We start from the raw sequence: 57,334 nt of genomic DNA, 5'->3' as shown, positions 1-57,334 counted from the left end.
GATTCCGCGATCTGGAGGCGCTGCGCGAGCTCGCCGAGCAACTGGCCGAGCGCGAGCAACTGGCCTCGGTCACGGTGCTGGACGCGCGCGGGCAGCGCCTGTTGCAGGTGGAGCGCCCGGGCCAAGGCGCCTTCGACCGTCTGGCGCGGCGCGTGGCCGAGCTGTTCATGCCACAGCCGGTGAGGGCGCCAGTCTTGGGCGGTGGGCTTGGAGCGGGTGACTTGGGCGAGGTGCAACTGCGCTCGGATGGCCGCGTCCTGCTCGGCGACCTGGGCCTGCTGCTGCTGGCCTTGCTGGGCTGTGTGGCGGTGACGGCGCTGGTGGTGCTGGCGGTGTCGCGCCGCCTCACGGAACTGATCGTTCAGCCCCTGGGCGCCATGCTGGAGCTGACCCGCGCCGTGCGCACCAGCCGGTCCTTCGATCGCCGCGCGCAGGCCACCCCGGTGCAAGAGCTCAATGCCCTGGCTGACGACTTCAATGCCCTGCTGGTCGAGCTGCAGCGGCAGCAGCGTCGCGTGGCCGCGCGCCACAACGACCTGCGCCGCAGCAACGAGTCGCTGCGCCACGCCAGCCTGCACGATGCGCTCACCGGGCTGCCCAACCGCAGCCACCTGTTCGAGCACCTGGCTTCCGTGTTCGAGCGGTGCCAGCGCCAGGGCGGGCAGGCGGCGGTGCTGTTCATCGATGTGGACCGCTTCAAGCAGGTCAACGACACCCTGGGCCATGCGGTGGGCGACGCGCTGCTGATCGAGCTGGCGCAGCGCCTGCAGTCGGCCCTGCGCGAGTCCGACTTCGTGGCCCGCCATGGCGGCGACGAGTTCCTGGCGGTGCTGTTCCCGGTGGGCGACGAGACGGAGGTGCGCCTTTGCGTGGACCGCCTGCGCGCCGCGCTGGCCCAGCCGCTGCGGCTGGACAGTGGCCAGACCCTGCCTTTGAGCGTGAGCATCGGCACCGCCTTGTTCCCGGCCCAGGGCACCAGCGTGGACGAACTGGTGCGCGCCGCCGATGCCGCGATGTACCGCGACAAGGTTCGTTCCCATGGACTGCAGCCCCTGACGACACTTCAATCTGAGCCCGCGTCACCGTGAGGCCGATGCCCCCTGCCTGATCTGCCCGGAGACATCCATGACCTCTGATAACCGAATCCACCGTCAAGCCAGACCCCTTGGTTGCCTGCCGCAGGTCATCACTTTGTTGAGCCTGTCGAGCCTGCTGGGCGGCTGCGCCAGCCCGCCGCAAGCGCCATCCCCACCCCAGGCCGTTGTTGCGCCCGATGCCCGCGAGGCGGCCCTGCGTGGGCTGGGCTTCCGGCCCACCGAGCAGGGTTGGGAGCTGGACCTGGCCGGCCGGGTGGTGTTCCCGGTGGACGATGCCTCCTTGTCGGCCGAGGCCCAGGCCGCGATCGAGCGCCTGGCCCGCACGTTGCGCGGCCTGGGCATCACCGGGCTGGCCATCGAGGGGCACACCGACAACCAGGGCTCGGCCACCTACAACCAGCGCCTGTCCGAGCGGCGTGCCCAGGTGGTGGCCCAGGCGTTTGTCGAGCGCGGCTTCGAGCCGGCCCAGGTGCGGCACCAGGGCTTCGGCTTCAGCCGCCCGATCGAGGACAACCGCAGCGAGGCCGGGCGCCAGCAGAACCGCCGCGTCACCATCATCGTGAGCTCTCTCTGACATGGATCAGCCGAAGAAGCGAGAGTCGCGTCGCGTCGGTGCCAAGCCAGAGGGGCTCGACCTTGTTCAGGGTGGACAATCGCTTGGCGCCAGGCAGGAGGCCCTGGCCTTTCAAGGAGACTCTGCATGAGCGAATCTGCGCCCGCACCGACCACGCCCACGGCAACGACCGCAGGTCCCGCCGGGCCCAGCCTGAAGCTGCGGCGCCTGGCCATCGACACCTACCGCGAAAACGTCGCCTACCTGAACCGCGACTGCGATGTCTACCGCGCCGAAGGCTTCCAGGCCCTGTCCAAGGTCGAGGTGCGCACCAACGGGCGGCGCATCCTGGCCACCCTCAATGTGGTCGACGACCCCGGCCTGGTGGGCTGCGGCGAGGTGGGCCTGTCGCAGGATGCCTTTGCCCAGTTGGGCGTGGAAGACGGTCACCCCGCCTATGTGTCGCAGGCCGAGCCGCCCGAGTCGATCCCGGCGCTGTTCCGCAAGCTCGATGGCGAGCGCCTGGGGCAGGCCGACTTCGACGCCATCATCCGCGACATCGCCCAGCACCGGTATTCCAAGATCGAGCTGACCGCCTTTGTGGTGGCCAGCAACCGCAGCGAGCTGGACCGCGAAGAGGTCTACTTTCTCACCGAGGCCATGGTCAAGACCGGGCGCCGCCTGGACTGGCGCCAGCCCGTGGTGGTGGACAAGCACTGCATCGGCGGCATCCCGGGCAACCGCACCTCGATGCTGGTGGTGCCCATCGTGGCGGCCTATGGGCTGGTGTTTCCCAAGACCTCGTCGCGCGCCATCACCTCGCCTGCGGGCACGGCAGACACCATGGAGGTGCTGGCCCGCGTCGAGCTGCCCTTTGACCGCCTGACCGACATCGTGCGCCAGCACCACGGCTGCCTGGCTTGGGGCGGCACGGCCGACCTGTCGCCGGCCGACGATGTGCTGATCTCGGTCGAACGCCCGCTGTCCATCGATTCGCCGGGGCAGATGGTGGCCTCCATCCTGTCCAAGAAGATCGCGGCTGGCGCCACCCACCTGGTGCTGGACATCCCCATCGGCCCCACCGCCAAGGTGCGCTCCATGCCCGAGGCGCAGCGCCTGCGCCGCCTGTTCGAGTACGTGGCCAGCCGCATGCGCCTGTCGCTGGACGTGGTCATCACCGACGGGCGCCAGCCCATCGGCCGCGGCATCGGCCCGGTGCTGGAGGCGCGTGATGTGATGCAGGTGCTGCAGAACGACCCCGAGGCCCCGCAGGACCTGCGCCAGAAGTCGCTGCGCCTGGCCGGCCGGCTGATCGAATGCCACCCCGATGTGCGCGGCGGCGAGGGCTACGCGATCGCGCGTGACATCCTCGAGTCCGGCCGAGCCCTGACCCAGATGAACGCCATCATCGAGGCCCAGGGCGCCTGCGGCTTCGACTACCAGAACCCGCCGCTGGGCGCGCTGAGCTTCGAGGCCCGGGCCACCGAGGCCGGCGTGGTCACCAGCATCGACAACCTGCAGATTGCCCGCATCGCCCGCCTGGCCGGCGCCCCCCATGTGCAGGGCGCCGGGGTGGATCTGCTGCGCAAGCTGGGCGAGCCCGTGGCCCCGGGCGATGTGCTGTACCGCGTGCACGCGGGCTTTGGCGCCGACCTCGAGTTTGCCCGCCAGGCCTGCCAACGCAGTCAGGGCGTGCAGATCGGCGCGGTGGGGGCGGTGCCCCATGTGTTTGTCGAATCCTGATGACGATGAAGTTTTGGAAGGATGGCCCATGACCCCTGCTCAAGAACCCGGTGCGCTGCTGTGCTTTGACGACGAGCTGGCCGTGGCCCGCCGTGCCGCCGAGGCCACCGGCCTGCGCCTGGCGGTGGTGGAGCGCCACCGTTTTCCCGATGGCGAGTGGCGCCTGCGTCTGCCGCCCGCCCTGCCGCCGCGGGTGGTGGTGTGGCGTTCGCTGCACCAGCCCAACGAAAAACTGGTTGAGTTGCTGCTGCTGGCCGAGACCGCGCGCCAGCTCGGAGCCCGGCACCTCAGCCTGGTGGCGCCTTACCTGGCCTACATGCGCCAGGACATCGCCTTTCACCCGGGCGAGGCCGTCAGCCAGCGCATCGTAGGCCGCTTTCTGGCCGGTCTGTTCGATGCCCTGATCACGGTCGACCCGCACCTGCACCGGGTGGCCACCCTGCACGAGGCCGTGCCCCTGGCCGACGCCATCGTGCTCAGTGGTGCGCCCCTGCTGGGCGCCTGGGTGGCCTCGCAGCGCCAGGATGTGCTGCTGCTGGGGCCCGATGAAGAGTCGCTGCAATGGGTGAGCAGCGCGGCCCAGGCCCATGGCTGGCCGCATGCGGTGTGCCGCAAGCTGCGCCATGGCGACCGCCATGTCGAGATTGCGCTGCCCGAGTTGTCCGTGGCCGGGCGCGCCGTGGTGCTGATGGACGATGTGGCCAGCTCAGGGCAGACCTTGATCGAGGCCACCCGTTTGCTGCTGGCGGCCGGCGCCCGTTCGGTGGATGTGGCCGTCACCCACGCGCTGTTCGCCGGCGACGCGCTGCAGCGCCTGCAGGCGGCCGGCGTGGGCCAGGTCTGGAGCACCGATTGCATCGCCCACCCCAGCAACGCGGTGTCGGTGGTCGGGGCCGTGGCCGAGGCCCTGGCGGCCCTTTACCAACGCCTGGACCTCGTGCCCGGCGATGGCGGACAGAGGGTCACTTCGGAGGCTTGAGCGTAGGCCTGGCGCTTATCATGTTTCCACATCCCAGGCGGACTGGCCTGGGGCCCTTCGGCCCGGGAGCCCGATGCTGCAGCAACTCAAAACCTTTGGCGAAATTCTCGATGGTCTGGAGATCGCCATGTGCGTCTTCGACGACCAGGACCGGGCGCTGGCCTGGAACCGCTGCTTCTTCCGATTCTTTCCGGAGCACGAGGGGCAGTTGCACGAGGGCGAGCACTACAGCGTCAACCTGCGGCGCTTCTACAGCGGGCGCCTGAGCCCGCAGGAGCTCAGCGGCATCGACCGCTACATCGAGGCCGGCATTGCGCGCCACCAGCACCAAAGCCAGCCTTACGAGTTCGAGCATCTGGGGCGGCGACTGCGGGTGTCTTCGCTGCCGGTGCCCGGGGTGGGTCGCATGCGCCTGTGGCGCAGCGAATCGTCTCTGGCCCCCCAGGCCACCTTGCCGAGTGGATCGCCCGCTGCCTTGCCTGTGGGCGGCGGTGTGCTGCTGGACAAGGTGCCTGACGCCTTGATGGTGTGTGGCCTGGATGGTGGCCGCATCGAGTGGGTCAATGAATCCTTTGTCCTGATGTACGGCTTGCGTGATCGGCAGTCGGCTGTGGGCAGCGGCTTCGAGCAGGTGTTCGAGGCGGCCTGGCAGCAGGAGTTGGCGGCCGGCACGGCCGATCACGAACTGTATGCCGCAGGCTTGCAGGTGCTGAAGGACCATCTGCGGTTTTCCGGGGCACCGTTTGAGCTGCCGTTGCCAGGCAACCGCTTTTGCCGCGTGATTGCCCGGCCTACCGGCGGCGGCGAGGCTTTCTACGCCCACGTCGATATCTCCGAAATCAAACGTCAACAACAGCGGCTGGAAGCGGCTGAACGCCTGGCGCGTGAACGCGAACAGCAGTTGCGCCACAAATCTGTGCTGCTGGAGGCCACGGTCGAGAACCTGGATCAGGGCATTGCCCTGATCGGTGCCGATGGCACGCTCGAGCTGAGCAACCTGAATTTCCTGGATCTGCTCGATCTGCCCAGGCAATGGCTGGGGCAGCGCCTCAACCTGTCCGATGTGCTGGATTACCAGCGTGCCCATCATGAGTTTGAGGGGGCCCCGGATGTGGTGCAGCAGTATGTGCATGCGGGGGGGCGTTCGCCTCATTTGCCGCGCTACGAGCGCCGGCGCGGCAACGGCCGGATGATCGAGGTGCGCAACATCCCGATTGAAGACGGTGGCTTGCTGCGCACTGTCACCGACATCACCCAGCGCAAGCTGGACGAGGAGCGCATCCGCTTTGCGGCGCACCATGATGCGCTCACCGGCCTCATCAATCGCGCCATGTTCATGGAGTGCCTGGAGGCCGAAGTCTCGCTGGCCCGGCGCACCGGCAACGGCTGTGCGGTTCTTTACCTGGATCTTGACGGGTTCAAGCCCATCAACGACCAGTATGGTCACGCCGTGGGTGACTTGGTGCTGGTGGGTGTTGCACGCGCCTTGAGCTCGATTGCCCGCGAGGCCGACTTCGTGGCCCGCCTGGGGGGCGATGAATTTGCCGTGCTGCAACGCGGTGTGCAAAGCCGCGAGCAGGCGCGCCAATTGGTTCAGCGCGTGCACCAGGCGCTGAGCCAGCCGATCACGGTGGAGTCCCTGCGCTTGCACGTGGGGGCCTCGATCGGCGTGGCGCTGTGCCCGGACGACGGTGATCAGGCCGAAGCCCTGTTGCGCCAGGCCGATCTGGCGATGTACGCCCGTAAGAAACAGCGGGCCCGGCCAACCGGCTGAAGGGCCGGCAGGTCGGGGGGCGTGCTCAACCCTGCTTGAAAGGCAGCTCGCGCACGGGCTTGCCGCTGAGGCGGGCCACCGCGTTGGCAAAGGCCGGGGCCAGCGGGGGCAGGCCCGGTTCGCCCATGCCGGTCGGTGCATCGTCGCTGAGCACGGTGTGCACGGCGATCTGCGGCATGGCCGTGATGCGCGGCACGGCGTAGTCGCCGAAGTTGCTCTGCTCAACCTGGCCGTCCTTCAAGGTGATGGCGGCGCCGGGCAGGCACATCGACAGGCCCATCAGCGCGCCGCCCTGCACCTGGGCTTCCAGGCTGCGCGGGTTGATCACCCGGTTGCAGTGCACGCCGGCCGTCACCTTGTGCAGCGTGGGCACGCCCTTCTTCAGCGAGGCCTCGACCACATAGGCCACCACCGAGTTGAACGACTCGTGCACCGCCACGCCCCAGGCGCGGCCGGGGGCCAGCTTCTTCTTGCCGTAGCCGGATTGGTCGACCGCCAGCTGCAGCGCCGCCTTGTGGCGCGGGTGCTGCTCGCCGATCAGCTTCATGCGGTAGGCCACCGGGTCTTGCCGGGTGGTGCGGGCGATCTCGTCGATCAGCGTCTCCATCACGAAGGCGGTGTGGGTCGAGCCCACGCTGCGCCACCACAGCACCGGCACATTCACCTTGGGGTGTTGCACGGTCAGGCGCATCGGGATCTCGTAGGGCTCTTTCATGCCTTCCACCGCGGTGCCGTCGATGCCGTTCTTGACCATCATGGGCTCGAAGGGCGAACCAGCCAGGATCGACTGGCCCACGATCACGTGGTCCCAGGCCTGGATGCGGCCCTGGCCGTCAAAGCCGATGCGGGCCGTGTGCAGGTGCATGGGGCGGTAGTAGCCGCCCTTGATGTCGTCCTCGCGGCTCCACAGCAGGCGCACCGGGGCGCTGATGCCCGCGGCCAGGGCGGCCTTGGCCACCTGGGCGGCCTCCACCACATAGTCGCTGCTGGGGATGGCGCGGCGGCCGAAGCCGCCCCCCGCCATCTGCACGTGCACCTGCACGTTCTGCGGCGGCAGGCCCAGCACGGTGGCGGCGGCCAGGCCGTCCAGGCCCGGCATCTGCGTGCCCACCCACAGCTCGGCCTTGCCCGCCTCGACGCGCACGGTGCAGTTCAGCGGCTCCATGGGCGCGTGGGCCAGGTAGGGGAAGACGTACTCGGCGCTGATCTGGTGCGGGGCCTTGTCCAGGCCCGACACATCGGCGTCGAAGCGGCGCGGGCCGGGCTGCGTGGCCAGGGCGCGGTACTGCGCCAGCTGGCGCGCGCTGTCCACCTTCTCGACCGCGCTGCTGTCCCAAGCCAGCTTGAGGGCGTCGCGGCCCTGCTTGGCGGCCCAGTAGCCGTCGGCCAGCACGGCCACGGCTTCGCCGCCCCGATCGGCCGGGATGCGCAGCACGGCCTTCACGCCCTTGATGGCGCGCGCGGCGCCGTCGTCCACCGACTGCAGCCTGGCGCCGAACACGGGCGGGTGGGCCACCACGGCGGTCAGCAGGCCGGGCAGGCGCACGTCGATGCCGTAGTCCTGGTGGCCGCTTGATTTGGCGGCCGCATCCAGGCGGCCCGTGGGCTGGCCGATCAGCTGGAAGTCTTTCGGGTCTTTCAGCGTCACGCTGGCGGGCACCGGCAGGGCCATGGCGGCCTCGGCCAGTTCGCCGTAGCCCAGTTGCTGGCCAGCCGGCCCGATCACCTGGCCCTTGTGGGTGCGCAGGCTGGCCGGGTCAAGCTTCCAGCGGGCCGCGGCGGCCTGGACCAGCATGGCACGGGCGCGGGCGCCCAGCTCGCGGTACTGGGTGTAGGAGTGCGCGATCGAGCCCGAGCCGCCCGTGATGTGCATGCCGAACAGCGGGTCGACATAGGCCGGGTCGTTGCTGCCATGCACGCTGTTCACCCGGGACCAGTCGGCGTCCAGCTCTTCGGCCAGGATCATGGGCAGCGAGGTCTGAACACCCTGGCCGAAGTCCAGGCGGTTGATGGTGATGGTGGTGCTGCCGTCGGCCGCGATGTGCAGGAAGGCCGAGGGCTGCTGCGTGGGCTTCAGGCCGGCGGGCTTGGCCGCGTCCTGGGCCAGCGTCCCCAGCGGGAAGGCGCCCAGCGCAAAGCCGCTCAGGGCGCCGAGTTTCAGAAAGCTGCGCCGGGGCAGGCCCGTGGTGGCCGGGGTGCTGCCGGCCTGTTCGCGTTGCATCAGGGCCTGCAGGTGGCGCGGCAGTTCGAAGGTGGCTTGATCGAAATTCATGGGGTGCTCCTTCTGGGGGTCAGGCCAGGGCCTTGGCGGCGTCGGTGATGGCGGCGCGGATGCGCGCATAGGTGCCGCAGCGGCAGATGTTGCCCGCCATGGCCGAGTCGATCTCGGCCTCGCTGGGCAGCTTGCCGCGGGGCAGGGTCTTGAGGAAGGCGGTGGCCGACATGATCTGGCCGCTCTGGCAGTAGCCGCACTGGGCCACGTCGTGCTTCACCCAGGCCTGGTGCACGGCCTGGCCCACCTTGTCGCTGCCGCCGGTGACGGCCTCGATGGTGGTGATCTTCTGCCCGCTGGCGGCCGACACCGGCGTCACGCAGGATCGGATCGCCTGGCCGTTCAGGTGCACGGTGCAGGCGCCGCACAGGGCCGCGCCACAGCCGAACTTGGTGCCGGTCATGCCCAGGGTGTCGCGCAAGGTCCAGAGAATGGGCGTGGACGGGTCGACATCGACCTCGTGGTTCTGTCCGTTGATGTTCAGGGTGCTCATGGGGTGGGTCCTCTTTGGGTGAATATATATTCGGTTAAAAGGCGGATGCGGGCGCTGTGTTGGTGCTGTCAGGTCAGGCCTTGATGCCGTCCCAGCACAGCCCGAAGGCCATGTTGAGCTGTTCGGGGGTGTGGCTCAAGGTGCCGCTGCGCAGCAACTGGGCGGTTTCGCGCACCGAGCCGGCAAAGCTGCTGATCAGCAGCGGCGTGGGCACGTCTTTGAGGATCTGCTGGGCCTTGGCGTTGTCGATCAGCTCGACCCAGCCCTTGATCAACTGGGCCGACAGCTGCCGGCTGGCCTCGCTGAACCAGGGCGAGTTGTAGTACTGCTCCAGAAACACCACCTGGGCCGAATGGGCCAGCCGGTGTTCCAGCCAGTTGTCCCACATGTGGCGAAAGCGCTGGCGGAAGGGGGCGGCCGGGTCATCGCCCTGCATCAGGCTGGCCGCCGTCTGGCGTTTGGCCTGCTCGTACAGGCCCACCATCAACTCTTCCTTGGATTTGAAGTAGACGTAGAGCGTGCCCGTGGCCAGGCCGGCCTCACGGGCGATGGCGGCCATGGTCAAGCCGCTCAGCCCGGTCTGCTCGACCAGGGTGAAGGTGGCCTCGGCGATGGCGCGCAGCTTTTCTTCGTCCTTGGGTTTCATGTCGGCGCATCATAGACGAATATAAATTCATCTTTCAAGGCCGGGGATATTCAAGCGGAATCCATGCGGGGCTGGATGGTTGATAAGTTTTTTGAATGTGTCAATTTCACCAGATTATCAAAACTCTTTCGAGAGATAACGGGTAAATAACCGCCGCAAATTGCTTGATATGCGTGAAATACCCATGGAAATCTCTCGCGTTTCGCGTTAATTTGCAACTGTGGGTCGCGGCTTCAACCTAGAATTTCGGCCTGCTCCAAACAAGAAGGTACCCCCATGGTGCAACTCTCCAGACGCCAGTTCATGAAAGTGACTGGTTCGACTCTGGCGGGCTCCAGCCTGGCCCTGATGGGTTTCTCACCCAGCACAGCCTTGGCGGAAGTCCGTCAATACAAATTGGCGGCCACCACCGTCACCCGTCAAACCTGCACCTACTGCTCGGTGGGTTGCGGCATCCTCATGCATTCGCTGGGCGATGGCGCCAAGAACGCCAAGCTGTCGGTGATCCACGTCGAAGGCGATCCGGACCACCCGGTGAACCGCGGCACGCTGTGCCCCAAGGGCGCCAGCCTGCTCGATTTCGTGCACAGCCCGAACCGCCTCAAGTACCCCGAGTACCGGGCCCCGGGCTCCAACGAGTGGAAGCGTCTGTCCTGGGACGACGCGCTGACCCGCATCGCCAAGCGGCTCAAGGAAGACCGTGACGCCAACTTCGTCGAGAAGACCGACGACGGGCTGACGGTGAACCGCTGGCTCACCACCGGCATGCTGGCCGCCTCGGCCGCCAGCAACGAAGCCGGTTACATCACGCACAAAGTGGCCCGCAGTTGGGGCCTTCTTGCACTCGACAACCAAGCACGTGTCTGACACGGCCCGACGGTGGCAGGTCTTGCCCCGACGTTTGGCCGTGGAGCGATGACGAACCATTGGGTCGACATCAAGAACGCGGACGTTATTTTGATCATGGGCGGCAATGCCGCTGAAGCCCACCCCTGCGGCTTCAAATGGGTGACCGAGGCCAAGGCGCACAACAAGGCGCACTTGATGGTGGTCGACCCGCGCTTCAATCGCTCGGCATCGATTGCCGACTTCTATGCCCCGATCCGTTCGGGCAGCGACCTGGTGTTCCTGGGCGCGGTGATCAACTACCTGCTCACCAACGACAAGATCCACCACGAGTACGTCAAGAACTACACCGACTTCAGCTTTGTCGTGCGCGAAGACTTCGCCTTCGACGACGGCATCTTCTCGGGCTACAACCCCGAAAAGCGCACGTACGACAAGGCCAGCTGGGACTACGAAATCGGCCACGACGGCTATGTGGTGACCGACCCGACGCTGCAGCACCCGCGCTGCGTGTACCAGTGGCTGAAGAAGCATTACGCCGAGTACACCCCCGAGAAGGTGGAGAGCATCTGCGGCACGCCCAAGGCCAAGTTCCTGCACGTGTGCGAGAAGCTGGCCTCGACGGCGCAGGCCGGCCGTGCGGCCACCATCCTGTACGCCCTGGGCTGGACCCAGCACTCCACCGGCGCGCAGATCCTGCGCACCGGCGCCATGGTGCAGCTGCTGTTGGGCAACATCGGCATTGCCGGTGGCGGCATGAACGCTTTGCGCGGTCACTCCAACATCCAGGGCCTGACCGACCTGGGCATCCTGTCGGCCAGCCTTTCTGGTTACCTGACCATGCCCGGCCAGGCCGAGCAGGACTACGGCAAGTACATCGCGGCCCGCACCCAGATGCCGCTGCGCCCCGGGCAGATGAGCTACTGGCAGAACTACCCCAAGTTCCACGTCAGCCTCATGAAGTCCTGGTGGGGGCCGGCCGCCACGGCCGAGAACAACTGGGCCTACGACTACCTGCCCAAGCTCGACAAGCAGTACGACATGCTGCAGATCTTCGAGCTGATGAACCAGGGCAAGGTCAACGGCTACATCGCCCAGGGCTTCAACCCGCTGGCGGCGCTGTCCAACAAGGACCGCGTTCGCAACGGCCTGTCCAAGCTGAAGTTCCTGGTGGTGATGGACCCGCTGGCCACCGAGACCGCCGATTTCTGGAAGAACCACGGCGAGTACAACGATGTGGACACGGCCTCGATCCAGACCGAGGTGTTCCGCCTGCCCACCACCTGCTTTGCCGAAGAAGAGGGCTCGGTGGTCAGCTCGTCGCGCGTGCTGCAATGGCACTGGAAGGCGGCCGAGCCGCCGGGCGAGGCCAAGACCGACATCTACATCATGTCGCAGCTGCACCTGCGCCTGAAGGCCTTGTACAAGGCCGAGGGCGGCAAGTTCCCCGACCCCATTGCCAACCTGTGGTGGCCCTATGCCGACCCCGAGGAGCCGCGGCCTGAAGAGGTGGCCAAGGAGTTCAACGGCCGGGCCCTGGTCCAGCTGAACGACCCCAAGGACCCGACCAAGGTGCTCCGCAAGGCCGGCGAGCAGCTCAGCGGCTTTGGTGAACTGCGCGACGACGGCAGCACGCAAAGCGGTTGCTGGATCTGGACCGGCTGCTGGACCAGCGCCGGCAACCAGATGGCGCGGCGCGACAACTCCGACCCGACCGGCATCGGCAACACGCTGAACTGGGCCTGGGCCTGGCCGGCCAACCGCCGGGTGCTGTACAACCGCGCCTCCTGCGATGTGGCGGGCAAGCCCTTCAACCCGCACCGCAAGCTGATCGGCTGGAACGGCAGTGCCTGGACGGGGGCCGACGTGCCCGACATCGGCGCCACGCTGGGCCCGGACACCGGTACCGGTCCCTTCATCATGAACCCCGAAGGCGTGGCGCGCTTCTTTGCACGCAAGGGCATGAACGAAGGGCCTTTCCCGACCCATTACGAACCCTTCGACACGCCGCTGGGCTACAACCCCATGCACCCGAAGAACCCCAAGGCCACCAGCAGCCCCGCCGCGCGCGTGTTGCCCGGCATCTGGGACACCTTCGGCAAGGCCTCAGAGTTCCCGCACGTGGGCACCACCTACCGCCTCACCGAGCACTTCCACTACTGGACCAAGCACTCGCTGCTCAACGCGATCACGCAACCCGAGCAGTTCGTCGAGATCAGCGAAAGCCTGGCCGAGTCGGTGGGGGTGAAGACTGGCGAGATGGTCAAGGTCAGCTCCAAGCGCGGCTACATCAAGGCCGTGGCCCTGGTGACCAAGCGCATCAAGCCGATGCAGATCGAGGGCAAGACCGTGCAGCACGTGGGCATCCCCATCCACTGGGGCTTCAAGGGTGTGACCAAGCCGGGCTTCCTGGCCAACACGCTGACGCCTTTCGTGGGCGACGGCAACAGCAACACGCCTGAGTTCAAGACCTTCCTGGTCAAGGTCGAGAAGGTTTGAGGAGCCCCTGATGTCATCTCTGCAATCTCTCGATATCAAGCGCCGCTCCGCCACCACCACGCCCTCGCCCAGTGCGCGCTCTGCGCATGCGGGCGAGGTGGCCAAGCTGATCGATGTCTCCAAGTGCATCGGCTGCAAGGCCTGCCAGACGGCCTGCATGGAGTGGAACGACCTGCGCGACGAAGTGGGCACGGCGGCGGCCGGGGTGTATGACAACCCGACCGACCTGAGCGCCCAGTCCTGGACCGTGATGCGTTTCTCCGAGTACGAGAACGAGGCCAGCGGCAACCTGGAGTGGCTGATCCGCAAGGACGGCTGCATGCACTGCGAAGACCCAGGCTGCCTCAAGGCCTGCCCCTCGCCCGGTGCCATCGTCCAGTACGCCAACGGCATCGTCGACTTCCAGGAGGAAAACTGCATCGGCTGCGGCTACTGCGTGACGGGCTGCCCGTTCGACGTGCCGCGCATCTCCAAGAAGGACAACAAGGCCTACAAGTGCACCCTGTGCTCGGACCGCGTGGCGGTGGGCATGGAGCCGGCCTGCGTCAAGACCTGCCCCACCGGCGCCATCATGTTCGGCACCAAAGAGGCCATGAAAGACCAGGCCGAGGAGCGCATTCTTGACCTCAAGGAGCGTGGCTTCGACCAGGCCGGCCTGTACGACCCGGCCGGGGTGGGTGGCACCCACGTGATGTACGTGCTGCACCACGCCGACAAGCCTTCGCTGTACCACGGCCTGCCCGATTCGCCCAAGATCAGCCCCTTCGTGGGCCTGTGGAAGGGCGTGGCCAAGCCGCTGGCCATGGCCGCCCTGGGCGCCGCCGCGGTGGGCAGCCTGTTTCACTACATCACCAAGGGCCCGAACGACGTGTCCAAGGAGCTGGAAGATGAAATGGAAGCCAAGGACCGCGAGGCCCAGGCTCAAGCCAACCAGGAGACCGCACCATGAGACGCAACCCTCGTGACCTGCAGCGCTACAACGCCTCTGAGCGTGCCAACCACTGGGTGGTGGGCATCTGCTTCATCCTGCTGGCCCTGTCGGGCCTGGCCTTCTTCCACCCGGCCTTCTTCCCGCTGACCCAGCTGTTCGGCGGTGGGCCCTGGACCCGCATCCTCCACCCCTACATCGGGGTGGTGATGATGGCCTTCTTCGTGATCATGGGCCTGCGCTTCTGGCGCCTGAACGTGGTCGAGCCGCGCGATGTCGAGTGGCTGAAGAACGTCCGCAAGATGGTGGACGGCAACGACCACGACATGCCCGAGCAAGGCAAGTACAACGGCGGCCAGAAGCTGCTGTTCTGGGGCCTGGTCGGGGGCATGGTGGTGTTGTTCCTGTCGGGCCTGCCCATGTGGCGTGCCTGGTGGAAGCTGCCCGCCGACGTGGTGCGCATCAGCTCGCTTCTGCACGCCGCCGCCGGTGTGTGGATGATCGGGCTGATCCTGATGCACATCTACGCCGCCATCTGGACCCGCGGTACCATCCGGGCCATGCTCTACGGCACCGTGACCCGGGCCTGGGCCAAGCAGCACCACCGCGGCTGGTACCGCAAGATGACGGGCGACAACAGCTGATCTTCCTGCCTGTTCAACGCCCCTGATCGGGCTCACTGCCGCCGGGCGCCTGCTGTTGGCGCGCCGGCGGCTGCTTTTTTGGGACACTTCTCCATGCAACGCATTCTTCAACCCGGTGACATCGAAGCCCTGGACCACACCCGCTTCCCCCGGGTGCTGCCGCCTGCCGCCAGCTCGCTGTTTGCCGAGCGCGCCGCCCGCCTGCGCCAACTGGCCGAGGGCAACCCGATTGCCGACTACCTGCTGTTCGTGGCCAAGATCATGGACGCCCAGCACCAGGCCGTGGCCAGCGTGCCGGTGCCCACCCTGGCCGACGAGGTCAAGGCCCGCGCCCAGCAGCACGGCATGCCCCTGATGCCCGCGCAGGACCACCTCGACCCGGCCTGGCACGACGTGCTCGACAGCCTGATCGCCACCCTGGCCCGTGAAGACGGCCTGCCCGAAGCCCTGCAACCGCTGCTGGGCGCCCTGCGCGAGCTGAGCCACGCCGAGCGCGACGACATCGCTCGCAAGCTGCTGCAAGGCGAGGGCTCGGCCCGTGATGTGGGCATCTCGCCCTTCATCATGGCGGCCCTGCAGGTCAGCTTCACCCGTCTCGCCAGCCAGCTCACCGAGGCCGATGTGCCCTACACCGACACCGCCAGCGTCTGCCCCGTGTGCGCCAGCGCGCCGGTGGCCAGCGTGCTGCGCATCGGGGGCCAGGCGGCCGGCCACCGCTACCTGCACTGCGGCACCTGCGCCACCGAATGGCACATGGTGCGCGTGAAGTGCTCGCATTGCGAATCCACCAAGGGCGTGGCCTACCAGGGCATCGAAAACGACAAGGGCGTGGTCACGGCCGAAACCTGCAGCGAATGCGGCACCTACCGCAAGCTGGTCAACCAGGAGAAAGACCCCCAGGCCGAACCCCTGGCCGACGACCTGGCCAGCCTGACCCTGGACCTGCTGATGGGCGAGACCCGCTTCCAGCGCGCCAGCCCCAACCCCCTGTTGTTCGTGGCCGTGGCCGAGCCGCAAGAGGGCGACGACGCCGCCCTGCCGCCCGACCTGTCCTGAGTTTTCTCACCTTCCACTTCATGACCCAGCCCGAGGCCTCCCGTTCCCTGTCCGCCCCCACCCTGGCCAGCCTGCCCTCGGTGGACCGGCTGCTGCAGCACCCCGAGCTGCAACCGCTGCTGAGCCCTTACGGCAAGGAGGCCCTCACCGAGGCCATCCGCCAGGTGCTGGCCCGGGCGCGCCAGGCCTGGCGCGAGCAGGCGGGTGATGCGGCCTTGCCCGACGAGGCGGCCCTGGTGCAGGGCGTGCAAAAGCACCTGGCCCGGCGCTTTGCGCCGCGCCTGAGATCGGTGTTCAACCTCACCGGCACCGTGCTGCACACCAACCTGGGCCGGGCCCTGCTGCCGCAAGAGGCCGTGGAGGCGGTGGTGCAGGCCCTGACCACCCCGGCCAACCTCGAATACGACCTGGCCACCGGGGGCCGCGGTGACCGCGACGACCTGGTCGAAGACCTGCTGTGCGAGCTGACCGGCGCCGAGGCCGCCACCGTGGTCAACAACAACGCCGCCGCCGTGCTGCTCACGCTGAGCGCGCTGGCCGCCGGCCGCGAGGTGATCGTCTCGCGCGGCGAGCTGGTCGAGATCGGCGGTGCCTTCCGCATCCCTGACATCATGGCCCGCGCCGGGGCCCGCCTGGTCGAGGTGGGCACCACCAACCGCACCCACGCGCGCGACTACGAGAACGCCGTGGGCGAGCAGACCGCGTTGCTGATGAAGGTGCATTGCAGCAACTACGAGGTGACCGGCTTCACCAAGAGCGTGCCCGAGGCCGAGGTGGCCGCCATTGCCCACGCCCGCCAGCGCCCCCTGGTGGTGGACCTGGGCAGCGGCACCCTGGTCGACCTGCGACCCTGGGGCCTGCCCCATGAGGTGACGGTGCGCGAAACCATTGCGGCCGGGGCTGACCTGGTCACCTTCAGCGGTGACAAGCTGCTGGGTGGCCCGCAGGCCGGGCTGATCGTGGGCCGCAAGGACCTGATCGCCCAGATCAAGAAAAGCCCGCTCAAGCGCGCCCTGCGCGTGGGCAAGCTCACCCTGGCCGCACTGGAGCCAGTGCTGCGCCTGTACCTGTCGCCCGACCTGCTGGCCCAGCGCCTGACCACGCTGCGCCTGTTCACCCGCCCGGTGGCCGACATGCAGGCCCAGGCCCTGGCGCTGCAGCCTCTGGTGCAGGCCGCCGTGGGCCCACGTTGGAGCGTGGAGGTGGCCGCCATGAGCAGCCAGATCGGCAGCGGCGCCTTGCCGGTGGACCTGCTGCCCAGCCAGGGCCTGCGCCTGGCCCCGGTGCAGGCGCGCCAGGCCGGCCGCCAGCTGCAGCAGCTGGAAGCCGCGCTGCGCCAGCTGCCGCGGCCCGTGATCGGCCGCACCCAGGACGACGCCCTGTGGCTGGACCTGCGCTGCCTGGAGGCGGCCGACCAGGCCATCTTCGAAGCCCAACTGCCCCAGCTCGCGGCCGCCCTGGCCCAGCCCTGATCGCCAGAGCCGCCCATGATCATCGGTACCGCAGGCCACATCGACCACGGCAAAACCACCCTGGTGCGCGCCCTCACCGGCGTGGACACCGACCGCCTCAAGGAAGAAAAACAGCGCGGCATCTCGATCGAACTCGGTTATGCCTACACCCCGTTGCCCAATGGGGAGGTGCTGGGCCTCATCGACGTGCCCGGCCACGAGCGTTTTGTGCACACCATGGCCGCCGGCGCGGTGGGCATCGACCATGCCCTGCTGGTGGTGGCGGCCGACGACGGCCTCATGCCGCAGACCCGTGAGCACCTCGACATCGTGCTGCTGCTGGGCGTGCGCCAGGCCACCGTGGCCCTGAGCAAGGCCGACCGCGCCAGCCCCGAACGCCGCGCCCAGGTGCGCTCCGACATCGCCGCGCTGCTGGCGCCCACCCCGCTGGCCGGGGCCCCGGTGTTTGAAACCGCGGCCCAGCAGCCTGACGACCCGGGCGTGGCCGCCTTGCGCCAGCACCTGCACACGCTGGCCCAGGCAGCGCCGGCCCGGCCGCGGCATGGCCTGTTCCGGCTGGCGGTGGACCGCGTCTTCACCCTGGCCGGCCAGGGCACCGTGGTCACCGGCACCGTGTTCGGCGGCCAGGTGCAGGTGGGCGACACCCTGCAGCACTCGGCCAGCGGCCAGAGTGTGCGCCTGCGCAGCCTGCACGCCCAGAACCAGAACCGGCCCGAAGGCCATGCGGGCCAGCGCTGCGCCCTCAACCTGGTGGGCATAGCCAAAGACGACATCCACCGCGGCGACTGGATCGCCGACGCACGCGCGCTGCAGGCCAGCCGGCGCATCGACGTGCGCCTGCGCCTGTTGCCCGACGCCCCGGCCCTGGCCCAATGGGCCCCCGTGCACCTGCACCTGGGCACCGCCCACCTCACGGCCCATGTGGCTTTGCTGCAGGGCGAGCGCATCGAGCCCGGCACCGAGGTGCGCGCCCAGCTGGTGCTCGATGCGCCCGTGTTTGCGCTGCCCGGCGACCGCCTGATCTTGCGCAATGCCCAGGCCAGCCGCACCATTGCCGGCGGCTGGGTGCTCGACCCCGAGGCCCCCGAGCGCAAACGCCGCAGTCCCGAGCGCACGGCCACGCTGGACGCACTCGAAGCCCTGGTCAGCACAGACGATGCGCGCCCCCTGATCGCCAGCGCCGCGCTGGGCCTGCCGCGTTCGCAGCTGCAGCGCCTGCTGGGCCGGGCGCTGGCGCCCACCGAACTGCAGGACCTGGCCATCGCCATCCCCCTGGGGGCGGACGACGCCTTGCTGATCGACCCCGTGCGCTGGCAGCCCCTGCGCGAACAGGTGCTGGCCCGCGTTGCCTTGTTTCACGACAAGAACCCCGACGAGCCGGGGCTCAACGCCGCGCGCCTGCGCCGCATGGCCCTGCCGGGCCTGGCGCAGCCCCAGCACGAGGCCTTGTGGCGCGGCCTCATCGACACCTTGCTGGGCGAGCAGCAGATCGCCCAGACGGGGGCCTGGCTGCACCTGCCCGGCCACCGCGTGCAACTGAGTGCCGCCGAGCAGACCTTGTGGCAACAAGTGCAGGGCAGCCTGCAGGTCGGCCGCTACGACCCGCCCTGGGTGCGCGACCTGGCCCGTGACCACCACGGCACCGAGGACGGGGTGCGCCAGCTGCTGCGCAAACAGGCCCGCCAGGGGCTGGTGTTCCAGGTGGTGAAAGACCTGTTCTACGCCGCCAGCGCCATGGACGAGCTGGCCGCCCTGGTGGCGCGCCTGGCCGCCGAACAGCCCCAGGGCCTGGTCGAGGCCGCCACCTTTCGCGACGCCACCGGCCTGGGCCGCAAGCGCGCCATCCAGATCCTGGAGTTCTTCGACCGCGTGGGCTACACCCGCCGCGTGCGCGACGCCCACCTGCTGCGGCCTGATGCGCACTGGCAGGGCCGCCTTGAAGCCTGAAAACAGGGCAGGGCGCCGGTAGAATCCAGCCACCCTGCACCGGCCCGCGCCGCGGCAGGGCCACTATTTCTCACCCAGGCCGGCCACCCGCCAGCCTGCGGCACTGGAAGGCATACACACCCGGTGGTGTGCCCGGGCTTCAAACCCGGTCAGGGGCGTCAGCCGCTCCTGGGTAGGTTCGACTCCTGCTGCTTTCCGCCCCATCCCATCCCAGGCGGTTTCACCGATCGGTCGGCTTTGGCTGTGAACCAGAGTGGCCTGCAGGGGGAATCCCCTCTCGCCCTGATCCGCAAATCATGGCCTGATCACAATGCAGGGCGCCGGCCTGCCAGGCGGCTTCCTGGCCCGGTCTGCCAAGCCCCCACACCCCCACAGAAAGGCTTTCCATGCAGCTCACCTTGAATGGCAAAACCGTGTCTCTCGACATCGAAACCGACATGCCCTTGTTATGGGCCATCCGGGACGAGGCTGGCCTGACCGGCACCAAGTTCGGCTGTGGCGTGGCCATGTGCGGGGCCTGCACCGTGCTGCTCGATGGCGAGCCTGTGCGCTCTTGCAGCCTGCCGGCCAGCGCCGCCGTGGGCCGCAAGATCACCACCATCGAGGGCTTGCGCGGCACCTCGGCCCTGCAAAAGGCCTGGATCGCCAAGCAGGTGCCGCAGTGCGGCTACTGCCAGTCGGGCATGCTGATGGCCGCCACGGCCTTGCTGGCGCGCAAGCCGCGCCCCACCGATGCCGACATCGACGCCGCCATCACCAACCTGTGCCGCTGCGGCACCTACCCCCGCATCAAGGCGGCCATCCACGAGGCCGCCCAACTGGGCAAGGCCCGCGCTTGAGGAGGCCCGCATGAACACCCCCATCCTCCCCCCCATCCCTTCTGACGTGCTGCCCGCTTCGCGCCGCAGCTTTCTCAAGGCCGGTGCGGCAGCCGCCACGGGCTTCGCCCTGGGCTTTCACCTGCCCGCGATGGCACAAAAGGCCGGCCCGGCCCCCTCGGACGCCGTCGACATCAACGCCTGGATCCGCATCACACCCGACAACCAGGTGGTCTGCGAGGTGGCCCGCGCCGAAATGGGCCAGGGCACCAGCACCAGCCTGCCGATGATGCTGGCCGAAGAGCTTGAGTGCCAATGGGCCGATGTGCGAATGGAGTTCGCCTCGGTCAGCGAACACATCGCACGCAACAAGGTGTACGTGACCTTTGCCACCGGTGGCAGCCGTGGCACTCGCGATTCGCAGGCCGTGATGCGCAAGGCCGGCGCCGTGGCCCGTGAGATGCTCAAGGCGGCCGCTGCCCAGCAGTGGGGCGTACCGATCACCGAGGTGGTGGCCAAGGCCGGCCGCGTGAGCCACCCGGCCAGCCAGCGCAGCCTGAGCTACGGCGCCTTGGCCACCCAGGCGGCCCGGCAGCCGGTGCCCGAGTCGGTCAAGCTCAAGGCGCCCTCGGAATGGGGCCTGATCGGCAAGCCCATCCCGCGCCTGGACATCCCCGCCAAGGTCAACGGCAGCGCGGTGTTCGGCATCGATGTGCGCCTGCCCGGCATGCTGTACGCCGCCATCGTGCAATGCCCGGTGTTCGGCGGCGCACCCGCCAGCGTGGACGACGGCGCCGTCAAGAACCGCCGCGGCGTGAAGAAGGTGGTCACGGGCCCCGACTTCGTGGCCGTCGTGGCCGACAACTGGTGGCGCGCCCAGCAGGCCGCCAAGGCCCTCAAGATCGCCTGGGACTACAAGGGCCAGGACAAACTCGATGACGCCGCCGTGCGCAAGCTGCTGGAGGCCGGCACCCAGGCCGCGCGGCCCCTGCGGCAAGTGGGCGACTTTGCCAAGGCCCAGACCGAGGCGGGGGCCGGCAAGGTGGTCGAGGCCGAGTACTTTGTGCCCTACCTGAGCCACTTCACCCTCGAACCGCAGAACTGCACCAGCCTGCTGCAGGGCGACACGCTGGAGGTCTGGGCCCCCACGCAGAACGCCGAGGCCACGCTGGCGGTGGCGGCCAAGACCGCCGGCCTGCCGGTGCAGCAGGTGAAGGTGCATCGCCCCTACCTGGGTGGCGGCTTCGGTCGGCGCGGGGGCTTTCAAGACTTTGTGCGCCAATCGGTGCAGATCGCCCAGGCCCTGCCCGGTGTGCCGGTCAAGTTGCTCTGGAGCCGTGAGGAAGACATGCAGCACGACTTCTACCGCCCGGCCGCCCTGTACCGCCAGCGCGCGGTGCTCGATGCGGGCGGCCAACTGGTGGCCTGGCAGGCACTGCTGGCCTCGCAATCCATCGTCGCGGCCATCCGCCCCGAGGCCCTGAAGAACGGGCAGGACTTCCAGGCCGGCGAATCCTTTCACGACATGCCCTACCAGGTGCCGGCCCTGGACGTGCGCCACGGCCTGTGCGACATCAACGTGCCGGTGGGCTTCTGGCGCTCGGTCTTCCATTCGCAGAACCCGTTTGCCCGCGAATGCTTTTTGGACGAGGTGCTGGCCGCCGCCGGCAAAGACCCTCTGCAGGGCCGGCTTGATCTGCTGCCCCCCGACAGCCGCGATCGCAAGGTGCTGCAAGCCGTGGCCAGTGCTGCCCATTGGGGCCAACCCCTGGCCAAGGGCCGGGCGCAGGGCCTGGCCGTGCAGGACGCCTACGGCAGCTACGCCGCAGCGGTGGTCGAGCTGTCGGTGTCGGCACAGAAGGTGGTCACCGTGCACAAGGTGTGGGTGGCGGTCGACCCCGGCCATGTCGCCAACATCGACTCGGCCCGGGCCCAGATCGAAGGCAATGTGATCTACGCGCTGACCACCCTGTTCATGAGCGAGATCAACCTGCGCGACGGCCGCGTGCAACAGGCCAACCTGGCCGACTACCCGCTGCTGCAACTGCGCCAGACGCCGCAGATCACGTCCGTGCTGGTGCCTACCGGCGGCGAGGTCTGGGGCGGCATGGGCGAGCCCCCTTACGCCCCCATGAGCGCGGCCGTGGCCAACGCCATTGCCAAGGCCACGGGCGAGCGCCTGCGCCAGACGCCGTTCTCGCATGCGGGGTATGGATTGGCCTGAGGGGTGGTACGCGGGGGGGGCTCCAGCCGGCCTTTGCCTGCCGAAGCCCATTTCCGGGACCCCAAAAGAAAACGCCCAAGTTGCCGAAACAACTTGGGCGGGTAACTGGCGGAAGCGGTGAGATTCGAACTCACGGACCCTTTCGGGCCGCCGGTTTTCAAGACCGGTGCAATCGACCACTCTGCCACACTTCCTTCGCCGCGCATTGTAGCCGGCCTTGGGGCTCGATTTGGGCTGAGGCGGGGTCAAGCCGGGCATCGAAGCGGGGCTGTGGATCGGCCAGACACAGGTCTTTCAACTGTCTGCGCCTGCGGTACGCGGGGTATGTCAGGACTGTAAGCAGATGCTTACAAACCACGTTTCTAAGGCTGGAACAGCGGGGTATTCAGGGTCTATTTGAGTGGCTTTGAGGGGGGTGGCGGTGCGTAGACTTCGGCGTCTTTCGCTCTCGATTGCCCATGCAACACATCCTCGTGGTGGACGATGATGCAGACATCACCCAACTGCTGGCCCAATACCTGTCGCGCTTCGGTTTCACGGCCCACACGGCGCGCGATGCCGACTCCATGCGCATGGTCTTGGCGGCGCAGCCTGTCGATCTGGTGGTGCTGGACGTGATGCTGCCCGGCACCGATGGCCTGGCCCTCGCGCGCGAGTTGCGCTCGCGCTCGCGCATCCCGATCATCATGCTCACCGCCCGGGGCGACCCTTACGACCGCGTGATCGGGCTCGAGATGGGGGCCGACGATTACATGAGCAAGCCCTTCGAGCCGCGTGAGCTGGTGGCCCGCATCCAGACCGTGTTGCGCCGCATCACCAGCGGCCAGGCGCCACCGCCCGAGGAGTCCGAGGTGGTGCACTTTGACGGCTGGCAGCTGCACCGCATGGCGCGCCACCTGATCACGCCCGAGGGGGTGGTCACCCCCTTGTCGAATGCCGAATTCAGGCTGCTGTGCACCTTTTTGTCGATGCCGCGGCGCATCTGCAGCCGTGACCAGTTGATGGAGGATGCGCGTGGCCGCTCGATGGAGGTGTTCGAGCGCAGCATCGACCTGCTGGTGTCGCGCCTGCGCCAGAAGCTGGGGGACGACCCGCGCGAGCCGCGTTTCATCAAGACCGTGCGCGGGGCCGGCTACCTGTTCAATGTGCGCAACGTGCAGGGCCGCATGGGCTGGCAGCCCTGAACCCACCCGTTGTACAGGCGCGCCATGTTCACCCTCGTGTTCCAGCCCTTTTTACAGCCGTCGCGCTGGCGCGCCCGCCTCAGGCGCTGCCTGCCGGCCTCGCTGTTCGGCCGCCTGGCCTGGGTGATGGTGGGCATGGCGGTGGTGGGGCAGTTGCTGCTGGGGCCCTTGCTGCTGGCTTTGCACGCCTGGGTGTTCGATCTGGAGGGGCCCAGTGCGTGGGTGGCGCCGCCGCTGTCCTGGCAGGGGGCGCTGGAGTGGGCGCTGGGGCTGCTGGCCGCCGTGTTGGCCGCCTGGGTGGGGGCGCGCTGCTGTGCCGCCCCGATCGAGCGCCTGGTGCTGGCCGCCCGGGCCATGGGCCAGGGGCTGGAACGCCCCCCCTTGCCGGAGGACGGCAGCACCGAGTTCCGGGAGGCCAGCCGGGTCTTCAATCAGTTGCAGACCACCTTGCAGCAGCGCCTGCAGGAGCGCGACCGGGTGGTGGCCTCGGTGTCGCACGATCTGCGCACCCCGCTCACCCGGCTGCGCCTGCGCGCCGAGCGCCTGCACGATGCCGCCGACCGCAGCCTGTTCCGGCGCGACATTGCCGAGATGGACGCCTTGATCACCACCACGCTGGACCACCTGCGCGGCGTGGCTGCGCCCGAGCCGCCGGTGTGGCTGGACATCAAGGCGCTGGTGGACAGCCTGGCCGACGACCAGCAGGCCTGCGGGCACTGGGTGCCGGTGCATGGGCGCGCCGGGGCCTTGCTGGTGCAACCGCTGGCCTTGCGGCGTTGCCTGGGCAACTTGCTGGGCAATGCGATCCGCTACGGCGTGCAGGCCGAGATCTTCCTCTGGGACGATGGCCGTGAGGTCGGCATCGAGGTGCGCGACCATGGCCCGGGCCTGCCCGAGGCCGAACTGGAGCGCGTGCTGCAGCCCTTTGTGCGTCTGGAGGGGGCTGCCCAGCGGCACCGGGGGGGGATGGGTTTGGGGCTGTCGATTGCGCGGGACATCGCGCTGCGCCACCAGGGGCAGTTGCAGTTGCGCAACCGGCCTGATGGCGGCGGCTTGCTGGCCGTGGTGCGGCTGCCGCGGCGTGGGGAGCCGCCGGTCCGTGGGGCCTGAGCTCAGACGGCTGGTGTGAGGCTGGCGCCGCAGTGCTTGCACTTGACGGCGTCTTCTTTCACCTTTTCGCCGCAGGCGGGGCAATTGGCCAGGGAGAAGCCGCGCACCAGCAATTCACTGTCGAAGTACCCGCTTTCCTCACCATCAGGCAAGGCCACCTCGGGTTTCTTGACGGCCATCACCAGGGCTGCCACCCAGACCAGCACGGTCCAGCCCAGAAAAATGTTCAGCAGGGCGATCTTCAGGCGCTTGGGTTGCCGTCTTCTGAAGGCCTCGTAACTGGGCAGCAGGTAGAGCAGAGGGCCAAACACCAGCAGCGAATAAGCCACCACGGTGTTGAACCCGTGGTTGCGGGTGTTGGGCGATACGCCAGCGTAATAGCTGAACGCCACCAAAATCATCAGCACAAACAGTCGGATGTACATAGCCCCTCTCGTCGCATCGGGTAATTTACGAATTGTTACGAACCTATCAGGAGAGGCGTTGAAAAACAAGCACTCAGACCCAGGGCCTGGATTCCGAGACCGCATTTTCGGGCACTATGGCACGGTCTGGGCACTCGGTCTGGTCTGAGCCAGGGGGGGGCCGCTTTCCGCCCGCTCGGCTGTCAGGGGCGAGTCGGGCAGGTTCAGAGGGGCTCAGGCCTTGAGCATGCCCTTGGTCTCGATGAACTCCACCACCTGGGTCAGGCCGCTGAGGGTCTTCAGGTTGGTCATCACATAGGGCTTCTTGCCGCGCATGCGCTGGGTGTCGGCTTCCATCACCGCCAGATCGGCGCCCACATGGGGGGCCAGGTCGGTCTTGTTGATCACGAACAGGTCGCTCTTGGTGATGCCGGGGCCCCCCTTGCGCGGGATCTTCTCGCCCGCGGCCACGTCGATCACGTAGATCGTCAGGTCGCTGAGTTCGGGGCTGAAGGTGGCGGCCAGGTTGTCGCCGCCCGACTCGACAAACACCACGTCGGCGTCGGGGAACTGCGCCAGCATGCGGTCGATGGCTTCGAGGTTGATCGAGGCGTCTTCACGGATGGCGGTGTGCGGGCAGCCGCCGGTTTCCACGCCCAGGATGCGTTCGGCCGGCAGCGCGCCGCTGACGGTCAGCAGGCGCTGGTCTTCCTTGGTGTAGATGTCGTTGGTGATGGCGATCAGGTCGTACTGCGGGCTCATGGCCTTGCACAGCATCTCGAGCAAGGTGGTCTTGCCCGAGCCGACGGGCCCGCCGATGCCCACGCGCAGGGGCGGAAGTTTCTTGGTGCGGCCGGGGATGTGGTGCAGGGCGGTGCTCATGAGGGCTCTCGGTTGGGGTTCAGCTTCTGAAAAGCCGGGAATACTGGGTTTCGTGGCGGGCCGACAGCACGGCCAGCCTGGGTGTGAAGGCCTGGCGGCCCGCATCGTCCAGGGCCATGGCCCCGGCCACCGCGGCCGGGATCTCGGCCGCCAGCCGGGCCAGGATGCGCTGGCCCGCGCTCTGGCCCAGGGGCACGGCCTTGATGGCGGTCTGGCTCATGTTCTCGCACCAGCCAAAGGCATAGGCGGCGCAGATGTCGGCGGCGCTGGCGGGGCTGCCGGCGGCGGCCGCGGCAAAGGCCACCGGGTAGCTCAGGCCCAGGCCTTGCACGCGTTCGGCTTGGGCGGGCTGCAGGTTGCGCAGCCAGTCGATCAGCGAGCGGCCCATCTGCACGCTTTGCAGGCGCAGCTCGCTGGTCTCGCGGGTGTGCAGCACCCATTGGTTGAGTTCGGCCAGCCGGTCCAGGCGGTCGGCGCGCAGCGCCTGCACGCTGGCCGCCAGCACGGCCAGATCGCCGCGGGCCAGGCCCAGGTGCAACTGGTCCAGCAGCCAGTCGGCGGCCGTGGCTTCGTTGCTGACCCCGGCCCATTCGACCGCGGCCTCCAGCCCCTCGGAGTAAGAAAAGCCGCCCACCGGCAGGGCTGGCGAGGCCAGCCAGATCAGCGACAGCAGGCCGGCCGTGCCGGGGCTGAGCAGGGCCGGGCCAGGGGCTTCAGTGCCGGTGCCCATGGTCGTGGTCGTGGTCGTGGTCGCAGCCCGGGCCGTGTTCATGGCCGTGGTCGTGCGGGTGATCGTGGTTGTGATCGTGCGTGTGGGTGTGCTGATGCCCGTGCTGGTGTTCGTGCCCATGGTCGTGTGCATGGTCATGTGCATGGTCGTGGCCGCAGTCCTGCGTGTGCTCGTGCGGGGCGCCGGGGCCGGGTTCGTGGGCCGCGTGCTTGTGACCGTGGTCGTGGTGCTCATGATCGTGGTGCTCATGATCGTGGTGCTCATGGCCGTGCTCGTGTCCATGCCCGTGGTGGTGCCCGCCGTGGTCGCCGTAGGCGCCCGATTCGGGCTCGAACGATTCGTCCACCGCGTTCACGATCAGGTGCATGCTGCGCAGCATGTCGGCCAGCACGTGGTCGGGCTCGATCTTCAGATGATCGGGCTTGAGCTCGATCGGCACGTGGCGGTTGCCCAGGTGGTAGGCGGCCCGCACCAGGTCGAAGGGGCTGCCGTGGCTGCTGCAGGGGGTGATGCGCAGCACGGGCTGAGGGGCCGCGATCACGCGCACCAGCGAGCCGTCTTCGGCCACCAGCACGTCGCCACCGCGCACCGTGGTGCCGCGCGGCAGGAACACGCCCAGGTGGCGCCCGCCCGAGTCGGTGGCGTCGAAGCGGCTTTTCTGGCGCACGTCCCAGTCCAGTTCGAGGCTGTGGGCGCGCTTGAGCAGCACGGGGGCCAGGCCCTGGCCACCGGGGATGATTTTGGAGATCTGCAGCATGGTCGGCAATCCAGACGGGAAAGTGAGAACGGGGGCCGAAACTTTAACGCCTCGGCCCCGGCCCTGGGGGCAGCCGGGTCTCAGAAGATCGGCACGCGCTCAGAACAGGAAGTAGCGCTGCGCCATCGGCAGGCTGGTGGCGGGCTCGCAGGTCAGCAACTGGCCGTCGGCGCGCACCTCGTAGGTCTGGGCGTCCACTTCCATGCGCGGGGCATAGTCGTTGAGCAGCATGTCCTTCTTGCCCACGTTGCGGATGTTCTTCACCTCGGCCAGGGTCTTGTGCAGGCCGTAGCGCTGGTCGATGCCCGCCGCCATGCCGGCCTGCGACACAAAGGTGAGCGAGCCCTTGGCGATGGCCCCGCCGAAGGCGCCGAACATGGGCCGGTAATGCACCGGTTGGGGCGTGGGGATGCTGGCGTTGGGGTCGCCCATGGCGGCCATGGCGATGAAGCCGCCCTTGAGGATCAGCGAGGGCTTCACGCCGAAGAAGGCCGGGTTCCAGATCACCAGGTCGGCCCATTTGCCTTCCTCGATGCTGCCCACGATGTGGCCGATGCCGTGCGCAATCGCCGGGTTGATGGTGTATTTGGCGATGTAGCGCCGGGCCCGGTAGTTGTCATTGCGCGCCGTGTCGGCGGGCAGCTTGCCGCGCTGCTGCTTCATCTTGTGCGCGGTCTGCCAGCAGCGCAGGATCACCTCGCCCACCCGGCCCATGGCCTGGCTGTCCGAGCTGAACATGCTGATGGCCCCCAGGTCGTGCAGGATGTCCTCGGCGGCGATGGTCTCCTTGCGGATGCGGCTTTCCGCAAAGGCCAGGTCTTCGGCGATGTTGGCGTGCAGGTGGTGGCACACCATCAGCATGTCCACGTGCTCGTCCAGCGTGTTGATGGTGTAGGGCCGCGTCGGGTTGGTCGACGAGGGCAACACATTGGCCTCGCCCACCACGCGCAGGATGTCGGGGGCGTGGCCGCCGCCCGCGCCTTCGGTGTGGAAGGTGTGGATGGTGCGGCCCTTGAAGGCGGCCACCGTGTCCTCGACAAAGCCCGATTCATTGAGCGTGTCGGTGTGGATGGCCACCTGGGTGTCGGTCAGCTCGGCCACGTTCAGGCAGTTGTCGATGGCCGCGGGCGTGGTGCCCCAGTCTTCGTGCAGCTTCAGGCCGATGGCGCCGGCATCGATCTGCTCGTGCAGCGCGGTGGGCAGGCTGGCATTGCCCTTGCCCAGAAAACCCAGGTTCATCGGAAAGGCGTCGGCCGCCTGCATCATGCGTTCGATGTTCCAGGGGCCGGGCGTGCAGGTGGTGGCAAAGGTGCCCGTGGCCGGGCCGGTGCCGCCCCCGATCATGGTGGTGATGCCGCTGCAGAGGGCTTCTTCGATCTGCTGCGGCGCGATGAAGTGGATGTGGGTGTCGATGCCGCCGGCGGTGACGATCTTGCCTTCGCAGCTGATCACTTCGGTGCCCGGGCCGATGATGATGTCCACCCCGGGCTGGGTGTCGGGGTTGCCGGCCTTGCCGATCTTCACGATGCGGCCGTTCTTCAGACCGATGTCGGCCTTCACCACGCCCCAGTGGTCCAGGATCACGGCATTGGTCAGCACGGTGTCGACGGCGCCTTCGGCGCGGGCGCGCTGGCTTTGCGCCATGCCGTCGCGGATGGTCTTGCCACCGCCGAACTTCACCTCTTCGCCATAGCTGCCAGCGGCCAGGGTGTGGTCGTGTTCGATCTCGATGATCAGGTCGGTGTCGGCCAGTCGGATGCGGTCACCCGTGGTGGGGCCGAACATTTCCGCGTAGGCGCGGCGTGAAATGGAACTCATGGTGTGTCCTTTGCCTGCGGGGTTCAGAGGGCGCCCTGCACCAGGCCGCGAAAACCGTAGATGTGGCGGCTGCCCGACACCGCGACCAGCTCGACGGTGCGCTCCTGCCCCGGCTCGAAGCGCACGGCCGTGCCCGAGGCGATGTTCAGCCGCATGCCGCGCGCGGCCGCGCGGTCAAAGCCGAGCGCCGCATTGGTTTCGGCAAAGTGGTAGTGCGAGCCCACCTGGATCGGCCGGTCGCCGGTGTTGCGCACCAGCAGGGTCACGGTGGGGCGGTCGGTGTTCAGGGCGTGCTCGCCCTCGTCGATGATCAGTTCGCCGGGAATCATGGGGTGGTTCTCCTGTCGCTGTTTTTGAAGTCAGCCGCAGTGCTGCGGAAGGCCTGATGTCCTGAGCCACTGGCGCGCCCACAACAGTCCGGTGGCTGCGGAGCAAGCCATGCCAGCAGACGCCGCGGTGCTGGCTTTGCCAGGCCGCTGGTGTCGTCCCCCTCGGGGGGAAGGCGCCGCAGGCGACTCAGGGGGGGTCATGGAATCGGCTGGTGGACGGTGACGAGCTTGGTGCCGTCAGGGAAGGTGGCCTCGACCTGGATGTCCGGGATCATCTCGGGGATGCCCTCCATCACCTCGTCGCGGCTGAGCAGGGTGCGACCCTCGCTCATCAGCTGGGCCACGGTCTTGCCGTCGCGTGCGCCCTCCATCACGGCGGCGCTGATGTAGGCCACCGCCTCGGGGTAGTTCAGCTTCAGGCCCCGTGCCTTGCGGCGCTCGGCCAGCAGGGCGGCGGTGAAGATGAGCAGCTTGTCTTTTTCCCGGGGGGTCAATTCCATGGGGATGCCTCGATATCGGTCAGTCTGGATGTCTCCAAATGTTAAAGCAGGAATCTTGCCCGGTGGTGCACCAGGCTGGTGCCCGAGCCCTGTGCCGCTGGCGCGAAGGCTCCGGTAAAGCCTGGGTTTCGGCCTTGTCACGACCTTGAAACAGCACCCCCGTACGGTGCTGGGTTTACCGAGGACGGAGAACCCACCATGAAACAACTGAAACAGCACCCCCTGGTCTGGCTGGCCGGCCTGTCCACCCTGGGCGCGGCCCTGGTGCTGCCCGGCTGCACGGGCGACAGCTCACCCGACGCCGCCAGCGGCGACGCCAACATCCAGGCCGCCTGGGTGGAGATGGGCGACAGCAACCAGGCCATCGCCCGCGTGGTCACCAGCTACACCCCGCCGACCAGCACCACCGGAGCCACCAGCGCCAACGCTGCCTGCCCGCTGCTGGTGGTGGACGGCAATGCCACCCGCATGAACCTGCGCGTGGGCCCCGGCACCGCTGCACAGCGCACCACCGCCAGCGACCCGGTGGACTCCAAGCCCTCGGCCTTCCCGGTCTCGGTGTGCGAAGCCAACTTGCCCAGCGGGGCGCAGAAGGTGGCCGTGGCCAACCGCGCGCTGCCCGTGCCCAAGGCCAATCCCCAGCGTGTGCTGGTGCTGGCCGACACCGGCTGCCGCATGAAGAAGGCCGGCGCCGCCTGGCAGGCCTGCAGCGACCCGGTGGCCTGGCCGTTTGCCAGCCTGTCCAAGGTGGCCGCCTCGATGACCCCCGACCTGGTGCTGCACATCGGCGACTACCACTACCGTGAGAACGCCTGCCCCAGCGACGTGGCCGGCTGCCAGGGCAGCCCCTGGGGCTACGGTTGGGACACCTGGCTGGCCGACCTGTTCCAGCCCGCCGCCCCGCTGCTGTCTGCCGCCCCCTGGGTGGTGGTGCGCGGCAACCACGAGGAGTGCGCGCGCGCCGGCCAGGGCTGGTACCGCTTCATGGACGTGCGCAGCTACTCGGCTGCCCGCAGTTGCGATGACCCGGTCAACGACGGCACGGCCAACTACAGCGACCCCTACGCCGTCGCCCTGGGCAGTGATTCGCAAATTGTGGTGTTCGACTCGGCCAAGACCGGCTCGGCCGCGCTCAAGCCCACCGATGCCCAGTTCGCCATCTACCAGAAGCAGTTCCAGACCGTGGGCAGCCTGGCCGCCAAAACCGGCATGGTCAACACGATCTTCACCAACCACCACCCCATCCTGGCCTTTGCCCCGGTGGCCGGCAGCACCCCGGCACCGGGCAACCTGGCCCTGCAGTCGGCCATGAGCAGCCTGAACGCCCAGGCCTATTACCCGCCGGGCGTCAACGTGGCCCTGCACGGCCACGTGCATGACTTCCAGGCCATCAACTTCGCCTCGGGCCACCCGGCCACGCTGGTCACGGGCAATGGCGGCGACTCGCTGGACGTGGCCCTGCCCGACCCGCTGCCCGCCGGGCTGACGCCCGCCGTGGGCGCCACCATCGACCGCATCACGCACAGCGCCAGCTTCGGCTTCATGGTGATGGACCGCAACGCGGCCCCCGCCACGGGCTGGACCTTCAAGGCCTACAGCGCCGCCGGCAAGCTGATGGCCACCTGCGTGCAGTCGGGCAAGGCACTGAGCTGCGACAAGACCGGCTTCCTGACGCCGTGAGGTCGCTGCTCACTGGGCTGCTGGCACTGAGCGTGTCGCTCGGGGCGCTGGCCGCCCCCGACAGCGTGGTGCTGGTCTCGGGCGGTGGCGCGCAGAAGGTGCTGGCCGCGATCGGCCGCAGCCCGCTGGTGGCCGCCAAGTACGACGCCACCAGCGCCCGCTTCGCGCCCGACCCGGCCCTGGTGGCCCTGGGCCGGCGCCTGTTTGTCGAGCCGCGCCTGTCCGAGCCGGCCGGCGCCTCGTGCGCCAGTTGCCACGACCCGGCCCGCGCCTTCATGCCCGGGCCGCAGGCCCTGGCCGGTGGGCCGGGCACGCCGCGTGGCAGCCGCGCCGGCCAGTTCAGCCTGCGCAACGCACCCTCGCTGCTGTATGTGCGCTATGTGCCGCGCCGCCACTTCTACCAGGACGACGATGCCCCGTATCCCTCGCCCTTCGGCGGTTTGATGGCCGATGGCCGCGCCGACACCCTGGCCGAGCAGGCGCGTGGGCCCCTGTTCGACCCGCATGAGATGAACAACGGCAGCCCGCGTCAGTTGCTGCAGCGCCTGCGCCGCAACGGCCTGGCCCAATCGCTGGCCGACAGCGGCGTGGCGCCCTTCGGCCCCGCCGTGCTGCGCGATCCCGAGGCCCTGGTGCAGGCCCTGGGCGCTGCCTTCGAGGCCTACCTGCAAAGCGACGAGATGGCACCCTTCAGCTCGCGCTTCGATGCCTACCTGCGGGATCGCAAGCCGCTGAGCCCGCCCGAGATGCGCGGCCTGGCGCTGTTCAAGAACCCCGACAAGGGCAACTGCGCCTCGTGCCACGCTTTGTCGGACACGGCTTCACGGCCCGAGCGCTCGTTGTTCACCGATTTCGGCTACGACGCCATTGCCGTGCCGCGCAACCGGGCCCTGGCGCCCAACCGCCAGCCGGGCCACTTCGATGAGGGCCTGTGCGCCACGGCCCGGGCCCAGCATTGGCCCGAGCCGCAGCAATGGTGCGCCTACCTGCGCACGCCCGGCCTGCGCAACGTGGCGCTGCGCCAGAGCTTCATGCACAACGGCGTGCTGCACTCGCTGCGCGACGCGGTGGCCTTCTACAACACGCGTTCGATCAAACCCGGCGAGTGGTACGCCTCGGGCAGCGTGTTCGAGGACGTGGCCCGGGCCCACCGCGGCAATGTGAACGTCAACTCGCCGCCGCTGAACCGCCGCCCCGACCAGCCGCCCGCGCTCAGCGAGCAGGACATCGATGATCTGGTGGCCTTCTTGCGCACCCTGACCGATGCGCCCTACGTGGCGGTGATGCCGCCACCCTGAACCAGTCTGGCGGCGATGCCGCCCCCCCTGAGAACCCTCACAGGTTCACAGGGGGGCAGAGGCTCACACCGCGCTGCCGTCGCGGATGCGGTGGGTCTCGTCGATGTCCACCACCCAGACCAGGCCGTCCCCGATCTGCCCGGTCTGGCAGGCCTGGGTGATGGCCTGGCGGATGGTCTCCACCATCTCGGCTTGGGCCAGCACCGACACCATCAGCTTGGGGCTGAAGTCGGTCAGCTCTTCGCGCACGCTGCGCTTGTCCACCGCCGCCGGGGCGGTGAAGCCCTCGGCCCGGAAGATGGTCACCCCCGGAAAGTTGGGGATGGCGCGCAGCGCGTCGCGCAGGCGGTTCAGGCGGCTGGGCCGCACGATGGCACGGATTTCCTTCATGGCGGTCTCCTTCAGGCTTCGGTGGGTTTTTCGTCGAACCAGCGGTACAGCGTGGGCAGCACCACCAGGGTCAGCAGGGTGGAGGAGATCAGGCCCCCGATCACCACGATGGCCAGCGGGCGCTGCACCTCCGAGCCCGGGCCGGTGGCAAACAGAAACGGCACCAGCCCCAGCAGGGCCACGGTGGCCGTCATCATCACGGGGCGGAAGCGCTGCACGCAGCCTTCACGCACCGCAGCGGCCACCTCCAGGCCGTCCTCGCGCAGGCGCCGGATGCAGGTCACCAGCACCACGCCATTGAGCACCGCAATGCCCCACAGCGCGATGAAGCCCACCGAGGCCGGCACGCTCAGGTACTCGCCGGTCACGAACAGGCCCACCAGGCCGCCGATCGAGGCAAAGGGCAGCACCAGGATGATCAGGCTGGCCAGGCGCACCGAGTTGAACAGCAGGAACAGCAGGAAGAAGATGGCCACAATGGTCAACGGCACGATCACCGCCAGCGTGCCCATGGCGCGCTCCATGTTCTCGAACTGCCCGCCAAAGCGGAACTCGTAGCCCTCGGGCAGGCGCACCTCCTGGGCCAGGCGCTGCTGCACCTCGGCCACGTAGCCGGCCAGGTCGCGGCCTTCCACGTTGGCCCCCACCACCACGCGGCGCTTGCCGCTTTCACGGCTGATCTGTGCCGGGCCGTCCACCAGCTCGATGCGTGCCACCGAGTACAGCGGCACCTGGGCGCCGTCGGGCGTGGTCAGCAAGGTGTTGCCGATGGCCTCGGCGCTCTGCCGCGCCGCCGCCGGGAAGCGCACCACCACGTTGTAGCGGCGCTCGCCCTCGTACAGGGTGGTCACTTCCTTGCCGCCGATGGCGGTCTCGATCAGGCTGTGCACGTCGGCCACGTTGATGCCATGGCGGGCGATGGCCTTGCGGTCGATGTCCACCGTCAGCGCCTGCTGGCCCGACAGGCGCTCGATGCGGATGTCGCGGCTGCCGTCCACGCTTTTCAGCACCCGCGCCACCTGCTCGGACAGGCGCTTGAGCTCACCCAGTTCGTCGCCGAACACCTTGATGGCCAGCTGCGAGCGCACCCCGGTCACCATCTCGTCCACCCGCTCGGAGATCGGCTGCGACAGCACGATCTGCACGCCCGGGATGCTGGACAGGCGCTGGCGGATGTCCTCGTCGATCTCGTCCTGGGTGCGGCCCGACTTCGGGTCCAGCAGCACGATGGGGTCGGACTCGTTGGGCCCGGCCGGGTCGGCGGGCGACTCGCCCCGACCCAGCTTGGACACCACCATGCGCACGCCCGGCACCTCGGCCACGGTCTTCATGGCGCTCATTTCCATGCGGATGGATTCGTCCAGCGAGATGCTGGGCACGCGGTTGATCTGCGGCGTCAGCGCGCCTTCCTTCATGGTGGGCATGAAGGACTTGCCCAGCAGCGGAAACAGCGCCAGCGAGCCCAGCAGCAGACCCACCGCCACGCCCAGCGTGAGGCGGCTGCGCAGCGTGGCGCCGTCCAGCAGGCGCAGGTAGTGGCGCTTCAGGAAGGCGATCAGCCGGGTGTCGTGGTCGGCCCCGCCCTTGAGGAAGTAGGCGCACAGCACCGGCGACAGGATCAGCGACACCACCAGCGACACGGCCAGGGCCATGGCGATGGTCAGGGCCAGCGGGGCGAACATCTTGCCCTCGATGCCCTGCAGCGTCATCAGCGGCAGGAACACCAGGATGATGATGGCCATGCCGAAGATGGTCGGCGTGGCCACCTCGGTGGTGGCGTCGAGGATGGCGCGCACCCGCGCCCCCATGCCGGCGCCCGCCTGGCCCACGCGGTGGTACACGTTCTCGACCACCACCACCGTGGCGTCCACCATCAGGCCGATGGCAATTGCCAGCCCTCCCAATGACATCAGGTTGGCCGAGATGCCATAGCGGTTCATCAGGATGAAGGTGCTCAGCGGTGTGATCACCAGGGTGGCCACCACGATCAGGCTGGAGCGCACATCGCCCAGGAAGATGAACAGCACCACCACCACCAGGAAGATGCCCTCGACCAGCACCTTGCCCACGGTGAACAGGGCCGAGTCGACCAGCTCGGTGCGGTCGTAGTAGGGCACGATCTGCAGCCCGTCGGGCAGCAGGCCCTGGCGGTTGATCTCGTCCACCCGGTCTTTCACCCGGCCCACCACCTGCTTGGCGTTGCCGCCCCGCATCATCAGCACGATGCCCGACACCCCCTCGGTGTAGCCACCCTTGATGATGGCGCCCTGGCGCACCTCGCTGCCCAACTGCACGGTGGCCACATCGCGCACGTACACCGGCACGCCGGCCTGTTCCTTGACCACGATGTTGCCGATGTCGTCCAGCGTGCGGATCAGCCCCAGGCCGCGGATCAGGTACTGCTCGGTCAGCTGCGGCAGGATGCCGCCGCTGGCGTTGGCGTTGTTGCTGGCGATCGCCTGCACCACCTGCTGCACCGACAGTCCGTAGTGGCGCAGCCGCCCGGGGTCGACCAGGGCCTGGTACTGCTTGACGTAGCCGCCCTGCGAGTTGATCTCGGCCACGCCCGGGATCGAGCGCAGCATGGGGCGCAGCACCCAGTCCTGCACGGTGCGGCGTTCGGCCAGCTCTTCAGGGGTGAGCGCGCGCTGGCCGTCGTCGGGCTTTTCGAGCGTGTACTGGTAGACCTCGCCCAGGCCGGTGGAGACCGGGCCCAGCACCGGCACGATGCCGGCCGGCATGCGAGGCGTCACCTCGATCAGGCGTTCGGTCACCAGCTGGCGGGCAAAGTACACATCGGTGGTGTCGGTGAACACCAGGGTGATGATGGACAGGCCGCTCTTGTTGAGCGAGCGCATCTCGACCAGGCCGGGCAGCCCGGTCATGGCGATCTCCAGGGGCACGGTCACGAAGCGCTCGATCTCCTCGGGCGAGCGCCCGGGGGCTTCGGTGGCCACTTGCACCTGCACATTGGTCACGTCGGGGAAGGCGTCCACCGACAGTCGCGTGGCTTCGCGCACGCCGAAGGCGCACAGCACCAGGGCCAGCACCACCACCACCAGGCGCTGGCTCAGCGCGGCACGGATCAGGGAGGCAACCATGGCTTACTCCAGTTCGGCGCGCTTGCGCTCGTTGTTCAGGTGGAAGGCCCCTTCGACCACCACCTCGCTGCCCTCGGGCAGGCCCTTGAGCAGGGGGCGCAGCGCGCCGCTGGCGGCCCCCAGCTCGACCGGCGTGAGGCGGTAGCGCCCCTCGGCCTGGCGCACGAACACGTGGTCGCGGTCGTTCTCGCGCACCACGGCGGCAGCGGGCACGGCCAGCACCTGCTGCGGCGCGGCGGCAATGCGCATGGTGGCCAGCATCTGCGGCTTGAGGTCGCGGCGGGCGTTGTCGACCTGGGTTCGGATGGTCACGGTGCGCGTCTCGGGCGACACGGTGTCGCCCACATAGACGATCTTGCCCTGCAGGCGTTGGGCGCCGAGGGCCGGCACCTCGATCTCCACCGCCTGGCCCGGCTGCACCGAGCGGGCCGCCTGTTCAGGCAGGCCGCCCACCACCCAGACATTGCCCAGGTCGGCCACGGTGAACAGCGGGTCGCCCGGCTGGGCCACCTGGCCTCGGCTGACCTGGCGCTCGATCACCACGCCCGACAGCGTGGCCACCACGGCGGTCTTGGCGGCCAGGGTGCCCTGGCTGCGCAGTTGTTCGATGGCGCCTGCGGGCAGGCCCATCAGCTGCAGCTGGTCGCCGGCGGCGCGCAGTTCGGCGCGGGCGATGCTCAGCTCGGATTCACGGCGCTGCAGTTCGGCCGAGCCGATCACATCGGCCTGGATCAACTGGCGGGCGCGTTCCACGGCGCGCTCGGCCAGCTGGCTGGCCGCATGGGCGCGCAGGTAGGCCAGTTGGGCCGTGGTCAGCTCGGGGCTGGCCACATGGGCCAGGGCCTGACCGGTCTTGACGCGGTCGCCCACCTCGGCCAGCACGTCGGTCACGCGGCCGGTGACCGAGGCGCCGATGCGGGTCACCAGGCGGTCATTGGCCTCGATGCGGCCGGACACGTCCTGCGTGGGCACCAGGGAGACCGGGGCCAGTTTCTGGACCTTGAACTGCGCCGCCATCTCGGGCTTGACCCGCACTTCCAGCGGGTCGGTGGCGGGGGTCTCCGCGACAGGCATGGGCTTGTCGGCGGGGCCGCAGGCGCTCAGTGTGAAGGCGCAGAGCAGGGCCAAGGTCAGCGTGCTCAGGGTGGCCAGGGGCAGGGGAGGGAGCTTGAAGGTGTTCATGATCGGTTTCATGGAATGGGGTGTGGGGCCTCAGGGCTGCTGGGTGGCCGAGGCCGGGGTGGCCGGCGTGGCAGGGGTGGCGGGGTTGGCGGGGTTGGCGGGGTTGGGGGCAAGGAGCTCGGCCTCGCCGTGGCGGCCGGCCAGCAGTTCGAGCTCGATGCGCGCCACCTGCTGCTGGTAGCGCGCATCCAGCAGGTCGGCACGCACGCTGCGCAGCACGCGCTGGGCGTCCAGCACATCAAGGATGCCGCGCTCGCCATAGCGGTAGGCGGCCTGGGCCACGCGCAGGGCGGCCTCGGCCTCGCGCACGGCGCCCTGGCTCAGGGCCTCGGTGCGGCCACGGGCCAGCTCCAGGGATTTCCAGGCCAGCAGCACCTGCTGGCCCAGCTCGGCGCGGCGCCCGTCCAGGCGGCCCTGCAGGCGCAGCAGCTCGGATTCGGCCTCGGCACGGGGGCCGCTGCGTGTGTCCAGCAGCGGGATCTGCACGCTCACCCCGAGCTGGTTCTGGCGGATTTCGGGGTCGCGCGTCTGGCTGTAGCGCAGCTCCAGGCCGGGCCAGCGGCTGGCGCGGGCCTCGGCCAGCCGGGCCTGGGCGCGCTGGATCTCGGCCTGCAGCGCGCGCAGCTCGGGGTTGCGCTCATCGGCCTGGGCGCGCAGCGCGCTCAGGCCGGGCAGTGCCGGCGCATCGTCCAGCGAGGCCTGCAGCCGCCAGCGCTTGGGCAACTGGCCGGCGGCCAGGCGGTTCAGGCTCAGCAGGGCCTGTTCGGCCTGCAGGGCCGCGCTTTGCTGGCGCTGGCGGGCGTTGATGATTTCGGCATCGGCCTTGATGATTTCGTAGCGCGGGGCCTCGCCGCTGTCCACCCGCAGGCGCACCCGCTCGCGCACCTGCTCCAGCAAGGCCAGCGATTCGCTGGCGCTGGCGGCTTCGGCCTGGCGCAGCAGGGCCTCGTAGGCGCGCAGCTGCACCTGGGCAATCAAGGTCTGGCGCGTGATCTCGGCCTGTTCTGCGCTGCCTCTCACGCCGGCCCGGGCGGCGTCCTGGCGGGCGCTGCGCAGGGCCGGGTTCTCGATCAGCTGCGACACCGCCCAGGTCTGCACCTGGCCTGGGTTGGCCGAGGGCAGTCGGGCGCTGTTGTGGCCGCCGCTCACCTCCAGCCGGGGGTTGGGCAGGGCGCTGGCGCTGGTCACGCCGGCCGCAGCGGTCTGCCGTGCCTGCAGGGCGGCCAGCAGTTCGGGGTTGTGTTGCAGCACCAGGCGGGTCAGTTGTTCCAGGCCCATGACCGGGATCTCGTCGGTGCGCTGGGTGGATTGGGGTGTTGCCTGGGCCTGGGCCTGGACCAGGCTGGGCGTGACGCCGCCCAGCGCCAGGGCAGCGGTGAGCAGCACCAGTCTGGGCAGGCGACGGGGCAGGGATGAATCAGAAACGTGCATGGCAGGGGCGGCACAAGGCCGTGAAGAGATGCGGGGGCCGTGCGTGCGCAACGCGCTCAGGCGTCGCGGGGCCGGCACCCGTTTCAAACAGGGGCCGGATCGGCAGGCGAGATCAATCGAGGGGGGGAGGGTTGCGCCGGGCCGTCAGGCGGGCGCGGGCCTCAGGCCAGCAGGCGCGGCGGGCGCAGCAAGGGCCGGGGGCAGACGCTGCTCAGCCGCACCGAGAAGGGCGCGGGGGCGCTGGTGTGGCGTGGCGTATCGAGTTGGGGCTCTTCGGGGGCCCAGAACATTTCGGTGCGGTCGTCGTTGGTGACCGGGGGCTGGTACAGGCGCACGGCGGTGCGCAGTTCTTCGTCCAGGGTGTCGGGCTCGTCGGCCAGCACCTCGCAGGGCGAGGTCACCAGCAGCACATCCCCTTGCAGCAGCTCGGGCTCGCCGGCCCAGGCTGCGCTCTCGCCTCGCAGCAGGGTCGAGCCGAGCAGCAGCACTGAGAGCAGGCAAAGCAGGAGCAGACGCATGGTGGAAGGGGTTGGGTGGGTGTCTGGCGTGTTGACAGCCTCGATTGTGTTCGCTGCAGCGCACAAGTTCCCGTTCGATGCAAAAAAACCTGGAAACTTCGAAACAATCGTGGCGCCGAGCGCCCTGCTGGGCGCATGGCATGAATGCTGCACCGCTCTGGGGCACCGCAGGGGCCCTGGGCCGCAACCGCGGCCTGCCAGCCGACCAGACCAAGGAGATCAGCACGCATGAGGGCATCCGAGACAACGCCAGGGCCGGCCGCATCGACCGAGCCAGACGCCGACACCCCCGCGGGTGGCGACGCCGGGGCGCCTCAGCAGGTGGTCAAGATCCGCCGCGACTACAACAGCTGGGTGGTGCGCGAGACGCTGGAGGACTACGCGCTGCGCTTTGCACCGCAGCGCTTTCGGCGCTGGTCGATCTTCCGGGTGGCCAACACGGCCTTCGGGGCCGCGTCGTTCCTGATCCTCGAGGCAGTGGGTGCCACCCTGCTGGTGCAGTACGGCTTCGAGAATGCCTTATGGGCCATTCTGGCCACGGGGCTGGTGATCTTTCTGGCCGGCCTGCCCATCAGCGTTTACGCGGCGCGCTACGGCGTGGACATGGACCTGCTGACCCGGGGCGCGGGCTTCGGCTACATCGGCTCGACGCTGACCTCGCTGATCTATGCCTCGTTCACCTTCATCTTCTTTGCACTCGAGGCGGCCGTCATGGCCTATGCGCTGGAGCTGGCGCTGGGCATCCCGCCGTCCTGGGGCTACCTGGTGTGCGCGCTGGTGGTGATTCCGCTGGTGACGCACGGGGTGTCGGTGATCAGCCGTCTGCAGGTCTGGACGCAGCCGCTGTGGATCGTGATGCTGGTGGTGCCTTTTGTGGCCGTGCTGCTGCGCGATCCTGGTGCGTTTGCCGGCATCACGCACTACGGTGGTGAGGGGCGGGATTTTGCGGGTTTTGATCTGCACCTGTTTGGTGCGGCATCGACCGTGGGCATTGCACTGATCACCCAGATGGGCGAGCAGGCCGACTACCTGCGCTTCATGCCCCGACCCGACCCCGCGCACCCGGGGCGGTGGTGGGCCGGCGTGCTGGCCGGGGGGCCCGGCTGGGTGCTGGTGGGCGTGGCCAAGATGCTGGGCGGGGCCCTGCTGGCCTACCTGGCCCTCACCCACATGGTGCCGCCCGACCGGGCAGTGGACCCCAACCAGATGTACCTGGCCGCTTATGAGTATGTGTTTCCGCGCTATGGCTGGGCGGTGGCGGCCACGGCCATCTTCGTGGTGCTGTCGCAGCTCAAGATCAATGTCACCAACGCCTATGCGGGCTCGCTGGCCTGGTCGAACTTCTTCTCGCGCGTCACCCACAGCCACCCGGGGCGCGTGGTCTGGGTGGTGTTCAACACCCTGATCGCCTTCATGCTGATGGAGATGAATGTGTTCGAGGCCCTGGGCGATGTGCTGGGCCTGTACTCGAACATCGCCATCGCCTGGATGATGACGGTGGTGGCCGATCTGGTGATCAACAAGCCCCTGGGCCTGAGCCCGCCGGGCATCGAGTTCAAGCGGGCCCACCTGTACGACATCAACCCGGTCGGGGTGGGGGCCATGGCCCTGGCTTCGGCCCTGTCGGTGAGCGCCCACCTGGGGCTGTTCGGGCCGCTGGCCCAGGCCTTCTCGGCCCTGATCGCGCTGGGCACGGCCATGCTCACCTCACCGTTGCTGGCCTGGCTGACCGGGGGGCGTTACTACATCGCCCGGCACAGCGAGGCCCCGCCCGTGGCCGGCGCCGACCCCAGCACCGCCTTGCGCCGCTGCGTGATCTGCGAGAGCGAGTACGAGGCCCCCGACATGGCCCATTGCCCGGCCTACCGCGGGCCGATCTGCTCGCTGTGCTGCACGCTGGATGCGCGCTGCGGCGATCTGTGCAAGCCCCACGCCAGCCTGTCGGCCCAGTGGTCGGGGGCCTTGCGCTGGCTGCTGCCGCGCCGCATCTGGCCCTATCTGGACACCGGGCTGGGGCATTTTCTGTTGCTGATGCTGATCATCGTGCCCCTGCTGGCCACGGTGTTCGGCCTGCTCTACCACCAGGAGCTGCGCACCCTGGGCGGCATGCTGCCCCTTGAGCCGCTGGGCCAGTTGTCGCTGCGCACCGGCTTTTTGAAGGCCTACATGGCCATGCTGGTGATCGCCGGCATCGTGGCCTGGTGGCTGGTGCTGGCGCACAAGAGCCGGCAGGTGGCGCAGGAAGAATCCAACCGCCAGACCCGGCTGCTGATGCGCGAAATCGAGCTGCACCGCCAGACCGACGAGGCCCTGCAGACCGCACGCCAGGTGGCCGAGCGGGCCCGCCAGCAGGCGGACCAGGCCAACCAGGCCAAGAGCCGCTACATCAGCGCCATCAGCCATGAGCTTCGCACGCCGCTCAACAGCATCCTGGGCTATGCCCAGCTGATGGGCGAAGACCCCGGGGTGCCGCCGCATCGCAAACAGGCGGTGAATGTGATCCGGCGCGGCGGCGAGCACCTGCTGACCCTGATCGAGGGCACGCTGGATGTGGCGCGCATCGAGTCCGGCAAGATGACGCTGGAGGTGCGCCCCATGCGCTTCGCCGACTTCGTGCACGATGTGGCCGGCCTGTTCGAGCTGCAGGCCGCGGCCAAGGGCCTGCGTTTTCAGTTCGAGGCCTTGGGCGAGTTGCCCGAGGTGGTGCGCGCCGACGAAAAGCGTCTGCGCCAGATCCTGATCAACCTGCTGGGCAATGCGATCAAGTTCACGGCGCGTGGCCAGGTCAGCTTCCGGGTGCGCCATGGTCGCGAAATGGCCACGCTGGAGGTGCACGACACCGGCCCGGGCATGACCGCCGCCGAGCTGCAGCGCATCTTCGAGCCCTTTGCGCGCGGCACCACCGCCAGCGCCGGCTCGGGCGGGGCCGGCCTGGGCCTGACGATCGCCAAGATGCTGACCGACCTCATGGGCGGCGAGTTGTCGGTGGACAGCACGCCTGGCCAGGGCTCGGTGTTCCGGGTGCGGCTGTTCCTGCCCGAGGTGCACGACAGTGCCCTGCAACACCCCCCGGCCCAGGCCCCTGCCGCAGCGCAGCGCAGCGGTTACCTGGGGCCACGGCGGCGCCTGCTGGTGGTGGACAACGAAGAGCCCGACCGCGAGCTGCTGGTGCAGTTGCTGCAACCCCTGGGCTTCGAGCTGCGCACCGCCGCCAGCGGCCACGATGCGCTGGACCTGCTGGCCGCCGGTTACGCGCCCGACGCGGTGTTCATGGACCTGGCCATGCCCGGCATCGATGGCTGGGAGACCGTGCGCCGCCTGCGCGCCGCGGGCCACAGCCGGGCCCAGGTGGCCATCGTGTCGGCCAATGCCTTCGACAAGGGCCTGGAGAACGACGTGGGCATCGCGCCGGAAGATTTTCTGGTCAAGCCCGTGCGCCACAGCGAGCTGCTGGACTGGCTGGAGCGCCGGCTGGGCCTGGTGTGGCAGGGGCCCGGCCAGGCCCAGCCGGCTGCTGAAGCCCCTGAGCGGGTGGCCCCCGCCCTGATGGCCACGAAGCCAGAGCCGCTGCCCCAGCCGCCGCTCGACGCCGGCGCCCGCCCGACCGCGCCCCGCCTGAAGGTGTTGCTGGAGGCGGTGACGCTGGGCTACTACCGCGGTGTGATGAACGCGCTGGCCGACATCGAGCGCCACGAGCCCGCCTGTGCGGATTGGGTGGAGGGCTTGCGCCCGCTGGCGCGGGGGTTCCAGTTCGAGGCGCTGGCCGAAGCCATCACGGCACAATCGCAGTCTTCTGCTTCCGACCCTGCCCGCCCGAGCTCTCCGCCATGAACGCGCCTTCTTACGATCAGACCCTGGACCGGGCCAACAGCGATGTGGTGCTGGTGGTGGACGACGTGCCCGACAACCTGGCCATGCTGCACGACGCGCTGGACGAGTCGGGCTACACCGTGCTGGTGGCCACCTCGGGCGAAGCCGCCCTGCAGCGCGCCAGCCAGGCCTTGCCCGATGTGGTGCTGCTCGACGCCATGATGCCGGGCATGGATGGCTTTGAAGTGGCGCGCCGCCTCAAGGCCGAGCCCCGCACCGCGCACATCCCCATCATCTTCATGACCGGGCTGACCGAGACCGAGCACCTGGTGGCCGCGCTGGAGAGTGGCGGCGTGGACTACGTGACCAAGCCCATCAAGCCCAAGGAGGTGCTGGCCCGCATGAGCGTGCACCTGCAGGGCGCCCGCCAGGCGCGCCAGGCAGCCCGGCAGGCCGGCCAGGCCCGCAACGCGCTCGATGCCTTCGGCTATGCCAGCATCACCGTGCGCGTGAGCGATGGCCGCTTGATGTGGCAGACCCCGCTGGCGCGCGATCTGCTGATGCGCTACTTCGGCACCGCAGCACCGGTGACGCCTGAGCCGGTGGTGAGCTGGTTGCGCCGCCACCTGCCCGACGCCCAGGCCAGCATCGAGCCGCCCCGGCTCAACCACGACCAGGGCGCGCGCCGCCTCACCTTCCGGCTGCACCAGCAGACCGGCGACAGCGAGGGCGGTGGCGACTGGCTGATCGTGATGCAGGAGGTGTCGGACGATGCGGTGATCGAGGCCATGAGCCTGAGCTTCAAGCTCACCGCGCGCGAGGCCGAGGTGTTGTACTGGGTGGTCAAGGGCAAGATCAACCGCGACATTGGCGACATCCTGGGCGCCAGCCCGGCCACCGTGAAAAAACACCTGGAGCGGGTGTACGCCAAGCTCGGCGTGGAAACCCGCACCGCAGCGGCCGGCATGGCCATGAACCGCATCCGCCAATTGCACCCGCAGTTCGAGGGCTGAAGGGCCGGGTCGGGCCGGCCCGCCCCGGCTCACTCGGGCTGCAGGCCCAGCTTGTGGACCACGCGGGCCCATTCGGCCATGTCCTGTTCCAGCGTGGCCTTGAATTGCGCCGGGGTGATGGCCGGCAGTTCGGTCAGCTGCAAGGCGGCCAGGCGCTGGCGCACCCCGGGCTGCTGCAAGCACTGGTTCAGCACCGTGTTGAGTTGCTTGACGATGCCCGCCGGTGTGCCGGCCGGTGCGAACAGGCCCATCCATGAATAGGCCGTGAACGGGTAGCCCGACTCGTTCATGGTGGGCACCTGGGGCAAGGCGGGCAGGCGTTCTTCCGCACTCAGGGCCAGGGCGCGCAGCCGGCCTTCGCGCACCAGCGCCAGGGCCAGCGTGGCGTCTGCGAAGGCCGCTCCCACCTGGCCACCCAGCAGGTCGTTGACGCAGGCCGCGCTGCTTTTGTAGGGCACGTGCACCAGGTCCAGGCGGGCATCCTGCAGCAGGCTGGCCATGGCCAGGTGCCCACCCGAACCCTGGCCCCAGGAGCAGTAGCTGAGCTGGTTCGGTCGCCTGCGGGCGTAGCGCACGAATTCGTCCAGCGTGTGCACGGGCAGTCGGGTCGACACCAGCAGCAGCGTGCCGCCCCGCCCGAACTGGGCCACCGGTTCAAAGTCTCGCAGCGGGTCGTAGCCGGGATGGCGGTAGAGCAAGGGGTTCACCATCAGGGTGGCCGCGTAGGTGAACAGCAACCGGTAACCGTCGGGCTGTGCGCGCGCCACCCAGGCATTGCCCAGCAGGCCATTGGCGCCGGGCTGGTTCTGCACCACAAAGGGCTGGCCCAGGGCCCGGCTCAGGGCATCGGCCACCACGCGGGCCACGGCATCGGTGCCGCCGCCCGGGCTGGCCGGCACCACCACGGTCACCGGGCGTTGCGGGTAGGGCGCGGCCGACGCGACCTGGTCAGCCGGCACCAGGCCGGCGCAGAACCCCAGCAGCACCGCCAGGCCGTGTGCCAGGGCATGACCAGGGCCATTTGCAGCCGGTCTGCGTGCTTTCAGTGAGGGGCGTGTGACCGCATTCGGGCGGTCGAAATGAGGGCCGAGGGGCAAAGGCATGGGTTTGATTTTTTGACGGTCGGGTGGGCTTGTCGGTTGCTGGAGCAGGCGCGGGCCGACCGGCCGCCCGAGGGGGTCTCGGGCAGCCTGCGAGGGGGGCTGCTTCGTCCTCGGAGACAAGCCGTCAGGGGGGCCGAGGGTCCGGCAGCGCCTGGGCCACCGGATGCGGAACCTATGATCAAAAGTCACGCCACTCAAATCTGTCAGCGCGCCGACAGTGCTCCGTCTGTGGCGCCCGAAAGTAGCTCATGACCTTTTCTGATTCGGTCCCCTCGTGGCCCGATGACCTCCCTGTCGCCGCCACCGCGGTCACGGATGGCGGCCTGATCAACCGGGCCTTGCGCTGGAACGAATTGTTCGGCCCCTGGCCCGAGGAGGTTCGGGCCCGGCTGGCCGCCCAGGCCCGTCTGCGGCGCTATGGCCGGCGCACCCAGGTGCTGGCCCACGACCGCCAGGCGCGCGAACTGCTGTGCGTGGTGTCGGGTTGCCTGGAGGTGGGGTGTGTCGATGCCGAGGGGCGCAAGTTCGTGCATGGCCTGCTGGGGCCGGGCCACATTGCACCCTTGGTGCGTTTGCTGGAGGACGTGCCGCTGCCTTACGACTACCACGCCCATGAGGCTTCGGTCATCGTGCACCTGAGCTGTGAGGTGGTGCTGGAGGTGCTGGGCAGCCAGCCGTCGCTGTGGCGCGAGGTGGCCCGCCTGGCGCTGCAAAGACAGCGTTACAGCCTGGCCACCCTGCATGAACGGGCCCTGGGGGGCATTCCGCAGCGGCTGGTGGTGACGCTGCTGCGCCTGGCCGCCTTTTATGGCAATTCGGAGCCCGAGGGCCTGGCCCTGCGGGTGCGCCTGTCGCAGCACGACCTGGCGGCCATGCTGGGGGTGTCGCGCCAGACCATCAACCGCGAAATGGGCGAGTTGATCGCGCAGGGCGTGCTGGAGGCTACCTACAACCGCATCGTCATCAAGGACCTGGAGCGCTTGCAGGTGATGGCTGGGTCACCTTGAGCAAGCCCCCCCCCGCTGGCGCAAGGGCTGCCCCGGCGCTGCCGGGGCAGGTCAGGGCGATCAGGACGATCAGGGGTAGAGGCCGCGTTCCTGGCGGGCCGTCAGGATGCGCTCGCAGGCCACGGCAAAGGTGGCGGTGCGCAGCGTGATCTTGTGGCGATCGGCCGTGTCCCAGATCTGCTGCAGGGCATGGCCCATGATGCGGTCCAGGCGCTGGTTGATCTCGTCCTCGTCCCAGAAGAAGCTGGAGAAATCCTGCACCCACTCGAAGTAGCTCACGGTCACGCCGCCAGCGTTGCAGATCACGTCGGGCACCACCAGCACGCCCCGGCTGGCCAGGATGTCATCGGCCTCGGGCACGGTGGGGCCGTTGGCGCCTTCGAGCACCAGGCGGGCCTTGAGGCGCTGGGCGCGGGCCGCGGTGATCTGGCCTTCCAGGGCGGCCGGGATCAGGATGTCCACCGGCAGATCCCAGAACTCTTCGTCGGCAATCGCTTCGCCACCCGCAAAGCCAGCCACACCTTTGGCGCGGGACTGGGGCAGGAGCTGCTCCAGGTTCAGGCCGTTGGGGTTGTAGATGGTGCCGGTGTGGTCCTGCACCGCCACGATCTTGGCGCCCGCTTCGGCAAACAGCTCAGCGGCCACCGAGCCCACGTTGCCAAAGCCCTGCACGGCAACGCGTGCACCCTGCAGGTTCAGGCCCAGGCGGCGGGCGGCTTCGCGACCGGTGACGAACACGCCGCGGCCGGTGGCCTTGACCCGGCCCAGCGAGCCACCCAGGTGGATGGGCTTGCCCGTGACCACGCCGGTGGCGGTGGTGCCGGTGTTCATCGAGTAGGTGTCCATCATCCAGGCCATGATCTGGGCGTTGGTGTTCACGTCGGGGGCCGGGATGTCCTGCTGCGGGCCGATGATCACGCCGATCTCGCTGGTGTAGCGGCGGGTGACTTTTTCAAGCTCTTGCTGCGACAGCCGCTTGGGGTCGACACGGATGCCGCCCTTGGCGCCGCCATAGGGCAGGTTGACGGCCGCGCACTTCACGGTCATCCAGGCCGACAGGGCCATCACTTCTTCCAGCGTCACATCGGGGTGGAAGCGCACGCCGCCCTTGCCCGGGCCGCGCGACAGGTTGTGCTGCACACGGTAGCCCTCGAAGTGGGCAATGCGCCCGTCGTCCATCTCGATCGGTACATCCACGATCAGGGCGCGCTTGGGGCGCTTCAGGGTTTCTGACCAGCGAGCCAGCGGGCCCAGGTAGGGCAGCACGCGGTCGACTTGGGAGATGTAGGTTCCCCAGGGGCTGTTGGCGGTGGGGTGGACGTAGGAGAGGGGCTGATTCATGCGGGTCTCGCTTGGGTGAACAGAGCCTCTACGGTACGCCTGGGGTCGGTGGCCCGCCAAGGGTTATGCATGCCGTGAAGCGGGTTATGCCGCGCCGTTCATGCCGGATGTGCAGAGGGTTATGCGCGAGACGCAATGGCGACGGCATTTTGACTTCTGTCAATTTTGTTCGCCTCCTGAATTGGGACGGTTTCATAGCCGTTTTCGCGGGCTTGCAAGTAGAGCTTCCACTCTAGAGTGGATGCGAGCGTTTTCTCTCCCACCCACACCCATTCCCACAGGAGGCCTACATGGCTGCAGTGATGAGCTCGTTTCCCGTTTCGGACATCATCGTTCCCGACCCTCGGGTTGCCGGTATCGGCCAAGTGCCCGAAGGGGCGGCGTCGATGTCGGTACAACATCTGCCCTTCACGGTGCGGCTGGTGCGTACGGAAGACGAACTGGCCAAGGCCGTGTCGGTGCGCCACGCCGCCTATGCGCGGCACCTGCCGGTGTTTGCGGAGCAACTGAAGCAGCCCGAATTGTCCGATTTCAACTCGGACGCGGTGGTCTTGCTGGCCGAGTCGCGGCTCGATGGCTCGCCGCTGGGCACCATGCGCATCCAGACCAACCGAAACGATGCGCTGCCCTTGGAGCAGTCGGTTCGCTTGCCTGAATGGCTGCACCGGCGCCGCCTGGCTGAGGCCGTGCGCCTGGGCATCAAGGATGGGGTGGCTGGTCACCTGGTCAAGACCGTGCTCTTCAAGGCCTTCTACCTGTACTGTGTGCAGTCTCAGGTGGACTGGATGGTGATTGCGGGCCGCCCGCCGATTGACCGCCAGTACAAGCGTCTGCTGTTTTCAGATGTCTTTCCCGAACTGGGCTGCGTGCCGCTGAAACACGCGGGCAATCTGCCCCACCGGGTGATGTCTCTGAAGGTGGCTGATGTGGAGCCCCTGTGGCGTGCTTCCCAGCATCCTCTGTACGACTTCTTCTTCCACACCCGTCATCCGGACATTGAGATCGAACAGGCAGAAGGCTCCGTCACGCAAGCCATGCAGCCGTTGTCTGCACGGCGCTCAGGTGTCGAGGTTCACCTTGCGGCCCAGTGAGCCAGAAGGGCTCAGGCCGGGTTGCAGGCGGCGCTGTTCCTCCAGGCCCGCGACCAGGGCCTTCAAGTCTTCGTCCTGGATGAAGTCGGCGGAAGCGTCTCCTTGCAGCATGTCGTTCGGATCGCGCGATTTCGAGACGATGAAGCCCTGCACGTAGTCCACGCCGATGTCGGCCAGCGTCTGCACCGTGGCCGGGTCTTCGGCCCACTCGGCGATGGTCTTCATCCCGAGGTTGCGCGCCAGGCTGACAATGGCTTCGACGATGGCCACGTTGGCCGGGTGCTGGTTCATGTTGACGATGAAGTTGCCATCGATCTTCAGCAGATCGGCTGGCAGGTCCCGCAGGTACGAGAACGAGGTATAGCCGGCCCCGAAATCGTCCAGCGCCACCTTGGCGCCGAGGCTTCGCACCCGGTCGACAAAGCGCCGGGTGTTTTCCAGATCGTGCAGGGCAACGCTTTCGGTGATCTCCAGGCACAGGCTGTTGACAATGGCCGCATGCCGCTGAAGCATCTGGAAAACCTCCTGCACAAAGCGTTCGTCATTGAGTGAGGCACCGCTGAGGTTCATGCAGACGAACAGGGTCTGCGTCAGGCGTCCCTGGTTGGCCTCGATCCAGCTCAGGGTCTGTGAGAGCACCCACCGGTCGATCACACCCATGCGGCCACTGAACTCGGCCGCGGAGATCAGGCGCGAGGTGGGTATCAGTTGCCCCTTGCTGTCGCGCATCCTGAGCAGGACTTCAAAATTCAGCGATTTGAAAGGCGCTTCCAGCGACATGATGGGCTGCATTTCCAGGAACAGGCCTTCTGGCGCCTCCCCCGTGGCCGAGAGCTGCTCCACCAGGCGCATCTCCGCCTCGTGCTCCTGGAACAGGGGCGAGTTCTTCTCGAAGACCACCAGGTGGTTGCCATGGCTGGCCTTGGCGTCACGGCAGGCGCGGTCAGCGGTCGAGATCGCATCCTTCGATTCGGTACCGGGCCGGACCTCGATCAGGCCGATGGAGCCTCGTACATGGAAGCTGCGGTCGCCCACCTTGTAGGGGCGGCTGCTGATGCTGTTGATGATGCCCTGGCACAGCAGGGTGGCGTGTGCGATGCGCGTCTGCGGCATGGTGACCAGGAATTCGTCGCCGCCGACGCGGCCGATGGACATCTCGCTTGACAGCAGGTGGGTGACGCGGCCGACCACCTGGCGCAAGACCTCGTCGCCGGCCGCATGCCCGTACAGGTGGTTGATCAGCTTGAAGCGGTCCAGGTCCAGGTAGGCGAGCGCCAGCGATGCGCCCGGCCGCGTATTCCAGACGGCCTCTTCCAGCACATCCTGGATGGCGGTTCGGTTCAATGCCTTGGTCAGGGCGTCGTGATGCGCCAGAAACTGAAGGTGGGCGGTGGCACGGGAGCGCTCGGTGATGTCCTCCAGCGAGCCTTCGATGTGCTCGCCGGCCAGAGTCGCCTTGACCAGGAATTTGCTGGCGCTCTCACTGCGGCGGTCACGGGTGTTCTGGACCTCGATCTCGGCATTCACCCGGGCGTTGAGCATGTGTTGCAGGCGCAACCAGGAGTCCGGGCCGAAGTACTGGTCCCAACGGTTGCTGCCTGGCGCCAGCACTGCTGGACCCAGGGCTGCGATCAGCGTCGGGTTGGCGCTCAGAAAGGCGCCGTGGCTGTCCAGCGTGAACAGGCCGATGGGAATGGCCTCATAGGTCTGTTGCAGCTTGGCCTGAGCCTGCAGCCGGCTGGTGTGCTCGTCGCGCATCTGGGCCGCGATGGCCAGCGAGGCCAGCAGGCTGGACGACAGGGCTGCCGTGACGCTGTTGACCGACCCGATCAGGGATTTGTAGCCCAAGGCCGCGGCAATGACCTCGTACAGGCTGGACGCCAGCATCACCGCGATCGAGGCCCCGTACCAGGCAGCCACCGTGGACCGCGTGGACAGCAGGATTCTGAGCAGGTAGAACACCAGCGTTGCACAGGTGATGGTGGCGCAGACCCAGAGCATCGGCAGAAAGGTCGGAAAGCCCATGAACAGCGAGCACACGAGGACCGGTGGACACGACCATTGCGTGAATCGCATCAGCCATGACCCGTCGACCTCCTGCAGGTGTTCTTTGAACAGGCTTTTGTACAGGGTGACCGTGACCACATAGATCAGTGCCACCGTGATCAGCCTGACCCGCTGGATCCACTCCGCGGGGATGGTCATGTCTAGCCACTGTGTGTCCCAGCCAGCCGACAAGGCCGCCATGCGGAGATTGATGGTCAGCCAGACGGCAAACAACAGGTAGGTGCTGTTGCGGTTGATCAATGCCGTGATCAGGACGAACACCGACAGCACGATGAGGCCCCCGTCGAGCAAGCCTGAGTTGCGCTCGTAGGACCTGGCGGCCATGACCAAGTCGGCGTCCTTCCAATACTCCACCGTCAGCCGGGCGGGCCCGATGAAGTGCGCCTGGCAGGTCAGTTCGAGATCGGTCCTGCCCTCGGGCACCGGATAGGCAAAACCCCTGCGGGAGGCGGTCAGATCGCCTTGAAACTGCTCACGCGTGGCTTGCCCGACCGATCTCATGTCAAGGCGGTCCCAGCAGGCCAGGCTTATCAAATGGCGAGATGGAAACTCAATGGTTTCATTTTTCTCATTTTCTTTTCGGTGCAGGCTGAACTGGAACCAGACTGGACTTTCGGAGAGTCTGGTATCAAAGAACTCAAAGCTGGGCGCCTTTTCCAACTGGCGGTCGGCTTTCAGTGGGTCTGCCGAGGGAGGCTCCTGCAGCAGGGCCCTGAAGGCCATCCTGTGACTCTCGACCTCTGGGTGTGCGGAGGGCCAGAGCATCATCGCCCAGAAGGAAAACAGGGTCATTGCGGCCGGCAACAGGTAAGCCGAGAAGCCGAAAAGGCCCCGGAAGATCCACCGATCGAGTCGCTGGAATGCAGTGGTGGTCACGGTTGCTGGCAGCGCATGGATCGCTTGAGAAGTAGTGGGGCGGTGGGGATCGCTCGGGACAAGCTTTACTGATGAATCTGGCAAAAACGGCTAGAAACATTATGAAGTGTTTGGACGCCATCAGTTCGACAGACGGCAACTTTGATGAGGCTCAAGCTGCGATTTCAGGGGGGAAGTTGTTGGGCTGGCGCCACGCTGCTTTCATGTGGCCAGGGCAGACCCGTTTCGGTCTTGTGGCTGCGCATACGCCACCCGGCGTATTTCCGCATCGGCCCCCGGTTCCTACGATCACTTCCGTCGTCACTGATTTCTCTGGCCTCCGCCGCAGTGACGCAACGATCCAACCTCAACCGGAGTCCCCTCATGCAACGTCGCTTCACCCTCAAGGCCCTCACCGCCGCCGTCGCGCTGGCGGGCATCAGCGCCATCCCGGCCCACGCCGCCGAAGACACCATCAAGGTCGGCGTGCTGCACAGCCTGTCGGGCACCATGGCCATTTCCGAAACCGTGTTGAAAGACACCGTGCTGATGGCGATTGAAGAAATCAACGCCAAGGGCGGCGTGCTGGGCAAGAAGCTCGAGCCCGTGGTGGTGGATCCGGCCTCCAACTGGCCGCTGTTTGCCGAGAAGACCAAGCAGCTGCTGACCCAGGACAAGGTGGCCGTGATCTTCGGCTGCTGGACCTCGGTGAGCCGCAAGTCGGTGCTGCCGGTGGTGGAAGAACTCAACGGCCTGCTGTTCTACCCGGTGCAGTACGAAGGCGAAGAGCTGAGCAAGAACGTGTTCTACACCGGTGCCGCGCCCAACCAGCAGGCCATCCCTGCGGTCGATTACCTGATGAGCAAGGACGGTGGCGGCGCCAAGCGCTGGGTGCTGCTGGGCACCGACTATGTGTACCCCCGCACCACCAACAAGATCCTGCGCGCCTACCTGAAGAGCAAGGGCGTGAAGGAATCGGACATCGACGAGAAGTACACCCCCTTCGGCCACTCCGACTACCAGACCATCGTGGCCGACATCAAGAAGTTCAGCCAAGGCGGCAAGACCGCTGTGGTGTCCACCATCAACGGCGACTCCAACGTGCCTTTCTACAAGGAACTGGGCAACGCCGGCCTGAAGGCCAAGGACGTGCCGGTGGTGGCTTTCTCGGTGGGTGAAGAAGAGCTGCGCGGTGTGGACACCAAGCCGCTGGTGGGCCACCTGGCTGCCTGGAACTACTTCATGTCGATCAAGAACCCGACCAACGACGAGTTCATCAAGAAGTGGAGCGCCTACGCCAAGGCCCACAACGTGGCCGGCCACAAGGACAAGCCGCTGACCAACGACCCGATGGAAGCCACCTACATCGGCATCAACATGTGGAAGCAGGCCGTCGAGAAGGCCAAGAGCACCGATGTGGACAAGGTGATCGCCGCCATGGCCGGCCAGACCTTCAAGGCCTCGAGTGGCATCGTGTCCAAGATGGACGAGAAGAACCATCACCTGCACAAGTCGGTGTTCATCGGCGAAGTGAAGGCCGATGGCCAGTTCAACGTGGTCTGGAAGACCCCGGGCCCGGTCAAGGCCAAGCCCTGGAGCCCCTACATCGAAGGCAACGACAAGAAGGCCGACGAACCTGAAAAGAAGTGAGCGCCTCTCTGAGAGCTTGAACACGCTCTGAGGCCTGATGCGGGGTGGACCACCCACCTCGTTTCGACCGACCTGCAACCCGCCTTGCAGGTCCCCTGGGCGCCGCGCCGGCCACGTGGCTGCGTGCGGCGCCCGATCCTGATTGCCGAGGCGCCATGCTGACCCGATTTCTCCTCTTACTTGCCGCCGTGCTGACCAGCCTCCAGGCCCATGCCCTGGAGCCCGCACTGGCCCAGGCCCTGGCCGCCGGCGACACCGACGCCCGCATCGAAGCCCTGGCCAAGGCCACGGCCAACCCCGACGACAAGACCGTGGCCCTGATCCAGGCCCTGGCCGACGACGCCGTCAAGATCAAGGCCGGCGACAAGTCGGTGCAGGTCTGGCTGGTGCGTGATGGCAAGGGCATCGACCCCGCCACCGGCACCGAGAGCGCGGTGCCCGACGATGCCGAAGACGTCATCAACAACAACCGCATGCGCGCCGAGCTCGATGCCGCGCTGGCCGGCCTCAAGCTGCTCTCGCCCGACGAGAAGCTGCGCCGTGAGGCCCTCAAGACCCTGGAGGCGGAAACCGACGAGGCCCGCCTGCCCCTGATTGAAAAAGCGCTGGCCGGCGAGAGCGTGGCCAGCCTGAAGGACCAACTCACGCTGGTGCGTGCCCGCATCCTGCTGGGCAGCAGCGACCGGGCCAAGCGCCTGGAGGCCGCCCGCCTGCTGGGCGACAGCCACAACGCCAACACCAAGACCGTGCTGGTGGAGCGCCTGAAAGACGAGACCGACCCCGAAGTCAAAGGCGTGATCCAGGTCTCGCTGCAGAAGATCGAGGCCTCGCTGGTCTGGAGCGACCGCCTGGGTGCGCTGTTCTCGGGCATCAGCCTGGGCTCCATCCTGCTGCTGGTGGCCCTGGGCCTGGCCATCACCTACGGGCTGATGGGCGTGATCAACATGGCCCACGGCGAGCTGATGATGATCGGCGCCTACGCCACCTATGTGGTGCAGGGCCTGTTCCAGAAGTACCTGCCCGGCGCCTTCGACTGGTACCTGCTGGCCGCCGTGCCGGTGTCGTTTGCCGCCTCGGCCCTGATGGGGGCTGTGCTCGAGCGCAGCGTGCTGCGCTTCCTGTATGGCCGCCCGCTGGAGACCCTGCTGGCCACCTGGGGCATCAGCCTGATGCTGATGCAGCTGGTGCGCTCGGTCTTCGGCGCCCAGAACGTGGGCGTGGAAAACCCCAGCTGGATGAGTGGCGGCGTGGTGCTCATGGGCAATCTGCAACTGCCCTGGAACCGCATCATCATCATCGCCTTTGCCGCCGCCGTGCTGCTGGCCATGGCCTTCCTGATCGGCAAGACCCGCCTGGGCCTGTTTGTGCGCGGCGTCACGCAGAACCGCCCGATCGCATCCTGCATGGGCGTCAACACCGCCCGCATCGACACCTACGCCTTCGCGCTGGGCTCGGGCATTGCCGGGCTGGCCGGCTGCGCCCTCAGCCAGGTGGGCAATGTGGGCCCCGACCTGGGCCAGGGCTACATCGTGGACTCGTTCATGGTGGTGGTGCTGGGCGGGGTGGGGCAGTTGGCCGGCACGGTGTATGCCGCGCTGGGCCTGGGCATCCTGAACAAGTTCCTCGAGGGCATCGCCGGGGCCGTGCTGGCCAAGATCGCGGTGCTGGTGTTCATCATCGTCTTCATCCAGAAGCGCCCGCAAGGCATCTTCGCGATGAAGGGCCGCTCCGCCGAAGCCTGAACCAGGAGCGCACTCCATGACCCACTCTTCACGCACTTCCTCCCCGTCATCGTTCACCCTGCCGCCGCCAGCGCCTTTGCTGTCCGGTGCCGGTTGGGGCGCCTTTCTGCTGGCCCTGATCGTGGTCTGCGCGGTGGCGCCGGCGCTCAACCTGCTGGTGCCGGTCGACAGCGCCCTGCACCTCAGCGACTACGCCGTGGCCCTCATCGGCAAGATCATGTGCTACGCCATCGTGGCCCTGGCCATGGACCTGATCTGGGGCTACACCGGCATCCTGAGCCTGGGGCATGGCCTGTTCTTCGCCCTGGGCGGCTATGTGATGGGCATGTACCTGATGCGCCAGATCGGCCGCGATGGCAACTACAAGAGCGACCTGCCCGACTTCATGGTGTTCCTCGACTGGAAGGCGCTGCCCTGGCACTGGGCGCTGTCCGACAGCTTTGTGGCCACACTGCTGCTGATCGTGCTCGTGCCCGGCCTGGTGGCACTGGTGTTCGGCTTCTTCGCCTTCCGCTCGCGCATCAAGGGCGTGTACTTCTCGATCATCACCCAGGCCATGACCTTCGCGGCCATGCTGCTGTTCTTCCGCAACGAGACCGGCTTTGGTGGCAACAACGGCTTCACCGATTTCAAGCGCATCCTCGGCCTGCCCATCGCCACCCCCAGCATGCGCATGACGCTGTTCGTGCTGACCGGGCTCACGCTGCTGGGCTTCTTCCTGATGGCGCGCTGGCTGATCCGCAGCAAGTTCGGCCGCGTGCTGCAGGCGATCCGTGACGCCGAGAGCCGGGTCATGTTCTCGGGCTACAACCCGCTGCCCTACAAGCTCACCATCTGGACGCTGTCGGCCGTGATGTGCGGCGTGGCCGGGGCCTTGTACGTGCCCCAGGTGGGCATCATCAACCCCAGCGAGATGAGCACCGCGGCCTCGATCGAGATGGCCGTGTGGGCCGCGGTGGGCGGGCGTGCCACCTTGATCGGGCCGGTGATCGGGGCCTTCATCGTCAACGGCGCCAAGAGCTGGCTGACCGTGACGGCGCCCGAGTTCTGGCTGTATTTCCTGGGGGCGCTGTTCATTGCGGTGACCCTGTACCTGCCGCACGGTGTGGTGGGCCTGGTGAAGAAGATTCGTGAAGGGGGCGGCAAATGACGCCAGATCTGTTGGAGCAGGGCGCGCGCCGCGTCGAGGCCCGCATGGCCGCACTCGAAAGCGGCAAGAACAACACCGAATCGGGGGGCCGCACGGCCGGCTTCGGCCGCGTGATGGTGCCCGGTGAGGTGGATGTGAGCCACGGCCGCATCCTGTACCTGGAGGACGTGAGCGTGAGCTTTGACGGCTTCAAGGCCATCAACAAGCTGTCGCTGGACATCGCCCCGGGCGAGCTGCGCTGCATCATCGGCCCCAACGGTGCGGGCAAGACGACGATGATGGACATCATCACCGGCAAGACCCGGCCCGACGAGGGCAAGGTGTTCTTCGGCAGCACCATCGACCTGCTGCGTTACCGCGAGGCCGAGATCGCCCAGCTGGGCATCGGGCGCAAGTTCCAGAAGCCCACGGTGTTCGAGCACCTGACGGTGTTCGAGAACCTGGAGCTGGCGCTGAAGACGCACAAGGGCGTGCGCGCCTCGATGTTCTTCAAGCTCGACTCGGCCCAGAAAGACCGCCTGGCCGAGGTGCTGCACACCATCCACCTGGCCGATGCGGTGTCGCGGCTCTCGGGCAACCTGAGCCACGGCCAGAAGCAATGGCTGGAGATCGGCATGCTGCTGATGCAGGACCCCAAGCTGCTGCTGCTCGACGAGCCCGTGGCTGGCATGACCGATGAAGAGACGGCCCGCACGGCCGAGCTGTTCCTGACGCTGAAGGGCAAGCATTCGCTGATGGTGGTGGAGCATGACATGAGCTTCATCCGGACCATTTCCGACATCGTGACGGTGTTGTGTGATGGGTCGGTGTTGGCGCAGGGCACGCTGGACCAGGTGCAGGCGGATGAGCGGGTGATTGAGGTTTACCTTGGGAGGTGAGGGCGTGTTGATGTTTGGCGTCTGCCCTTCGCTTCGCACTGAAGCCTCTGCTGGTCAGTGGATGACGGACGCTGTGACGTCTCCAGTCGGGCAGCAAATGGATGCCTTGCTTTGTCCACTCGTTGTGGGCTCTTTGTTGCCGCTTCGCTCTGATCGTTCTGCTCTTTGGTTGAGGGCGGAGGCCGGGGGTTCGTCCCGGCGGCCGAGCCACTTTCTTTTGCTTCGCCAAAAGAAAGTAGCCAAAGAAAAGGCGACCCGAAGTCAGGGCCACTTCGTGGTTCCCTGCGCTGCTCGCGCCAGGGGGGTCCCCGCTAAACTCGCT

General features: G+C 67.8%; 44 protein-coding genes and 2 tRNA genes (1 of these 46 only partly in view). 27 read left to right on the top strand and 19 right to left on the bottom strand.

Annotated elements, in window-relative coordinates; genetic code table 11:
• The 5 genes from dgcN to F624_RS0113450 form a co-directional block, all read left to right on the top strand.
• Nucleotides 1–1,088, top strand: the 3' portion of a protein-coding gene (gene dgcN, locus F624_RS0113470; protein WP_084679509.1) for a diguanylate cyclase DgcN/YfiN. It extends 232 nt beyond the left edge of the window; 1,088 of the gene's 1,320 nt are visible here — the last part of the coding sequence; its start codon lies off the left edge, out of view; its stop codon occupies nt 1,086–1,088.
• 37 nt (nt 1,089–1,125) lie between these two features.
• A complete protein-coding gene (yfiB, locus tag F624_RS0113465; protein WP_084679508.1) occupies nt 1,126–1,671 on the top strand; it encodes an outer membrane lipoprotein YfiB in 546 nt (181 codons plus the stop codon).
• A 126-nt stretch (nt 1,672–1,797) separates the two neighbouring features.
• Nucleotides 1,798–3,393 carry a thymidine phosphorylase family protein gene (locus F624_RS0113460; RefSeq protein ID WP_019574835.1) on the top strand — a complete coding sequence of 532 codons (1,596 nt, stop codon included), beginning with the start codon at nt 1,798–1,800 and terminating at the stop codon, nt 3,391–3,393.
• A 28-nt stretch (nt 3,394–3,421) separates the two neighbouring features.
• A complete protein-coding gene (locus F624_RS0113455) occupies nt 3,422–4,372 on the top strand; it encodes a ribose-phosphate pyrophosphokinase (RefSeq protein ID WP_019574834.1) in 951 nt (316 codons plus the stop codon).
• 73 nt (nt 4,373–4,445) lie between these two features.
• Nucleotides 4,446–6,146, top strand: a complete 1,701-nt coding sequence (locus tag F624_RS0113450) for a diguanylate cyclase domain-containing protein (protein WP_019574833.1) — start codon at nt 4,446–4,448, stop codon at nt 6,144–6,146.
• A gap of 25 nt (nt 6,147–6,171) precedes the next feature.
• On the opposite strand, the gene F624_RS0113445 is transcribed toward F624_RS0113450, so the two are convergent.
• The 3 genes from F624_RS0113445 to F624_RS0113435 all read right to left on the bottom strand — a co-directional run bounded on the left by F624_RS0113445 (nt 6,172) and on the right by F624_RS0113435 (nt 9,557).
• Nucleotides 6,172–8,418 (bottom strand): xanthine dehydrogenase family protein molybdopterin-binding subunit, encoded by a 2,247-nt coding sequence (locus tag F624_RS0113445; RefSeq protein ID WP_019574832.1) that lies wholly within the window; start codon nt 8,416–8,418, stop codon nt 6,172–6,174.
• 19 nt (nt 8,419–8,437) lie between these two features.
• Nucleotides 8,438–8,911, bottom strand: coding sequence for a (2Fe-2S)-binding protein (locus F624_RS0113440; protein WP_019574831.1), 474 nt, complete (start codon nt 8,909–8,911; stop codon nt 8,438–8,440).
• A gap of 73 nt (nt 8,912–8,984) precedes the next feature.
• Complete coding sequence (locus tag F624_RS0113435) at nt 8,985–9,557, bottom strand: TetR/AcrR family transcriptional regulator (RefSeq protein WP_019574830.1); 573 nt, start codon at nt 9,555–9,557, stop codon at nt 8,985–8,987.
• A 276-nt stretch (nt 9,558–9,833) separates the two neighbouring features.
• Here F624_RS0113435 and fdnG point away from each other — a divergent pair, with 276 nt between their 5' ends.
• The 9 genes from fdnG to F624_RS0113385 all read left to right on the top strand — a co-directional run bounded on the left by fdnG (nt 9,834) and on the right by F624_RS0113385 (nt 21,991).
• Nucleotides 9,834–12,902, top strand: a complete 3,069-nt coding sequence (gene fdnG / locus F624_RS0113425; RefSeq protein ID WP_157443459.1) for a formate dehydrogenase-N subunit alpha — start codon at nt 9,834–9,836, stop codon at nt 12,900–12,902.
• Nucleotides 12,903–12,912: 10 nt separating this feature from the next.
• Nucleotides 12,913–13,851, top strand: coding sequence for a formate dehydrogenase subunit beta (fdxH, locus tag F624_RS0113420; protein ID WP_019574827.1), 939 nt, complete (start codon nt 12,913–12,915; stop codon nt 13,849–13,851).
• On the top strand, nt 13,848–14,474 hold the full coding sequence (locus F624_RS0113415) for a formate dehydrogenase subunit gamma (RefSeq protein WP_019574826.1): 627 nt from the start codon (nt 13,848–13,850) through the stop codon (nt 14,472–14,474). The genes fdxH and F624_RS0113415 overlap by 4 nt, the downstream gene beginning before the upstream one ends.
• Before the next feature lie 93 nt (nt 14,475–14,567).
• Nucleotides 14,568–15,530 carry a formate dehydrogenase accessory protein FdhE gene (gene fdhE / locus F624_RS0113410; protein WP_019574825.1) on the top strand — a complete coding sequence of 321 codons (963 nt, stop codon included), beginning with the start codon at nt 14,568–14,570 and terminating at the stop codon, nt 15,528–15,530.
• Nucleotides 15,531–15,550: 20 nt separating this feature from the next.
• Nucleotides 15,551–17,002 (top strand): L-seryl-tRNA(Sec) selenium transferase, encoded by a 1,452-nt coding sequence (selA, locus tag F624_RS0113405; protein WP_019574824.1) that lies wholly within the window; start codon nt 15,551–15,553, stop codon nt 17,000–17,002.
• Between the two features lie 15 nt (nt 17,003–17,017).
• A complete protein-coding gene (selB, locus tag F624_RS0113400) occupies nt 17,018–18,949 on the top strand; it encodes a selenocysteine-specific translation elongation factor (protein WP_019574823.1) in 1,932 nt (643 codons plus the stop codon).
• Between the two features lie 105 nt (nt 18,950–19,054).
• Nucleotides 19,055–19,147: transfer RNA gene (locus F624_RS0113395), tRNA-Sec, on the top strand.
• A gap of 188 nt (nt 19,148–19,335) precedes the next feature.
• Nucleotides 19,336–19,788: a (2Fe-2S)-binding protein gene (locus tag F624_RS0113390; RefSeq protein ID WP_019574822.1), complete on the top strand. Its 453-nt coding sequence runs from the start codon at nt 19,336–19,338 to the stop codon at nt 19,786–19,788.
• A 10-nt stretch (nt 19,789–19,798) separates the two neighbouring features.
• A complete protein-coding gene (locus tag F624_RS0113385; protein WP_019574821.1) occupies nt 19,799–21,991 on the top strand; it encodes a xanthine dehydrogenase family protein molybdopterin-binding subunit in 2,193 nt (730 codons plus the stop codon).
• 106 nt (nt 21,992–22,097) lie between these two features.
• On the opposite strand, the gene F624_RS0113380 is transcribed toward F624_RS0113385, so the two are convergent.
• Nucleotides 22,098–22,185, bottom strand: a tRNA-Ser gene (locus tag F624_RS0113380).
• Between the two features lie 264 nt (nt 22,186–22,449).
• On the opposite strand from F624_RS0113380, the gene F624_RS0113375 reads away from it, so the two are divergent.
• On the top strand, nt 22,450–23,175 hold the full coding sequence (locus F624_RS0113375) for a response regulator (RefSeq protein ID WP_019574820.1): 726 nt from the start codon (nt 22,450–22,452) through the stop codon (nt 23,173–23,175).
• A gap of 24 nt (nt 23,176–23,199) precedes the next feature.
• Entirely contained in the window at nt 23,200–24,285 is a 1,086-nt protein-coding gene (locus F624_RS0113370) for an ATP-binding protein (protein ID WP_019574819.1), read from the top strand.
• A gap of 2 nt (nt 24,286–24,287) precedes the next feature.
• Here F624_RS0113370 and F624_RS32505 read toward each other — a convergent pair whose 3' ends face one another.
• The 7 genes from F624_RS32505 to ureA all read right to left on the bottom strand — a co-directional run bounded on the left by F624_RS32505 (nt 24,288) and on the right by ureA (nt 29,705).
• Complete coding sequence (locus F624_RS32505; protein WP_019574818.1) at nt 24,288–24,710, bottom strand: superinfection immunity protein; 423 nt, start codon at nt 24,708–24,710, stop codon at nt 24,288–24,290.
• Between the two features lie 213 nt (nt 24,711–24,923).
• Nucleotides 24,924–25,571, bottom strand: a complete 648-nt coding sequence (gene ureG, locus F624_RS0113360) for an urease accessory protein UreG (RefSeq protein WP_019574817.1) — start codon at nt 25,569–25,571, stop codon at nt 24,924–24,926.
• 19 nt (nt 25,572–25,590) lie between these two features.
• The gene (locus F624_RS0113355; protein ID WP_019574816.1) at nt 25,591–26,301 is read right to left on the bottom strand and encodes an urease accessory protein UreF; all 711 of its coding nucleotides are present in this window, start codon (nt 26,299–26,301) and stop codon (nt 25,591–25,593) included.
• Entirely contained in the window at nt 26,285–27,058 is a 774-nt protein-coding gene (gene ureE / locus F624_RS0113350) for an urease accessory protein UreE (RefSeq protein ID WP_019574815.1), read from the bottom strand. Before ureE ends, F624_RS0113355 begins: the two co-directional genes overlap by 17 nt.
• Nucleotides 27,059–27,157: 99 nt before the next feature.
• The gene (gene ureC / locus F624_RS0113345) at nt 27,158–28,876 is read right to left on the bottom strand and encodes an urease subunit alpha (RefSeq protein ID WP_031254944.1); all 1,719 of its coding nucleotides are present in this window, start codon (nt 28,874–28,876) and stop codon (nt 27,158–27,160) included.
• A 23-nt stretch (nt 28,877–28,899) separates the two neighbouring features.
• Nucleotides 28,900–29,205 (bottom strand): urease subunit beta, encoded by a 306-nt coding sequence (locus F624_RS0113340; protein WP_019574813.1) that lies wholly within the window; start codon nt 29,203–29,205, stop codon nt 28,900–28,902.
• A 197-nt stretch (nt 29,206–29,402) separates the two neighbouring features.
• Nucleotides 29,403–29,705, bottom strand: coding sequence for an urease subunit gamma (gene ureA / locus F624_RS0113335; RefSeq protein ID WP_019574812.1), 303 nt, complete (start codon nt 29,703–29,705; stop codon nt 29,403–29,405).
• Between the two features lie 198 nt (nt 29,706–29,903).
• Between ureA and F624_RS0113330 the strand changes: the two genes are divergently transcribed.
• Together F624_RS0113330 and F624_RS0113325 are read left to right on the top strand one after the other, a co-directional pair.
• On the top strand, nt 29,904–31,385 hold the full coding sequence (locus tag F624_RS0113330) for a metallophosphoesterase (protein WP_019574811.1): 1,482 nt from the start codon (nt 29,904–29,906) through the stop codon (nt 31,383–31,385).
• Nucleotides 31,382–32,683, top strand: a complete 1,302-nt coding sequence (locus F624_RS0113325; RefSeq protein ID WP_019574810.1) for a cytochrome-c peroxidase — start codon at nt 31,382–31,384, stop codon at nt 32,681–32,683. The genes F624_RS0113330 and F624_RS0113325 overlap by 4 nt, the downstream gene beginning before the upstream one ends.
• Before the next feature lie 63 nt (nt 32,684–32,746).
• On the opposite strand, the gene F624_RS0113320 is transcribed toward F624_RS0113325, so the two are convergent.
• The 5 genes from F624_RS0113320 to F624_RS0113300 form a co-directional block, all read right to left on the bottom strand.
• Nucleotides 32,747–33,073 carry a P-II family nitrogen regulator gene (locus F624_RS0113320; protein WP_019574809.1) on the bottom strand — a complete coding sequence of 109 codons (327 nt, stop codon included), beginning with the start codon at nt 33,071–33,073 and terminating at the stop codon, nt 32,747–32,749.
• A gap of 11 nt (nt 33,074–33,084) precedes the next feature.
• Nucleotides 33,085–36,174 (bottom strand): efflux RND transporter permease subunit, encoded by a 3,090-nt coding sequence (locus tag F624_RS0113315; protein ID WP_019574808.1) that lies wholly within the window; start codon nt 36,172–36,174, stop codon nt 33,085–33,087.
• A 3-nt stretch (nt 36,175–36,177) separates the two neighbouring features.
• On the bottom strand, nt 36,178–37,356 hold the full coding sequence (locus F624_RS0113310; protein ID WP_031254943.1) for an efflux RND transporter periplasmic adaptor subunit: 1,179 nt from the start codon (nt 37,354–37,356) through the stop codon (nt 36,178–36,180).
• Nucleotides 37,357–37,386: 30 nt separating this feature from the next.
• Nucleotides 37,387–38,787 (bottom strand): TolC family protein, encoded by a 1,401-nt coding sequence (locus F624_RS0113305; protein ID WP_019574806.1) that lies wholly within the window; start codon nt 38,785–38,787, stop codon nt 37,387–37,389.
• Between the two features lie 161 nt (nt 38,788–38,948).
• Entirely contained in the window at nt 38,949–39,305 is a 357-nt protein-coding gene (locus tag F624_RS0113300) for a hypothetical protein (protein WP_019574805.1), read from the bottom strand.
• A 228-nt stretch (nt 39,306–39,533) separates the two neighbouring features.
• Here F624_RS0113300 and F624_RS0113295 point away from each other — a divergent pair, with 228 nt between their 5' ends.
• Together F624_RS0113295 and F624_RS0113290 are read left to right on the top strand one after the other, a co-directional pair.
• Nucleotides 39,534–43,136 (top strand): hybrid sensor histidine kinase/response regulator, encoded by a 3,603-nt coding sequence (locus F624_RS0113295; RefSeq protein WP_051107395.1) that lies wholly within the window; start codon nt 39,534–39,536, stop codon nt 43,134–43,136.
• The gene (locus F624_RS0113290; protein ID WP_019574803.1) at nt 43,133–44,128 is read left to right on the top strand and encodes a response regulator transcription factor; all 996 of its coding nucleotides are present in this window, start codon (nt 43,133–43,135) and stop codon (nt 44,126–44,128) included. The genes F624_RS0113295 and F624_RS0113290 overlap by 4 nt, the downstream gene beginning before the upstream one ends.
• A gap of 29 nt (nt 44,129–44,157) precedes the next feature.
• Here F624_RS0113290 and F624_RS0113285 read toward each other — a convergent pair whose 3' ends face one another.
• Nucleotides 44,158–45,231: a Bug family tripartite tricarboxylate transporter substrate binding protein gene (locus F624_RS0113285; protein ID WP_084679505.1), complete on the bottom strand. Its 1,074-nt coding sequence runs from the start codon at nt 45,229–45,231 to the stop codon at nt 44,158–44,160.
• Between the two features lie 248 nt (nt 45,232–45,479).
• Between F624_RS0113285 and F624_RS0113280 the strand changes: the two genes are divergently transcribed.
• Complete coding sequence (locus F624_RS0113280) at nt 45,480–46,238, top strand: Crp/Fnr family transcriptional regulator (protein ID WP_019574801.1); 759 nt, start codon at nt 45,480–45,482, stop codon at nt 46,236–46,238.
• 69 nt (nt 46,239–46,307) lie between these two features.
• Here the strand turns inward: F624_RS0113280 and F624_RS0113275 are convergent, their stop codons facing one another.
• Nucleotides 46,308–47,579: a Glu/Leu/Phe/Val family dehydrogenase gene (locus tag F624_RS0113275; RefSeq protein WP_019574800.1), complete on the bottom strand. Its 1,272-nt coding sequence runs from the start codon at nt 47,577–47,579 to the stop codon at nt 46,308–46,310.
• Between the two features lie 290 nt (nt 47,580–47,869).
• Here F624_RS0113275 and F624_RS0113270 point away from each other — a divergent pair, with 290 nt between their 5' ends.
• Nucleotides 47,870–48,670, top strand: coding sequence for an N-acyl amino acid synthase FeeM domain-containing protein (locus F624_RS0113270; RefSeq protein WP_019574799.1), 801 nt, complete (start codon nt 47,870–47,872; stop codon nt 48,668–48,670).
• On the opposite strand, the gene F624_RS0113265 is transcribed toward F624_RS0113270, so the two are convergent.
• Nucleotides 48,638–51,238 carry an EAL domain-containing protein gene (locus F624_RS0113265; protein WP_245573633.1) on the bottom strand — a complete coding sequence of 867 codons (2,601 nt, stop codon included), beginning with the start codon at nt 51,236–51,238 and terminating at the stop codon, nt 48,638–48,640. The two genes, F624_RS0113270 and F624_RS0113265, sit on opposite strands and share 33 nt — an antisense overlap.
• Nucleotides 51,239–51,271: 33 nt before the next feature.
• Here F624_RS0113265 and F624_RS35805 point away from each other — a divergent pair, with 33 nt between their 5' ends.
• The 5 genes from F624_RS35805 (at nt 51,272) to urtD (ending at nt 57,012) form a co-directional block, all read left to right on the top strand.
• Complete coding sequence (locus F624_RS35805) at nt 51,272–51,685, top strand: hypothetical protein (protein WP_245573632.1); 414 nt, start codon at nt 51,272–51,274, stop codon at nt 51,683–51,685.
• 291 nt (nt 51,686–51,976) lie between these two features.
• The gene (urtA, locus tag F624_RS0113260; protein WP_019574797.1) at nt 51,977–53,242 is read left to right on the top strand and encodes an urea ABC transporter substrate-binding protein; all 1,266 of its coding nucleotides are present in this window, start codon (nt 51,977–51,979) and stop codon (nt 53,240–53,242) included.
• A 155-nt stretch (nt 53,243–53,397) separates the two neighbouring features.
• Complete coding sequence (gene urtB / locus F624_RS0113255) at nt 53,398–54,984, top strand: urea ABC transporter permease subunit UrtB (RefSeq protein ID WP_031254940.1); 1,587 nt, start codon at nt 53,398–53,400, stop codon at nt 54,982–54,984.
• A 16-nt stretch (nt 54,985–55,000) separates the two neighbouring features.
• Nucleotides 55,001–56,134 (top strand): urea ABC transporter permease subunit UrtC, encoded by a 1,134-nt coding sequence (urtC, locus tag F624_RS0113250; RefSeq protein WP_031254938.1) that lies wholly within the window; start codon nt 55,001–55,003, stop codon nt 56,132–56,134.
• The gene (gene urtD / locus F624_RS0113245; protein WP_019574794.1) at nt 56,131–57,012 is read left to right on the top strand and encodes an urea ABC transporter ATP-binding protein UrtD; all 882 of its coding nucleotides are present in this window, start codon (nt 56,131–56,133) and stop codon (nt 57,010–57,012) included. Before urtC ends, urtD begins: the two co-directional genes overlap by 4 nt.
• Nucleotides 57,013–57,334: the final 322 nt, after the last annotated feature.

It is taken from the genome of Curvibacter lanceolatus ATCC 14669 (genome assembly GCF_000381265.1).
Taxonomy (GTDB): domain Bacteria; phylum Pseudomonadota; class Gammaproteobacteria; order Burkholderiales; family Burkholderiaceae_C; genus Curvibacter; species Curvibacter lanceolatus.
The sequence above is the reverse complement of the archived record's forward strand: the minus strand, read 5'-3'. Positions and strand labels throughout refer to the sequence as shown.

Bases quoted from the DNA above. Each gene is read 5' to 3' on its own strand.
- yfiB (WP_084679508.1), top strand. From the start codon at position 1,126: ATGACCTCTGATAACCGAATCCACCGTCAAGCCAGACCCCTTGGTTGC.
- F624_RS0113460 (WP_019574835.1), top strand. From the start codon at position 1,798: ATGAGCGAATCTGCGCCCGCACCGACCACGCCCACGGCAACGACCGCA.
- F624_RS0113455 (WP_019574834.1), top strand. From the start codon at position 3,422: ATGACCCCTGCTCAAGAACCCGGTGCGCTGCTGTGCTTTGACGACGAG.
- F624_RS0113450 (WP_019574833.1), top strand. From the start codon at position 4,446: ATGCTGCAGCAACTCAAAACCTTTGGCGAAATTCTCGATGGTCTGGAG.
- F624_RS0113445 (WP_019574832.1), bottom strand. From the start codon at position 8,418: ATGAATTTCGATCAAGCCACCTTCGAACTGCCGCGCCACCTGCAGGCC.
- F624_RS0113440 (WP_019574831.1), bottom strand. From the start codon at position 8,911: ATGAGCACCCTGAACATCAACGGACAGAACCACGAGGTCGATGTCGAC.
- F624_RS0113435 (WP_019574830.1), bottom strand. From the start codon at position 9,557: ATGAAACCCAAGGACGAAGAAAAGCTGCGCGCCATCGCCGAGGCCACC.
- fdxH (WP_019574827.1), top strand. From the start codon at position 12,913: ATGTCATCTCTGCAATCTCTCGATATCAAGCGCCGCTCCGCCACCACC.
- F624_RS0113415 (WP_019574826.1), top strand. From the start codon at position 13,848: ATGAGACGCAACCCTCGTGACCTGCAGCGCTACAACGCCTCTGAGCGT.
- fdhE (WP_019574825.1), top strand. From the start codon at position 14,568: ATGCAACGCATTCTTCAACCCGGTGACATCGAAGCCCTGGACCACACC.
- selA (WP_019574824.1), top strand. From the start codon at position 15,551: ATGACCCAGCCCGAGGCCTCCCGTTCCCTGTCCGCCCCCACCCTGGCC.
- selB (WP_019574823.1), top strand. From the start codon at position 17,018: ATGATCATCGGTACCGCAGGCCACATCGACCACGGCAAAACCACCCTG.
- F624_RS0113390 (WP_019574822.1), top strand. From the start codon at position 19,336: ATGCAGCTCACCTTGAATGGCAAAACCGTGTCTCTCGACATCGAAACC.
- F624_RS0113385 (WP_019574821.1), top strand. From the start codon at position 19,799: ATGAACACCCCCATCCTCCCCCCCATCCCTTCTGACGTGCTGCCCGCT.
- F624_RS0113375 (WP_019574820.1), top strand. From the start codon at position 22,450: ATGCAACACATCCTCGTGGTGGACGATGATGCAGACATCACCCAACTG.
- F624_RS0113370 (WP_019574819.1), top strand. From the start codon at position 23,200: ATGTTCACCCTCGTGTTCCAGCCCTTTTTACAGCCGTCGCGCTGGCGC.
- F624_RS32505 (WP_019574818.1), bottom strand. From the start codon at position 24,710: ATGTACATCCGACTGTTTGTGCTGATGATTTTGGTGGCGTTCAGCTAT.
- ureG (WP_019574817.1), bottom strand. From the start codon at position 25,571: ATGAGCACCGCCCTGCACCACATCCCCGGCCGCACCAAGAAACTTCCG.
- F624_RS0113355 (WP_019574816.1), bottom strand. From the start codon at position 26,301: ATGGGCACCGGCACTGAAGCCCCTGGCCCGGCCCTGCTCAGCCCCGGC.
- ureE (WP_019574815.1), bottom strand. From the start codon at position 27,058: ATGCTGCAGATCTCCAAAATCATCCCCGGTGGCCAGGGCCTGGCCCCC.
- ureC (WP_031254944.1), bottom strand. From the start codon at position 28,876: ATGAGTTCCATTTCACGCCGCGCCTACGCGGAAATGTTCGGCCCCACC.
- F624_RS0113340 (WP_019574813.1), bottom strand. From the start codon at position 29,205: ATGATTCCCGGCGAACTGATCATCGACGAGGGCGAGCACGCCCTGAAC.
- ureA (WP_019574812.1), bottom strand. From the start codon at position 29,705: ATGGAATTGACCCCCCGGGAAAAAGACAAGCTGCTCATCTTCACCGCC.
- F624_RS0113330 (WP_019574811.1), top strand. From the start codon at position 29,904: ATGAAACAACTGAAACAGCACCCCCTGGTCTGGCTGGCCGGCCTGTCC.
- F624_RS0113320 (WP_019574809.1), bottom strand. From the start codon at position 33,073: ATGAAGGAAATCCGTGCCATCGTGCGGCCCAGCCGCCTGAACCGCCTG.
- F624_RS0113315 (WP_019574808.1), bottom strand. From the start codon at position 36,174: ATGGTTGCCTCCCTGATCCGTGCCGCGCTGAGCCAGCGCCTGGTGGTG.
- F624_RS0113310 (WP_031254943.1), bottom strand. From the start codon at position 37,356: ATGAACACCTTCAAGCTCCCTCCCCTGCCCCTGGCCACCCTGAGCACG.
- F624_RS0113305 (WP_019574806.1), bottom strand. From the start codon at position 38,787: ATGCACGTTTCTGATTCATCCCTGCCCCGTCGCCTGCCCAGACTGGTG.
- F624_RS0113300 (WP_019574805.1), bottom strand. From the start codon at position 39,305: ATGCGTCTGCTCCTGCTTTGCCTGCTCTCAGTGCTGCTGCTCGGCTCG.
- F624_RS0113295 (WP_051107395.1), top strand. From the start codon at position 39,534: ATGAGGGCATCCGAGACAACGCCAGGGCCGGCCGCATCGACCGAGCCA.
- F624_RS0113290 (WP_019574803.1), top strand. From the start codon at position 43,133: ATGAACGCGCCTTCTTACGATCAGACCCTGGACCGGGCCAACAGCGAT.
- F624_RS0113285 (WP_084679505.1), bottom strand. From the start codon at position 45,231: ATGCCTTTGCCCCTCGGCCCTCATTTCGACCGCCCGAATGCGGTCACA.
- F624_RS0113280 (WP_019574801.1), top strand. From the start codon at position 45,480: ATGACCTTTTCTGATTCGGTCCCCTCGTGGCCCGATGACCTCCCTGTC.
- F624_RS0113275 (WP_019574800.1), bottom strand. From the start codon at position 47,579: ATGAATCAGCCCCTCTCCTACGTCCACCCCACCGCCAACAGCCCCTGG.
- F624_RS0113270 (WP_019574799.1), top strand. From the start codon at position 47,870: ATGGCTGCAGTGATGAGCTCGTTTCCCGTTTCGGACATCATCGTTCCC.
- F624_RS0113265 (WP_245573633.1), bottom strand. From the start codon at position 51,238: ATGAGATCGGTCGGGCAAGCCACGCGTGAGCAGTTTCAAGGCGATCTG.
- F624_RS35805 (WP_245573632.1), top strand. From the start codon at position 51,272: ATGGCGAGATGGAAACTCAATGGTTTCATTTTTCTCATTTTCTTTTCG.
- urtA (WP_019574797.1), top strand. From the start codon at position 51,977: ATGCAACGTCGCTTCACCCTCAAGGCCCTCACCGCCGCCGTCGCGCTG.
- urtB (WP_031254940.1), top strand. From the start codon at position 53,398: ATGCTGACCCGATTTCTCCTCTTACTTGCCGCCGTGCTGACCAGCCTC.
- urtC (WP_031254938.1), top strand. From the start codon at position 55,001: ATGACCCACTCTTCACGCACTTCCTCCCCGTCATCGTTCACCCTGCCG.
- urtD (WP_019574794.1), top strand. From the start codon at position 56,131: ATGACGCCAGATCTGTTGGAGCAGGGCGCGCGCCGCGTCGAGGCCCGC.